47 protein-coding genes and 5 pseudogenes are annotated in these 50,921 nt (G+C 62.6%); 37 read left to right on the top strand and 15 right to left on the bottom strand.

What is annotated here, in order from left to right; translation table 11 throughout:
* The 3 genes and pseudogenes from E3O19_RS06165 to E3O19_RS06160 all read left to right on the top strand — a co-directional run.
* Nucleotides 1-94: pseudogene (locus E3O19_RS06165) on the top strand (IS982 family transposase); the annotation flags it as partial.
* A gap of 15 nt (nt 95-109) precedes the next feature.
* Nucleotides 110-259: pseudogene (locus tag E3O19_RS18805) on the top strand (ATP-binding protein); the annotation flags it as partial.
* A gap of 390 nt (nt 260-649) precedes the next feature.
* Nucleotides 650-1,072 carry a DUF3846 domain-containing protein gene (locus E3O19_RS06160; protein WP_134566201.1) on the top strand — a complete coding sequence of 141 codons (423 nt, stop codon included), beginning with the start codon at nt 650-652 and terminating at the stop codon, nt 1,070-1,072.
* Between the two features lie 92 nt (nt 1,073-1,164).
* Here the strand turns inward: E3O19_RS06160 and E3O19_RS06155 are convergent.
* Nucleotides 1,165-1,377 (bottom strand): annotated as a pseudogene (locus E3O19_RS06155) (Tn3 family transposase); the annotation flags it as partial.
* A gap of 6 nt (nt 1,378-1,383) precedes the next feature.
* Between E3O19_RS06155 and E3O19_RS18800 the strand changes: the two are divergent.
* The 5 genes and pseudogenes from E3O19_RS18800 to E3O19_RS06140 all read left to right on the top strand — a co-directional run.
* Nucleotides 1,384-1,473: pseudogene (locus E3O19_RS18800) on the top strand (AAA family ATPase); the annotation flags it as partial.
* Nucleotides 1,474-2,014: 541 nt separating this feature from the next.
* A complete protein-coding gene (gene dprA / locus E3O19_RS06150; protein ID WP_134566199.1) occupies nt 2,015-2,935 on the top strand; it encodes a DNA-processing protein DprA in 921 nt (306 codons plus the stop codon).
* 339 nt (nt 2,936-3,274) lie between these two features.
* Entirely contained in the window at nt 3,275-3,427 is a 153-nt protein-coding gene (locus tag E3O19_RS17740; RefSeq protein ID WP_166804496.1) for a hypothetical protein, read from the top strand.
* Nucleotides 3,428-3,443: 16 nt separating this feature from the next.
* Nucleotides 3,444-4,379 (top strand): DUF3560 domain-containing protein, encoded by a 936-nt coding sequence (locus E3O19_RS06145; protein WP_134566197.1) that lies wholly within the window; start codon nt 3,444-3,446, stop codon nt 4,377-4,379.
* A gap of 374 nt (nt 4,380-4,753) precedes the next feature.
* The gene (locus tag E3O19_RS06140; RefSeq protein ID WP_134566196.1) at nt 4,754-5,173 is read left to right on the top strand and encodes a DUF3846 domain-containing protein; all 420 of its coding nucleotides are present in this window, start codon (nt 4,754-4,756) and stop codon (nt 5,171-5,173) included.
* A gap of 201 nt (nt 5,174-5,374) precedes the next feature.
* On the opposite strand, the gene E3O19_RS06135 is transcribed toward E3O19_RS06140, so the two are convergent.
* Nucleotides 5,375-6,241, bottom strand: coding sequence for a coiled-coil domain-containing protein (locus E3O19_RS06135; protein WP_166804495.1), 867 nt, complete (start codon nt 6,239-6,241; stop codon nt 5,375-5,377).
* 946 nt (nt 6,242-7,187) lie between these two features.
* Here E3O19_RS06135 and E3O19_RS06130 point away from each other — a divergent pair.
* The 8 genes from E3O19_RS06130 (at nt 7,188) to E3O19_RS06090 (ending at nt 17,641) form a co-directional block, all read left to right on the top strand.
* Nucleotides 7,188-7,841: a ParA family protein gene (locus E3O19_RS06130; RefSeq protein WP_134425523.1), complete on the top strand. Its 654-nt coding sequence runs from the start codon at nt 7,188-7,190 to the stop codon at nt 7,839-7,841.
* A 518-nt stretch (nt 7,842-8,359) separates the two neighbouring features.
* Entirely contained in the window at nt 8,360-8,797 is a 438-nt protein-coding gene (locus tag E3O19_RS06120) for a hypothetical protein (RefSeq protein ID WP_134566190.1), read from the top strand.
* The gene (locus E3O19_RS06115) at nt 8,798-9,184 is read left to right on the top strand and encodes a hypothetical protein (RefSeq protein ID WP_134566188.1); all 387 of its coding nucleotides are present in this window, start codon (nt 8,798-8,800) and stop codon (nt 9,182-9,184) included.
* Between the two features lie 382 nt (nt 9,185-9,566).
* Nucleotides 9,567-10,325, top strand: a complete 759-nt coding sequence (locus E3O19_RS06110) for an SOS response-associated peptidase (RefSeq protein ID WP_134566186.1) — start codon at nt 9,567-9,569, stop codon at nt 10,323-10,325.
* Nucleotides 10,326-10,511: 186 nt separating this feature from the next.
* Entirely contained in the window at nt 10,512-12,017 is a 1,506-nt protein-coding gene (locus tag E3O19_RS06105; RefSeq protein ID WP_338145078.1) for a type I restriction-modification system subunit M, read from the top strand.
* Nucleotides 12,014-13,171 (top strand): restriction endonuclease subunit S, encoded by a 1,158-nt coding sequence (locus E3O19_RS06100; RefSeq protein WP_134566182.1) that lies wholly within the window; start codon nt 12,014-12,016, stop codon nt 13,169-13,171. Before E3O19_RS06105 ends, E3O19_RS06100 begins: the two co-directional genes overlap by 4 nt.
* Nucleotides 13,168-14,121 (top strand): restriction endonuclease, encoded by a 954-nt coding sequence (locus E3O19_RS06095; protein ID WP_134566180.1) that lies wholly within the window; start codon nt 13,168-13,170, stop codon nt 14,119-14,121. Before E3O19_RS06100 ends, E3O19_RS06095 begins: the two co-directional genes overlap by 4 nt.
* A gap of 76 nt (nt 14,122-14,197) precedes the next feature.
* Nucleotides 14,198-17,641: a DEAD/DEAH box helicase family protein gene (locus E3O19_RS06090; protein ID WP_134566178.1), complete on the top strand. Its 3,444-nt coding sequence runs from the start codon at nt 14,198-14,200 to the stop codon at nt 17,639-17,641.
* Between the two features lie 84 nt (nt 17,642-17,725).
* Here E3O19_RS06090 and E3O19_RS06085 read toward each other — a convergent pair whose 3' ends face one another.
* The 3 genes from E3O19_RS06085 to E3O19_RS06075 all read right to left on the bottom strand — a co-directional run bounded on the left by E3O19_RS06085 (nt 17,726) and on the right by E3O19_RS06075 (nt 19,795).
* Nucleotides 17,726-18,865 carry a hypothetical protein gene (locus E3O19_RS06085; protein WP_134566177.1) on the bottom strand — a complete coding sequence of 380 codons (1,140 nt, stop codon included), beginning with the start codon at nt 18,863-18,865 and terminating at the stop codon, nt 17,726-17,728.
* Nucleotides 18,862-19,308: a DUF4365 domain-containing protein gene (locus tag E3O19_RS06080; protein ID WP_166804494.1), complete on the bottom strand. Its 447-nt coding sequence runs from the start codon at nt 19,306-19,308 to the stop codon at nt 18,862-18,864. Before E3O19_RS06080 ends, E3O19_RS06085 begins: the two co-directional genes overlap by 4 nt.
* Before the next feature lie 256 nt (nt 19,309-19,564).
* Nucleotides 19,565-19,795: a hypothetical protein gene (locus E3O19_RS06075; RefSeq protein ID WP_134566173.1), complete on the bottom strand. Its 231-nt coding sequence runs from the start codon at nt 19,793-19,795 to the stop codon at nt 19,565-19,567.
* Nucleotides 19,796-20,147: 352 nt separating this feature from the next.
* Between E3O19_RS06075 and E3O19_RS06070 the strand changes: the two genes are divergently transcribed.
* Nucleotides 20,148-20,822, top strand: coding sequence for a recombinase family protein (locus E3O19_RS06070; protein WP_134566171.1), 675 nt, complete (start codon nt 20,148-20,150; stop codon nt 20,820-20,822).
* Nucleotides 20,823-21,265: 443 nt separating this feature from the next.
* On the opposite strand, the gene E3O19_RS06065 is transcribed toward E3O19_RS06070, so the two are convergent.
* A complete protein-coding gene (locus E3O19_RS06065) occupies nt 21,266-22,000 on the bottom strand; it encodes a helix-turn-helix transcriptional regulator (RefSeq protein WP_166804493.1) in 735 nt (244 codons plus the stop codon).
* A gap of 234 nt (nt 22,001-22,234) precedes the next feature.
* On the opposite strand from E3O19_RS06065, the gene E3O19_RS06060 reads away from it, so the two are divergent.
* Nucleotides 22,235-23,506, top strand: coding sequence for an MFS transporter (locus E3O19_RS06060; RefSeq protein WP_134566167.1), 1,272 nt, complete (start codon nt 22,235-22,237; stop codon nt 23,504-23,506).
* Between the two features lie 84 nt (nt 23,507-23,590).
* Nucleotides 23,591-23,974, top strand: a complete 384-nt coding sequence (locus E3O19_RS06055; RefSeq protein WP_134566166.1) for a RidA family protein — start codon at nt 23,591-23,593, stop codon at nt 23,972-23,974.
* A gap of 125 nt (nt 23,975-24,099) precedes the next feature.
* Here E3O19_RS06055 and E3O19_RS06050 read toward each other — a convergent pair whose 3' ends face one another.
* Genes E3O19_RS06050 through E3O19_RS06040 form a run of 3 tightly spaced genes read right to left on the bottom strand, consistent with a single transcriptional unit; the run spans nt 24,100 to nt 27,736 of the window.
* Nucleotides 24,100-24,831, bottom strand: a complete 732-nt coding sequence (locus E3O19_RS06050) for an IclR family transcriptional regulator (protein ID WP_134566164.1) — start codon at nt 24,829-24,831, stop codon at nt 24,100-24,102.
* Between the two features lie 8 nt (nt 24,832-24,839).
* Nucleotides 24,840-26,408, bottom strand: coding sequence for an N-acyl-D-amino-acid deacylase family protein (locus E3O19_RS06045; protein ID WP_241981234.1), 1,569 nt, complete (start codon nt 26,406-26,408; stop codon nt 24,840-24,842).
* Nucleotides 26,409-26,434: 26 nt separating this feature from the next.
* A complete protein-coding gene (locus E3O19_RS06040) occupies nt 26,435-27,736 on the bottom strand; it encodes a type III PLP-dependent enzyme domain-containing protein (protein ID WP_134566160.1) in 1,302 nt (433 codons plus the stop codon).
* A 156-nt stretch (nt 27,737-27,892) separates the two neighbouring features.
* Here E3O19_RS06040 and E3O19_RS06035 point away from each other — a divergent pair, with 156 nt between their 5' ends.
* The 3 genes from E3O19_RS06035 to E3O19_RS06025 are packed head-to-tail and all read left to right on the top strand — an operon-like array spanning nt 27,893 to nt 29,905.
* Entirely contained in the window at nt 27,893-28,846 is a 954-nt protein-coding gene (locus E3O19_RS06035) for a sugar kinase (RefSeq protein ID WP_134566159.1), read from the top strand.
* Complete coding sequence (locus E3O19_RS06030) at nt 28,839-29,495, top strand: bifunctional 4-hydroxy-2-oxoglutarate aldolase/2-dehydro-3-deoxy-phosphogluconate aldolase (RefSeq protein ID WP_241981233.1); 657 nt, start codon at nt 28,839-28,841, stop codon at nt 29,493-29,495. Before E3O19_RS06035 ends, E3O19_RS06030 begins: the two co-directional genes overlap by 8 nt.
* Before the next feature lie 32 nt (nt 29,496-29,527).
* Complete coding sequence (locus E3O19_RS06025; RefSeq protein ID WP_166804492.1) at nt 29,528-29,905, top strand: rhodanese-like domain-containing protein; 378 nt, start codon at nt 29,528-29,530, stop codon at nt 29,903-29,905.
* Between the two features lie 194 nt (nt 29,906-30,099).
* Here the strand turns inward: E3O19_RS06025 and E3O19_RS06020 are convergent.
* Nucleotides 30,100-30,300: pseudogene (locus E3O19_RS06020) on the bottom strand (recombinase family protein); the annotation flags it as partial.
* 154 nt (nt 30,301-30,454) lie between these two features.
* Here E3O19_RS06020 and E3O19_RS18795 point away from each other — a divergent pair.
* The 5 genes from E3O19_RS18795 (at nt 30,455) to E3O19_RS06000 (ending at nt 34,029) form a co-directional block, all read left to right on the top strand.
* Nucleotides 30,455-30,958, top strand: coding sequence for a helix-turn-helix domain-containing protein (locus E3O19_RS18795; protein WP_420898590.1), 504 nt, complete (start codon nt 30,455-30,457; stop codon nt 30,956-30,958).
* Nucleotides 30,858-31,487: an IS30 family transposase gene (locus tag E3O19_RS06015; protein ID WP_420898589.1), complete on the top strand. Its 630-nt coding sequence runs from the start codon at nt 30,858-30,860 to the stop codon at nt 31,485-31,487. Before E3O19_RS18795 ends, E3O19_RS06015 begins: the two co-directional genes overlap by 101 nt.
* Before the next feature lie 117 nt (nt 31,488-31,604).
* A complete protein-coding gene (locus E3O19_RS06010) occupies nt 31,605-31,883 on the top strand; it encodes a hypothetical protein (RefSeq protein ID WP_198413870.1) in 279 nt (92 codons plus the stop codon).
* 219 nt (nt 31,884-32,102) lie between these two features.
* Nucleotides 32,103-33,230: a type IV toxin-antitoxin system AbiEi family antitoxin gene (locus E3O19_RS06005; RefSeq protein WP_134566153.1), complete on the top strand. Its 1,128-nt coding sequence runs from the start codon at nt 32,103-32,105 to the stop codon at nt 33,228-33,230.
* A gap of 169 nt (nt 33,231-33,399) precedes the next feature.
* The gene (locus E3O19_RS06000) at nt 33,400-34,029 is read left to right on the top strand and encodes a hypothetical protein (protein ID WP_166804491.1); all 630 of its coding nucleotides are present in this window, start codon (nt 33,400-33,402) and stop codon (nt 34,027-34,029) included.
* Nucleotides 34,030-34,863: 834 nt separating this feature from the next.
* On the opposite strand, the gene E3O19_RS05995 is transcribed toward E3O19_RS06000, so the two are convergent.
* The 3 genes from E3O19_RS05995 to E3O19_RS05985 all read right to left on the bottom strand — a co-directional run bounded on the left by E3O19_RS05995 (nt 34,864) and on the right by E3O19_RS05985 (nt 37,707).
* Nucleotides 34,864-35,958 carry an ABC transporter substrate-binding protein gene (locus tag E3O19_RS05995; protein ID WP_134566149.1) on the bottom strand — a complete coding sequence of 365 codons (1,095 nt, stop codon included), beginning with the start codon at nt 35,956-35,958 and terminating at the stop codon, nt 34,864-34,866.
* Nucleotides 35,959-36,076: 118 nt separating this feature from the next.
* Entirely contained in the window at nt 36,077-36,985 is a 909-nt protein-coding gene (locus E3O19_RS05990) for an ABC transporter permease (RefSeq protein WP_134566148.1), read from the bottom strand.
* Nucleotides 36,982-37,707: an ABC transporter ATP-binding protein gene (locus E3O19_RS05985; RefSeq protein ID WP_198413868.1), complete on the bottom strand. Its 726-nt coding sequence runs from the start codon at nt 37,705-37,707 to the stop codon at nt 36,982-36,984. Before E3O19_RS05985 ends, E3O19_RS05990 begins: the two co-directional genes overlap by 4 nt.
* A 298-nt stretch (nt 37,708-38,005) precedes the next feature.
* On the opposite strand from E3O19_RS05985, the gene E3O19_RS05980 reads away from it, so the two are divergent.
* The 7 genes from E3O19_RS05980 (at nt 38,006) to E3O19_RS05960 (ending at nt 44,740) form a co-directional block, all read left to right on the top strand.
* A complete protein-coding gene (locus E3O19_RS05980) occupies nt 38,006-39,616 on the top strand; it encodes a sensor histidine kinase (protein WP_134566144.1) in 1,611 nt (536 codons plus the stop codon).
* Nucleotides 39,613-40,308 (top strand): response regulator, encoded by a 696-nt coding sequence (locus E3O19_RS05975; protein WP_134566142.1) that lies wholly within the window; start codon nt 39,613-39,615, stop codon nt 40,306-40,308. Before E3O19_RS05980 ends, E3O19_RS05975 begins: the two co-directional genes overlap by 4 nt.
* Nucleotides 40,309-40,817: 509 nt before the next feature.
* Nucleotides 40,818-40,943 (top strand): hypothetical protein, encoded by a 126-nt coding sequence (locus tag E3O19_RS18555; RefSeq protein WP_277613009.1) that lies wholly within the window; start codon nt 40,818-40,820, stop codon nt 40,941-40,943.
* A gap of 140 nt (nt 40,944-41,083) precedes the next feature.
* On the top strand, nt 41,084-41,551 hold the full coding sequence (locus tag E3O19_RS18265) for a tyrosine-type recombinase/integrase (protein WP_241981232.1): 468 nt from the start codon (nt 41,084-41,086) through the stop codon (nt 41,549-41,551).
* Between the two features lie 163 nt (nt 41,552-41,714).
* Nucleotides 41,715-43,730, top strand: a complete 2,016-nt coding sequence (locus tag E3O19_RS05965) for an EAL domain-containing protein (RefSeq protein WP_134566140.1) — start codon at nt 41,715-41,717, stop codon at nt 43,728-43,730.
* Between the two features lie 425 nt (nt 43,731-44,155).
* Nucleotides 44,156-44,317, top strand: coding sequence for a hypothetical protein (locus tag E3O19_RS17735; protein WP_166804489.1), 162 nt, complete (start codon nt 44,156-44,158; stop codon nt 44,315-44,317).
* A 12-nt stretch (nt 44,318-44,329) separates the two neighbouring features.
* Complete coding sequence (locus tag E3O19_RS05960; RefSeq protein ID WP_134566138.1) at nt 44,330-44,740, top strand: LPD29 domain-containing protein; 411 nt, start codon at nt 44,330-44,332, stop codon at nt 44,738-44,740.
* 52 nt (nt 44,741-44,792) lie between these two features.
* Here the strand turns inward: E3O19_RS05960 and E3O19_RS05955 are convergent, their stop codons facing one another.
* Nucleotides 44,793-45,203 (bottom strand): ester cyclase, encoded by a 411-nt coding sequence (locus tag E3O19_RS05955; protein ID WP_134425499.1) that lies wholly within the window; start codon nt 45,201-45,203, stop codon nt 44,793-44,795.
* A 461-nt stretch (nt 45,204-45,664) separates the two neighbouring features.
* A complete protein-coding gene (locus E3O19_RS05950; RefSeq protein WP_134566136.1) occupies nt 45,665-46,513 on the bottom strand; it encodes an alpha/beta fold hydrolase in 849 nt (282 codons plus the stop codon).
* A gap of 743 nt (nt 46,514-47,256) precedes the next feature.
* Between E3O19_RS05950 and E3O19_RS05945 the strand changes: the two genes are divergently transcribed.
* From E3O19_RS05945 to E3O19_RS05935, 3 genes are all read left to right on the top strand, one after another.
* The gene (locus E3O19_RS05945) at nt 47,257-48,516 is read left to right on the top strand and encodes an IS256 family transposase (RefSeq protein ID WP_241981231.1); all 1,260 of its coding nucleotides are present in this window, start codon (nt 47,257-47,259) and stop codon (nt 48,514-48,516) included.
* Nucleotides 48,517-48,785: 269 nt separating this feature from the next.
* Complete coding sequence (locus E3O19_RS05940) at nt 48,786-49,148, top strand: hypothetical protein (RefSeq protein WP_134566134.1); 363 nt, start codon at nt 48,786-48,788, stop codon at nt 49,146-49,148.
* Between the two features lie 387 nt (nt 49,149-49,535).
* Entirely contained in the window at nt 49,536-50,861 is a 1,326-nt protein-coding gene (locus tag E3O19_RS05935; protein ID WP_134566132.1) for a Mu transposase domain-containing protein, read from the top strand.
* Nucleotides 50,862-50,921: the final 60 nt, after the last annotated feature.

The following is a 50,921-nucleotide window of genomic DNA, read 5'->3' as shown; positions in this document are numbered from 1 at the left end:
CGCCGGCCGGCTACTCGCCCTCGCCGCCGGAATCTGGCACAACTGGCTCCTCGGAACACCCAACAAACGATCCCTCATCGCCTACGACCATTAGGACTCACTCATCTAGGCATCAACGGTGTTCTGCACCCAGTACGCCCAAAAAGACTGGCACCAGCGCCTCGGTTCTGGGGTTCACGCCGACGCCATCATGGACCGCATCGGGCACAACACCATCTGGGTCGAGACAGGCGGCCACAACAGGCGAGGACACACCGCCGGCCAGGTCAAGGCACATAGGCTCGCGCGGTCGGGCGCCACTGGCCCCCGACCGCGCGACAGCCTGGCACCACCCGGCAATACCGGTGCCCGGGGCAATATTCAGTGGCCCTAAACCTTCAAATACTCAGTCAAGAGTTCCCTGTCGGGTCCGGCTGCGCCGGAAAGAACCTTCTTTTGAGCCGCTGCGCGGCACGTTCTGACCCCGTTTTTTTCCTTTCCGGCAGCCGATCATAGTTCGCTCCCGGCCCTACGTGCCCAGTTACCGGGACGCGGTCGCAAGCTCCCTTATTTCGCCCCGGAAACCGGGCACTGCGGGCCTCCCGCTCTCAATCGATCTCTCTTGCCGGACAGGCAAAAAACAAGTTGTTTCGAGGGAGAGGACCCCACCATGAACACCGTCACCATCCGCAGCATCCAGATCCACCCGACCGACACCATCACCACCCTGAACCTGGCCTCAGACAGCATCGGGACCGATATCTGCGGTGCCATTGGCTGCTCCATGTTCGACGTCGTCGGCCTGCAAGATGACATCGACCTCTTCGTCGACGACGTGGGACTCATCAACGGGTCCACCCTGAACCTGCCAGCGACCGTGCTCGCCCACCGACTCGGCCGCCCCACGGTGGTTTTCGGCACCGCCATCGCCGTCAGCGTCACCCGAGACGGTGAAACCGTCGGCCTCACCGACACCCAGTACGCCCAAATCCAGCAAGCACTCGCGCAGAAGCCTGACGCCGGGACCGTTGACGCGCTCGTGGAGAGCTTGTCCCCGTTCCCCACCGTGGTGAGCATGCTCCGCAACATCTAGCCGCGACACCGGCTGGCCCCCACAGGCCAGCCGGTGAGGCGCAACCCCGGGCGCTACTCGGGGTGGCTTGTGAATTAGTCAAATATCCGGCGTTAGCGTCCTGTCGGACGTCGTAGAGGCCTGTATTTTCCGGGTTTGATGTTGTGTGGCCAGGTGTAATCGCCGGTGAGGTTGATGTGTTCCTAGCCCAGGGGCGAGAGGAACCTCAGCAGATCCGGGTCGATGTCACCGCCGTTGCTGTTGAGGTCAGTGATGGTGCGGTCGAGGTAGACCGTGTTCCAGAGGACGATTGCGCTGGCGTGGAGGTACCGCTCTTCCCCCAGATCGCCCGCGTGCTGAAGATCAACGAGCTCGAAGCCACCACTGACGACGTGATCGAAGCCGCTGCCAGCATCCTCGTCTCTTCGGAAACTAGCGACACAAAGCGATCACAGAACGCCGCCACCGAGCGTCGAACTCCACACCGTAGCGTCGGATATTCGACTAATTCACAAGCCCCCCAAACAGGACTAACCTCGCCCCAAGACCCGGCACGGAAGCCAGAGCCTGAAAACAACCAGGCACCCGTCCCTCCGGGCCGTGACGGAACAGCGGCGCAGCCGCCGTACCCATCCCCCAGGGGAGCCGCTACGCGGCACGGAGATATCAGAGTGATATCACTCTGAAAGCACGACGGCCACGCCGTCAGAAGCTATATGGAACCGCTTTGCGGCACTGATTACCGGGCATTTTTGTCCTTTCTGGCGGTTCAGCGTAGCTCCCTTNTGTCCTTTCTGGCGGTTCAGCGTAGCTCCCTTCCGTGCCTGCGTCACCCGCAGTGCCGGACGCGCCCTGCGGGCTTATTTCGCCCGGCACTGCGGGCACTTCGGCACTCCCGGTCGCTATCGATTTCTCTTGCCAGACAGGCCAAAAAAACAGTTGTCCACGAGGGAGAGAGAACCCATGAACACGCTCGCCAGCATCACCACCCACGTTCCCACCATCCAACGATTCACTACCGACGCAGGTGCGCGCGGAATCTGGACCATCATCAGCGAGCCCGGAGACAGGGACACCGGAAACCTCATCGCCGCACTGGGCGCGGAAGAAGCCCTGAACGTTCTCCTGCACGGCACCGGCGACGCGGCAGGACTCGACCTGGCCACACTCCGCGCCCGCACCCGGCCCCGCGCCACAACGGGCAACATTGCCGCAGCTTTCGCGGCCGCAGACACCGGGTCGGCAGAACTCATCACCCCCGCCCACCCGCACTGGCCCGCAGGTTTCAACGACCTCGGCACCGCCGCCCCCTACGCGCTCTGGGTCCGAGGTACCACCGAGATCCTGGCCGATCCCTTGAACACAGCCGTCGTCGGGGCTCGAGCCTCCTCCGGGTACGGCGAACACGTCACTATGGAGATCACCGCGGGATTGGTCAGCCGAGGCCACGTGATCATTTCCGGTGCCGCCTACGGGGTAGACGGAATGTCTCACCGGGCAGCGCTGGCTAGCGGCGGGCGCACCGTCGCGTACCTTGCAGGCGGACTCGACCGGTACTACCCCACCGGCCACGACGCTCTGCTCACCCGGATTACTGAGGCAGGCGCGGTTGCCTCCGAAATTGGCTTCGGACAGAGCCCCACCCGGTACCGGTTCCTGATGCGAAACCGGTTGATCGCGGCCGCCGCCCGCGCAACTGTCGTCACAGAAGCTGGCTACCGGTCGGGATCGTTGAACATCGCAACCCACGCCTTCACAATCGCCCGCCCCGTGGGCGCCGTCCCCGGCCCGGTCACGTCCCCGACCAGTGCCGGATGCCACCGCCTGATCCGCGAATTCGGTGCACAGCTCATCACGAACGCTGAGGACGCCGCCGCACTCTAGACCGGGCAGCCGGCCAGCTCCCGAGCTGGCCGGCGAGGGGGAGGAATCCCCCTCGCACTCCCCCGCTGCGGAATATCACGGTGATATCACTCTGATACTGCGACGGCGAAGCCGTCCGAAGCGATGTGGAGCCGCTGTGCGGCGCTGATTGCCGGGCATTTTTGTCCTATCTGGCCAATCATCGTAGCTCCCTCCCGTGCCTGCGTCACCCGCAGTGCCGGACGCGCCCTGCGGGCTTATTTCGCCCGGCACTGCGGGCACTTCGGCACTCCCGGTCGCTATCGATTTCTCTTGCCAGACAGGCCCAAAAAACAGTTGTTCACGAAGAGAAGAGATCCCATGGTCGAGTCCGATTACCGGTACGAGAACACCTACCCGAGGGAGCGCTACGCGGACGGGTGCGCCTGCAGCGGGTGCACCTCGGAAGGGGCCGTGGACACCCAGCCCGGAGAAACCCGCACCGCGACCCGCTACGCCGACAGCTTCGCCTAAACGAGGAAAAAACACCATGCTCACCATCACCCACAGCCACGCAGCCGGAACCATGATCGACGGCACCAGTAAAGGCGACGGAACCGCCGACGTCCTCAAGACCGTTGGTTGGCGTTGGGGGCGCAGCATCAGCGCCTGGTTCGTCCCCCAGTCCCGCGACCGCCTCCCCCAGCTCCACACCATCACCCGCACCCAGAAGGCCTTGGAAGCGGCCGGATTCGAGGTCGAAACCGACATCGACAGCACGCGACGCACGACCGCCGAGGTCGAGGCCGGAAAGATCGGACGTCAGGCCGACCGGGTCGACGCCCTGGCCGCCAAAGCCGACCGCAAGGCCACCGCAAGCGACGACGCGTGGACCCGCGCCCGGACAGCGCTTGACCGCCTGCCCGAAGGAGGAGAACCGATCAAGATTGGCCACCACTCCGAAGGCCGCCACCGCAACGCGATCGCCAAAGCAGATACCGCCATGCGTAAATCAGTTGAAGCCAGCGCCGACGCCACCCACGCCCAGGCACGGGCCAACGCGGCCACCCACACCACCGACGCCCGCTACCGGCCCGTCACCGTGGCCAACCGCATCAACACTCTGGGGGCTGAGCTGCGCAAGTTAGAACGACGCGTCATCGCCCTGCGCTACGACGACGCACAAGGCTACGTCGACGCCACCGCTACCCAGAAGCAGGCCCGAGCAGACCACCTCGCACCCAACCTCGCCGAAAAGCGCGACCAGATCGCGTACTGGGAAGCCGTGCGCGCCGCCCAGATCGAGAGCGGCACGGCCACCAGCTACGACCGCAGCACCGTCAAGAAGGGTGACCGGGTGAAGATCCGCGGCCAGTGGCGCGACGTCGTCCGCGCCAACCCCAAGACCGTCAGCGTCAGCACCGGTTACACGTGGACTGATACTGCCCAGTATGCGGAGATCCAGCAGCTCCTGCGGCCCGAATAACTGCCGCGTAGGCCGGCCCGCCCCGGGGCCGGCCGCCGTGAGGGGGATGTTGCCCCCTCACACTCCCCCACCAGGTGAATCCGGCCTGGAGGCCGGACACACACGGAGCCGGCTGCGCCGGCCTGACTCTTTCAAAACATTTCTTCCCTTGGTGGCCAATCATCGTAGTTCGCTCCGTGCCTGCGTCACCCGCACTCTCGCACGCGGTCGCAGGCTCCCTTATTTCGCACGAGAGTGCGGGCACTCCGGCACTCCCGCTCTCAATCGATTTCTCTTGCCACCAAGGGCAGAAAAACGGTGGACGACAACACAACCATTGCCCACGAGAGAGCTCGGGACCCCGCGCACCTCACCAACCCTGGAGAGAGAACCCCATGACCACCAGCATCCGCAGCGTCAAGATCAACCCGACCGAAACCATCACCACCCTGGACGTGAACGAGGTCAGCATCGGGGCGGACATCATCGCCGCCATCGGTTGCCGGATGTTCGACGTCGTCGGCCTGGAGGACGAGATCGACCTCTTCGTCGATGATGAAGGACTCATCAACGGGTCAACCCTGAACCTGCCCGCGACCGTGCTCGCCCACCGCCTCGGCTCCCGAACGGTCATCTTCGGCACCGCCATTGCCGTCAGCGTCACCGGAGACGGCGAAACCGTCGGCCTCACCGACGCACAGCTCGCCCGAATCCAGGAGTCTTTCGCGCAGAAGCCCGACGCCCGGACCGTCGACGCCCTCGTGGAGAGCCTGTCCCCGTTCCCCACCGTGGTGAGCATGCTCCGCAACATCTAGCCGTGGCCACCGGCTGGCCCTCCCAGGCCAGCCGGTGAGGGGCAACCCGGCGCTACTCCTCCACCGGCACGGTCCGCCGATAGCACTCGGGCGCGTAACACCGGCCGTCGGCCGGCGGCGAGGGGCGAGTCCCCTCGCTCGCCCCCACCAAAGCAACCCGTGGCTCTCGCGGGCCCGTCGACCTGATGAGGGCGGAGACGTTTACTGCTTCGAGGCGGGCTTCCTGGTCGTCGGCGGGGTGGTTCGTGCTTCGGCGGTGTCGGCGCGGGTGCGCTGTTCACGGGCGTCCTGGCGTGCTTCGGCCAGTTCGGTGCGGATCTGCTCGTACTGCTGGTCCTGGCTGGTGCGGAGATCAGCGACCCGCTGATCCCCGTGGACCCGCTCCCGGTCAGCGTCAGTCCGGGCCGCGTCTCGCTCCACACTCACCGTGGCCACCGAGCCACGAAGCTCACTGACCTGTTCGCGTAACGTTTCACGCTCGGTACGGAGCTGGTCCAGCTGCTCCCGGGCAACGACCAGGTCGGCCTCGGCCCGCATGGCCCGCCCCGCTTCCTCGTCAGCGCGGGCGACCGCGCCCCGGGCACGCTCGTCCGCTTCCGCCCGCGCCATGACCGCGGCCTCTGCACGGGCTGTCGCCTCGGTGCGGGACTGCTCGGTCTCAGTCAAACGCACCTGAGTAGCGGCCAGTTGCTCGCGGAGCTCGACCAGTTCCGCCTGCGCAGCCAGGTCCCGGGCCTCCCCCGCACTCCGGGTCTCGGCCAGCTCGACCGTAATCTGCTCCAGCGCCTGGGCCTGTTCGGCCAGTTGTTCGTGGGTCTCGGCCAAGGCGGCCTGCTGCTGCTCGGCGAGTTCGGAGGCCTCGACGGCGGCCGCGTCGGCCTCCACCCGCTCCGCTTCCGCCTGCCGCTGCGCCTGCTCCGCCCGCGTCGCCCGCGCCGACGCCGACGCGACCTGCTCGGCCGCCTCGCTCGTGACGGATTCGATCTGCGCCTCAGCCGCATCGGGATCCGCGACCGTGCGGAGCTCCTCGACCAGGGCATTCAGCTGGGCGCCGAGGTGCTCGACCATCCCCGCGACCTGACCCCGGATCGCACTCGCACGCTGCCGCGCAGCATCCACCGGACGCTTCTCATCCTCGACATCCCGCGCAGGCTCCGTACTCAGGCGCCGGCGTGCTCGCCACGCCGCGGCCCGGTTGTGGCCCTCATCATCGCAATACTCCGGCGGCCGCCCCGTCCCAGCCTCCGCAGCCACAGCAGACCGCTCACACCCCGGAAACCGACACACACGCTGCTCCACCTGCACCAGATTATTTATAACGTCACACTAACAGAACAAAACACAAAACACGTAACAAAACAACGAAAAACGAAACATGAAAGTGCTCACCGTTCGTGTCATTTTTCGAAGTCGTCTGCTGAGAATGCTCACTGGGATGTCAGTAATCCGCTCATCGCGATGTCAGTGAACGGTCAAACTGACGATGTGCGCCCATTCTCGAGACCGTTGGCGCGGGCGGCGCCCCGTCACCTATGTGTAGATCCCCAGACCGCTCCCCTGGCCGGCCCGAAACCGCGTACGGACCGATCTGGTCACTGGCCCCGGCCGAACTCGACTCTTGGTCGCTTCTCGGTTTCGAGGGCCCGCCAGCTAGCCTTTGCTTGAACTTCGTAACTTCGTAACTTCGTAACTTCGTAACTTCGTAACTTTGTAACTTCGTAAGTACGTAAGTACGGAACTTCGCCCACATTCGTTCCTTGGCGCGTTCGCAAGAACCGGCCCAAACGCCTAATGAGTCTGTAACTTCGTGAGTCCGGAACTTCGCAAGTCTGGAACTCCGATTGTCCGGTGTCTCGCGAGTTCGTTACTTCGGAAGTTTGTAAGTGCAACACGCGCAAGTTGAATGAGTCTGTAGGTTCCAGACTCTGGTACTTTCGAACTAACAGACTTAGTAACAACCGAACTTCGATACTTACGGAGTCGTGAACTTACAGAGTTACAGAGCGGAGATCAAATGCGGATTGTTTCAATAGCCAACCAAAAAGGCGGCGCCGGCAAGACAACAACAGTGATGAATCTCGCGAGCGTCTGCGCTGAGAACTCCCGAGTCCTAGTTGTCGACGTGGACCCGCAAGGATCATCAGCGTGGTGGGCCGACAGGGCGGGGGACAGCCTTCCATTCGATGTCGCCGACGACACTGACCCGAGAAATCTCGCCCGGCTGCGGGAACTGCCCTATGACGTGGTCTTCGTTGACACCCCAGGTTCTCTTGAAGGACGAGACGTGCTTTCTACCGTCCTGGGGGAGTCCGACTTCGTGATCCTTCCCACCGAGCCGTCGCCACTCGCTTTTGCTCCGTTGATGGCCACGATAAATGAGGTAGTCGTCCCGGCCGGCGTGAACTATCGGGTTCTGGTCAATCGGGTCGACCCGCGTGTTCCGTCGGACCTGGTTGATGCCCAGGGGCTACTAGATGGAGCTGGCTTTGCGCGATTCGAAGCGGCGATTCGCGATTACAAGATCCACAAGATGGCACCCATTGAGGGCCGTGTTGTAACCCAATACGCAGACGGGGACTCCAGAATCGCCAGCAAGGCGCGCGAGGACTACCGACGAGTTGCCCTCGAGCTCGTTTCCTACTGGGCCAACACCAAAGGAGGCAAGTGATGGCGAGAACGAAACTCACCCAGCTGCTCGGCGATCCAAAACGAGAAGCTGCACAGGCAATCGTCCGCGAGCCGGTTATGACTGAATCAGTACCAGTACCAGTACCAGTACCAGTACCAGCATCAGCATCAGCATCAGTACCAGCACCTGAGATTGCTCCTGCGCCGTCGAGCCGTGCGGCAGTCAAACAGAAGGAGCCAAATGAGGCTCCTGATGTCGGGGGAGGTGCCCACTATCTTTCCTTCGTACGGAAAGAGACTCGCCTACGCGGAGATCAGATGGATGCCCTCGCGGCAAAGGCTCGCCAAATCAACCGAAACAAGACAGACGGCGGGGAGCGCATTACAGACAACACGCTCATCCGCATAGCCGTAGATCTGCTGTTGGCCAGGGCCGACAATCTTGCTGGAAGCACGGAGGATCAACTTCGTAACTCTGTAAGTTCGTAATTTCCTAAGCCGGCAATGCTAATTACCACAGGCCGTCAATCAGATGTTTATCTGATGTAGTGTGTAGGTATGAGTACCGCAACCTTCACTGACCTTCTGCGCAAGCCCAAGGAGGTTCTGGCCCACATCGACGAGGGCCAGGTTCGAATCACGCGCCGTGACGGTGACGATCTGGTGATTCTTCGCGGTCACGATCTTGACGTCCTCGAGAATGGTGTCGCGCTGTCGAGTCGATTGATCCGCGCGATCGGCAGGAACAAGGGCGACGTCGCGGCAGCACTGACCGACTTGTTTGCGTGGACGGGGGAGTTCACTTCCGAAGAACTCAGCGCGTACGCGGCCGAGATCGAGCAGCTGCTCTATGCCGCCAGCGAGCTGGGGACGTTTGAGCGGCTGCTGCGCGCGCAGCAGGAGTGGAAGGAAACAGCCTTGGCTTACGCGATGGGTATGCCACCTGTTGAGCCCATCGAGCTGCCAGCTGTTCCTGTCCGCGTTATCCGACCGTAGATGGCAGGGAAGCGCGGTACCCCGGTTCCGCGACCGATCAAGGGCACCGAGTACGAAATCTTCTTCGGCAGTGCTGCAGCCCAACGCGGTTGGACTGATCTGAAGGCGTCCGCGAAGAATGCCCTGGCAGACGCCTTCGACTACCTCACCGCGCATCCCGCGAAGTACGACCCTGATCGCTGTTACCGACTTCGCGGAGATCTCGAAACGGTCCTGGTCGACGGTGAAGCCCTTCCACAGTGGCAGTACAAAGTGACCGACGGTGCACGGCTCTGGTACGCCGTTCACGAGCCCAATGCGAAGGTGAAGGAGCCAGGACGCGTGTACATCACGAGAGCCGCCACCGGCCACCCCAATGAAACGGACTCGAAGAAGAACTTCCGCTAGCGGTCCACGTCGCGCCACACCCAGCAGCCCGGATGCTGTTCACCCTCACACAACCCTGGGGGAGGGATACGAAGGCGACATCTCACCATGATCCGTCGGGCCGGCCGGTCATCGCAGCGATTTCTGAGAAGGCAACCAGATCCGCTAGTCATCCAACGCGGGTGCGTGCGTAGTATGGCCGACATGGACGACCTTGGTGCGCCGAACTGCGAACGATGCTTGGTCCGCATGGTGATCGAGGGCACAGATGAAGGCCCCTTCTGGTGCTGCCCGGAGTGCGGTGTCGTTCGACTCGTCTGACGTACCTCTTCCCGGCTGTGCCCGGAGGGCGACGGGTTGATTCCATTGCTGGTGAGGTCGGGGGAGCGGTAGCTTCAACAGCATGTGCGGCAGATTCGTGGTTCCCAGCACCACCGACGAGCTGCTGAGCGTCTTCGACGCCACCGGCGACAACGCCGCCGACTGGAAACCCTCGTACAGTGTTGCCCCCACGGATCCGGCGCCGGTCGTGCGCGAATGGATCCACGACGAAACGGTGCAGCGTGACCTGGATTTGGCCTCGTGGGGATTGAAGCCGGGTTGGGCGAAGCAGGGTGGCCCCGCCCCCATCAACGCACGCCTGGAATCTGTGGCCAGTAACGGCATGTTCCGGAGCGCATTTGCCAGCCAACGGTGCCTGGTGCCCATGGCCGGGTACTACGAGTGGCAGCAGATGGACGACGGCAAACAGCCCTACTTCCTCCACAGCGACAGCGACTTGCTGGCCGCGGCCGGCCTCTACGCTGCCCGCCAGGAGGGAGACGTGTGGAAGATCACGTTCACGATCATCACCCGCGCAGCTCGAGACACGTCCGGTGAGATCCACGACCGGATGCCCGTGTTCTTGACCCTGGACGTGTGGGAACAATGGCTGCGCCCGGAGAAGATCACCGACAAGGAAGAAGTCCTCTCGATGCTTGACCGCAGCTCCATCGCTATCGCCAAGACAATGACGGCGTACCCGGTAGCCCGGACAGTCAACAACGTCCGCACCCTCGACAGTGAGGACCAACGACTGATCGAACCAATCAGAATCAACTCCCAGTACCGAGTGGGGAGCTCGATTAAAGTCACGGCCGAAAAGAATCTGTCGACATCCTGAACGACGAGGCGTGGGACATCCCCACCAAACTGTCGGCGCCGACGTACGGTCATCAGATGGATGGCAACCCCGTCCCAATGCCGGCGACGGCCGATACTCTGCCAAACTCGACAGCGGCGCCGGTGAACGAAACCGGTCAGCACAGCGTTTCAGCAAGAGGAGCACCACACAGTGGTAACTGGGGAATTGAAGTCACAGATCGACAAGGTCTGGAACGCGTTTTGGACCGGCGGCATCGCCAACCCCGTCGAGGTGATCGAGCAGATCACCTACCTCCTCTTCATCCGACGCCTCGACGACCTGCACACCCTCGTCGAGAACAAGGCGAACCGCACGGGCCAACCGATCGAGAACCGCGTCTTCCCTGAGGGGAAGGATGACACCGGCCGCGCCCCACGCGACTTCAACGATCTGCGCTGGTCGGTGTTCGCGAACCGGTCTGCCGATGAGATGTTCACGATCGTCGGGCAACACGTCTTCCCATTCCTGCAGCAGCTCGGAGAGACAGGCTCCAGCTATGCCCGCAATATGAAGGACGCCCGCTTCACCATCCCCACCCCGGCGCTCCTCGTGAAGGTCGTCGACCTCCTCACCGCCATTCCCATGGCTGACCGCGACACCAAGGGTGACGTGTACGAGTACATGCTCTCCAAGCTCGCCACAGCTGGCACCAACGGGCAGTTCCGCACCCCCCGTCACATCATCAAGCTCATGGTCGACATGTCAGCGCCCACCCCCACCGACGTGATCATCGACCCCGCCGCGGGCACAGCCGGCTTCCTGGTCGTGGCCGGCGAGTACCTGCGCGAGCATCACCCCGAAATCTTCACAGACACTCTCAGCCGCGACCACTTCAACGGCCCAGCGTTCACCGGGTACGACTCCGACGCCGCAATGGCTCGCATTGGAAGCATGAACCTGATGCTTCACGGTGTCGACAACCCGACCATGGAGCGCGGCGACTCCCTCGCTGAGGACCACCCGAAAACGGATTCCTACACGCTCGTGCTCGCCAACCCGCCCTTCGCCGGCAGCCTCGACTACGAGACCACCGCCAAGGACCTGCTCGACGTCGTGAAGACAAAGAAGACCGAACTGCTCTTCCTTGTACTCACGCTGCGACTGCTGAAGAACGGCGGCCGTGCTGCCGTCATCGTGCCCGACGGGGTGCTCTTCGGCTCCTCGAAGGCCCATAAGGACCTGCGGCGCATCCTGATTGAGGACCACAAGCTCGACGCGGTCGTGAAGCTGCCGAGCGGCGTCTTTAAGCCGTACGCCGGAGTCTCCACTGCCATTCTCTTCTTCACGAAGACCAGCTCCGGTGGCACCGACAACGTGTGGTTCTACGACGTACAGGCCGATGGATTCTCCCTCGACGACAAGCGCACCGAGCTAGATGCCGCGGTGCACGAGCAGAACAACCTGCCCGACGTCTTCGCCCGCTGGTCAGCGATCGCCCAATCGACAGGCGTCGAGTTGGGTCGACCGCGGACCGCGCAGTCGTTCATGGTGTCCAAAGCCGAGATCGTCGCCCAGGGCTACGACCTCTCGCTCAACCGGTACAAAGAGGTCGAGCACGAGGTCGTTGTTCACCGACCTCCGAGGAAGATCCTTGATGACCTCGCCGCGCTGGATGCAGAGATCGCGGCGGGCCTGGCTGAGTTGCGAATCTCGCTGGCGGCGGCAGAATGACTTGGCCAACGGTGCGGCTGGAGGAGATCAGCGAGATCAATCCAAGACTTGGTTCTGTGCTCGACGAAGGCGATGAAGTGTCATTCCTGGGCATGGCTGACGTCTCCGAACACGGTTCGACGAGTTTGGGAATGTCACGAACCTATGGGGAGGTCAAGAAGGGCTACACGGCTTTTACCGACGGCGACTTGCTTTTCGCCAAGATCACACCCTGCTTTGAGAATGGGAAGATCGCCCAGGCTCAGCTGGAGCATCCAATCGGTTTCGGTTCGACGGAATTCCATGTAGTGCGCGCAGATGAAGAAAGGGCGGATGCTCGTTATCTATTGCATCTGATTCGTGGCCCGGAGGTCCGTTCTGCGGGTCAGCGACGAATGACGGGTAGTGGAGGCCAGCAGCGAGTACCCGCTGATTTCCTAAGATCGATACAAATCCCGCTTCCCCCTCTGCCTGAGCAGCGTCGTATCGCGGCGATCCTCGATCAGGCTGACGAGCTGCGCACCAAACGCCGCCACGCCCTAACCCTCCTCGACGAGCTCGCCGACTCTGCCTTCGAGGAACTGCAGACAAGCTCCGCTGAACTGGCATCAACGCACTCTCTTGAGGAGATTGGAATCTGGAGGTCCGGCGGCACTCCGTCGAGAGCAGTGCCGGAGTATTTCGTGGGATCAATTCCTTGGGCAACCTCAGGGGAACTGAACTCGATGTTCATTCGAACAACGAAGGAACTGATCTCGGAGAGCGCCGTGAACCAAAGTGCGGCCAGGTACGTTCCCCAAGGCGCCCTGCTGCTTGGAATGTACGATACTGCCGCTCTCAAATCTGCGATCGCTGCCATCCCAATGACATGTAATCAGGCGATTGCTTTCGGCGTTCTAGACGAACACAAAGCGCTACCTGAGTTTGTCTATTTCGCGGTTCAGGCGAAGCGCGCCGAGGTCTTACTCTTGCAGCGCGGGATTCGTCAGAAGAACCTGAACCTCGGCATTATCAAGGGAATTACTATCCAAGTACCGCCTCTCGACATCCAGCGCGTGTTTCTCGCAGTCATAGATCAGATCAATTCCTTGCGCCTCTCGTTTCTGGTCGGAATCTCGCATTCTGATGAGCTGTTCGCGTCCCTCCAGCACCGTGCCTGCCGAGGAGAACTATGAGTGATCTGGTCGAGTCCGTCGAGCAGCCGAAGTCCATCTCCACGCTTCCGCAGTGGCACGCCTTTATGAAACCGCTCTTGCAGGTGCTCTCTGATGGCAACACCTGGTCGAAGAAGAGTCTTGAGCAGGCCACGCTCGACCAGGCTGGCATCACCGCCGCGGGACGCGTTGAGATGCTTCCGTCCGGTCAGTACCGGGCGCTCAACCGCATTGGCTGGGCCACATCGGCCCTTTCGCAGGCGCAGGCGCTTTCGAAACCGGCTCGGGCTGTCATGCAGATCACCGAAACCGGCCGAAACCTGCTCGCTCAATCACCTGATGGATTCGGCGTGAGGGAGCTCGAGAAGATCCCCGCGTATCAGGCGTACGTTCCGCAGCGCGGCAAGATGCGCGGCGAGGCCTCGGCCCCGGCCGTCTCAATTTCCAGTATCGACGAGGACCCGACTGAGCTCATTGAGGCTGGCGTGCAGGCGTTTGCTGCGGAAGCAGCGGTCGATTTGATTCGCCGGCTGCGAGAGCAGCATCCCGACTTTTTTGAGCAGGCCGTTGTCGACGTGCTTAACATGATGGGTTACGGCGGTACCGAGCAGCGCGGGCGACGTCTGGGCGGCTCGGGCGACGGCGGGGTGGATGGTGTCATCGACCAAGACGCTTTGGGACTGAGCCAGATTTACGTGCAGGCGAAGCGTTACGGGGACGGCAACACGGTGCAACGCCCGGAGATTCAGGGGTTCGTGGGAGCGCTGGCCGGCAAGGGTGCGTCACAGGGCGTCTTCGTGACCACCAGTCTCTTCTCGAAGGGTGCTCGTGACTACGTTGAGCAGATCCCGAACCGTGTGGTCCTCATTGACGGGCCGCGCCTGGCGGAGCTCATGATTCGCTACCGCGTTGGCGTTCAGATCAAACGCACGTACGAGGTCGTCGAGGTTGACGAGGACTACTTCGAGTGAGATCGGTCCCGTTCGTCCGCGCTGGCGGCCGCTAGAGTCAGCCTTGTAAGCGTTTGGGGACCGGGGGATTTCAGCGGTGGGCAATTTCGATTTCGTGACGGCGGCGTGGCCAGAGATCAGTGACGAGGCGCGACGCTCGGAGCACTATGCGTATGGGGAACCGCGGTCGTCGGTCTTCTACGCACGGCGAACCATCGAACTGGTCGTGCACTGGCTGTACCGGGCCGATGACTCGCTCACTCTGCCGTATAACAGGGACCTCTCCAGCCTGCTGTTCGAGCCCACCTTCAAGGCACTCGTCGGCCCGGGCATCCACGCGAAGATGAACGTGATTCGGATGCGGGGCAACGACGCCGTGCACCAGGCCGGCGCTCTGAAACACACGCAGAGCCTGCCCGTGGTGCGAGAGCTCTTCCACGTGCTGATCTGGTTGGCCACCCACTATGCCTCCGCGCCCGAGCTGCGCCCCGCGCCGGGAGTGCTCTTCGACAGTGCCTCCATTCCGCGCCCACAGCCGGGGGCCGCCGCCCGCACACGGGAGCAGTTGCAGAAACTCGCCGACGCCAACGCTGGCAAAGACGCGCAGCTGGCCAAGGCCAACCAGGACAACGACGACCTCACTGCTGAGCTGGCGGTGCTGCGTGAAGCGATGGCCGCGGCGAAGACAGTGAACGCCGTCATCGTCGACACCTATGACTACCGTGAAGACGAAACCCGGCACCTGTTCATCGACCTGCTGCTCGGCGAAGCCGGCTGGCCCCTCACGGATACTCGCGATCGCGAGTTCCCGGTCACAGGTATGCCCCGGGCTGCCGGGGCAAAGCGGGACGACCCCGGAAAAGGGTTCGTCGACTACGTGCTCTGGGGAGAAGACGGCCTGCCGCTTGGCCTGGTGGAGGCCAAACGCACCACACGTGACCCGCGAGTAGGTCAGGAACAGGCCCGGCTCTACGCTGACGCCCTCGAGCGCCAGTTCGGTCAGCGCCCCATCATCTTCTACAGCAACGGGTACGAACACCACATCTGGGATGACACCCAGTACCCGCCGCGCCCGGTCGCCGGGTTCTACACCCAGGACCAGCTCGCCCTACTGGTGCAGCGGCGAACGGCCAAGCACCCGCTCGTGAGCACGGGCAGCACCCCCGGAACGAGCATCAACGCGGACATTGCTGGGCGGCACTACCAAGTGCAGGCCGTGACGAAGATCGCCGAGAGCTTCGAGTCAGGCCACGAACGCAAGGCGCTGCTCGTCATGGCAACCGGCAGCGGCAAGACGCGCACGGTGATCGCCTTGACCGACGTGCTCATACGAGCGAATTGGGCCAAGAGAGTGCTGTTTCTCGCCGACCGCATCGCACTTGTGAACCAGGCGACCGGGCAGTTCAAGAAGCACCTTCCGGACGCCGCACCGGTGAACCTGCTCACGGACCGCGATTCCGACGGCCGAGTCTTCGTCTCCACCTACGGCACGATAATGGGCCTGATCGACCAGGGCGGAGCCGGGTCAGAAGGCGGTCTGCGCCGGTTCGGCCCCGGCTACTTCGACCTCATCATCATCGATGAAGCCCACCGGTCGGTATACCAAAAATACGGCGAGATCTTCTCCTACTTCGACTCCCTACTCGTGGGTCTGACCGCGACACCGAAGGACGAGGTCGACCACAACACGTACAGCCTCTTCAATCTCGAAGACGGCGTACCCACGGACTCCTATGAGCTCGGCCAAGCCATTGCCGACGGATACCTGGTGCCGCCCGTCGCCCGACCGATTGCGCTCGGGTTCATGGCCCGTGGCATCCGCTACGCGGATCTGACCGCGGACGAACGTGACCAGTGGGATCTACTCGACTGGGATGAGGGCCTCGTGCCCGACGAGATCGACGCGGCCGCGGTGAACAAGTGGCTGTTCAACGCCGACACCGTCGACAAAGTACTTGAGGTCCTCATGACCGAGGGGCGCCGGGTTGCCGGCGGAGACCGCCTCGGCAAGACGATCGTGTTCGCGAAGAACAACGAGCATGCCAAGTTCATCGAAGCCCGGTTCAACATCAACTACCCGGAGTACGCCGGTCAATTCGCCCGGGTCCTCACCTACAAGACCGAGTTCGTGCAGAACCTGATCGGTGAATTCTCCAAGACCGACAGCGCCCCACACATCGCAATCTCCGTCGACATGCTCGACACAGGCATAGACGTTCCCGACGTGGCGAACCTCGTGTTCTTCAAGCCCGTCTACTCGAAAACCAAGTACTGGCAGATGATCGGCCGGGGCACCCGCCTACGCCCCGACCTCTACGGCCCCGGCGCCGACAAAGAAGACTTCATGATCTTCGACGTCTGCGACAACATCGCCTTCTTCAACGTCGATATGCCAGGCACCGTTTCGGGCCAGCCCGAACCGCTGCGTCAACGGTCCTTCAAAGCGCGGTTGAATCTCCTGCGAGCGATCGATGCGCTCGGCTCAGCTGACGCGAGTCAGCGGACCCTGCGCGGGTCGGTGGCCGCAAGCCTGCACGGCGCCGTCGCCGGAATGAACCACGGCAACTTCCTCGTCCGCCGGCACCTGCGCCACGTCGAACGCTTTGCCGAAGCCGGGGCTTGGACCACCCCGACCGGTGAGGACTTGGACGCAGCGGCCGAGAACCTATCCGGGCTTCCATCCTCCAAGGATGCCCTCGACACGGACGAGACAGCCAAGCGCTTCGATCTGCTCGCCTTACGCGCCCAGCTCGGGGTCGTGAGCGTTGAACCTGACGATGTGAACGCGTTCATATGGGCGAAGACACGCCTGCAAGCGATCGTCGAGGTGCTCGGTGAGCAACGAAACATCCCCATCATCAAACAGAACCTCGAACTCATTCAGGCCGTCGCCAGCGACGAATGGTGGGAGGGTGTGACACTCGGTCTGCTCGAACTGATGCGACTGCGGTTGCGGAGCCTCGTGCGCCTCATCGACACAACCAAACAGGCGATGGTCTACACCGACTTCCAGGACACACTGGGTGAGCTTGAGCCGGCGGAGATCCGCATCGCAACGCCCGGTGTGGATCGTGAACGGTTCCGGGAGAAGCTCCTCGCCTTCCTCCGCGAACACCAAGACCAGGTGGTGTTGCACAAGTTGCGCATGGGACGCCAGCTCACGAGCCTCGACCTCGTTGAACTCGAACGCATCCTCACCGAGACCGGCGGCTTCTCGGCCGCAGAAATCGCATTCGGAACCGCTGAAGCCAACGGGCTCGGCCTGTTCATCCGTTCAGTCGCGGGCATGGACCGGGGCGCCGCCTCCGACGCGTTGGATGCCTTCGTCGGACACGCAACCTTCACCGCAAATCAGCTGGCGTTTGTGAAACTCATCATCGACCAGCTAACTCAACGCGGCGCAGTCGCGACCGGCCTGCTCTACGAAGCTCCCTTCACGGACTTCGCACCCCACGGCCCCGACGAACTGTTCACCGATGCCCAAATAACGAACCTGATCGACGTGCTGCGCCATGTCGCGGCAACTGCTGCCGCGTCGTGAAATGTGAGTTTCGGGCGCTCTTTGGCCGCGTCCTGTGATCGCCAGTTGGCGCATCGGGCGGACTTTCCGCTCCACTATAAAAGCTCAGATCCCGCTTATGGTGTCGGAGAGCGCCTGAGGTGTGGCGATTTCACGTAACCTCGCGGGCTTACCGGGCCGGCGCTCGACTACTCCTTGTACAACTACCGTGGTCGCAGTGTCCATCCAATGGTGAAGTTGGCTGAGTTCTTCCGCCCGCACGCGCACTTCTACGCGACCTACGCCTGACCCGCTTGGCCGTGGCGACTGAATGGCGATCTCACCGAATGGATCGCCGGGCGCGTGCGCGATGAAGGTTATCGGTCCAGTGACTACTCGCAGTGGCTCGCTCTCTCGCGTGGAAAGGAGTCTGACGGTCTTGGCGACCAGATCCCGAGCGTCGGATGGAATTCGGACGAGAACTGGCGTGTCGTCAGCAACCGTCTCGGAGGGTGCCCACGCGAAGCTTGTCTCGAGCCAGGACACGCTCGGCTCAGAAAGTGCCCGGTTCATTTGAGCAAAGATCTCTTTGCTTCCACCCGCAATGACAACCGGTATGAGATCAGCTGCACGCGGTTCACGGGCGGGCCGAATGACCTGCTGCTCGAATACCGATATGGCCTGAGCAAGGGTACGAATGACCCTTCGCTCGTCAGATTCTGGACGAACGGAATCAAACATTTCTGTTCCCAAGGTCGCCTCTGCCTCTGGCAATGGCTCGTTAACCTGCATTAGTACCGGGAACACAAAACTACCGACCTCCGTGTGTCCTAGCCGGGCGCTTCGCGCCACCTCGTCGCCGAGTGTGCTGTAGTTGCTGCCGATCGATGAACGGGGTCGACGGGAGGTTGTTGCAGCAGCACGGATCATTCCAAAGGCCGAAGTGATTACGGTTGCGCCGGCTTCAAGTGGAATTGTCTGAGTGCCAAAGCGGTCGTTGTCTACGCGAAACTTGGTGACATCGAACTGGACCAGATCAACCGCCTGCTCTGTTTGTCGAACTTTTTCACCGTGGGCCGTGGCTATTCGCTCCATCACGTCGGTTGCTTCGAACGAACCGCGGTGCATTGTCCGTGGCAAGTACATCTCTGTTGGAGTGTTTGGCAGAGCCCACAAATCAGCGCCGCCTGAAGCCCCTGCTCTGACAAGCGCCCAGCCACGTCGTCGCAGGAGCGCCGCGAGGCCTGCGGACAAATCCTGGGTCATGTCGTGCTCCCTGCAAAGGACTCATAGAAGTCGTAAACTTCGTCGCGCCAGTCATAGAGCGTCTCTGCAGTTAATTGGTCAGCGTGTGTGAACTTCATCGAAGTGGTGTGCAAGGTTCGATCGAATCGCTTAGCGAATGCTACGGCTCGATGGTTGGTGCTTACCGGCGTGCTTTCAATCCAGTCAGGAATTATCGTTGGGACTTTGACGAGCACCACAAAAATGGGGTGATAAGCGCTCGCCCATTTCGTAACCCAGGCGGGTTCAAGTGGCAGTGTGGCTGCACCAGTCCCGACCTTGAAGGTGCCGGTGCACTTCACCTGGACCTCGGCGCTGGCGCGTCCGAATTTCAGAGTCGCGTCAATGGCATCGATATCTTCGTCGGGGGACGTCTCAGCGAATCCGACGCCTGCATGCGCGCACAAGGCTCGCAGGTATGCCACTCCATACCGTCCGCGGCGGCCATTGTCGCTGTAGAAATGATTTGCCGAGGTACTCAACCTCGAGGCTGGTACGCCAAACGCCGGAGTCGTCAAGATGTGTGTCCCCCCACTAATCCCAAAGCTAGCAGGATGACCGCCCGCGTCTTGCCAATGGATCAGATGTGAGTCGGCGAACCAACTGACGTCGGCCTAGTTCCCGCGTTCTTCGCCGGCGATGGAACACATTCGGTACCAGCCGAGTGTTCTGCCAGCGGCTCTACGATTCGACCGTGTCGACAGTGGGCACGCCATTGGCGTCGTACCAGGTTGTTTGCCATGACCCATTGGAAAAGATACGAGTCGAGGTGTCGAGGCGAGCATTGTTGCCGGCAAGACGGGGATCGGCGGTGAACTGCCTCTTCACGACGTCGTCGCCTTCCTCGAACTCATAAATCCAAGTGCCTTCATGTTCGTAGAATTTACCGGTCGTATCGTTGCCTGTGCTCATTGCTCAAACGATAGCGCGCCTGACGAAGCCGACATACATGGTGGAGTGGTCAGTCTTCGCGGCGCCGTCCATGCGCCCGGTGTGGCCGCGATCACTATTTGATCAACCGAGCGTGGCCCAGCAGAGCTGTGGAATCCCGTGAGCGCAGCGATATGTGGCCCGGAGGTTTGCTCATCGCTATTAGTTCGCGCTTCACAAGGTCGCCTAACCGATATGACAAGGTTGGGTACACCCCAAATGGACGTCAGGCGGCGGCATTCAGGACCGTCAAGATAGGGTCGAATTCTTTTTGGTCAACAGTCTTTGATGCGGGGTCCTAGAGTTCAACCTGACAGAACAGGCAGGAGATTCCGTGACGGGCCAACGAGTTGGATATGTGCGAGTCAGCACCCTCGACCAGAACACCGTCCGCCAGCTTGATGGCGTCGCCGTCGACCGGGTCTTTGAGGACAAGGCGTCGGGGAAGGATCTGAACCGGCCCGAACTCGAGGAGATGATCAAGTTCGTCAGAGACGGCGACACCGTTCTTGTGCACTCCATGGATCGCCTTGCCCGCAACCTGGATGATCTCCGCTCTATCGTGCGCCGGCTTACGGCGAAGAAGGTACGCGTCGAGTTCGTGAAAGAGCAACTCACCTTCACGGGCGACGATAACGCGATGGCAAACCTGCTCCTTAACGTCATGGGAGCCTTTGCTGAGTTTGAGCGGTCCTTGATCCGGGAACGTCAACGCGAGGGCATTGCCCTGGCCAAGAGGCGTGGCGCTTACCGCGGTCGCGCCCCCTCACTCGACGCGGCTCGCGCCGCCGAGCTTCGTGGGAAGGCCGCCGCCGGCGTGCCGAAAGCTGTTCTCGCTCGAGACTTTGGGATCAGCCGTGAAACCGTCTACGTCTACCTCCGCGCCGAGGCAGGAAGATTCTCCGCGGAGGCAGCCATGTCTGCCGCTGAGGGAGCGGGACGTGTTCGCGGTACCTCGTCTCCTGGCGTCGAATACACACCAGGTCGAAACGCTGCACAGGGTGCCTGACACGGCTGGCGAAGTGTTGGACGGGCGCTTTCATGAGTCGTCGGCCAACGGGGCAGTCCGGATTCGATTATCGCCGCACTCGACCTGCCCATCGGGCGGCGCGCCACCGACACGCCAAGCTCGACGATGTCGGCTCGATATCGCCATGGCAAGCGTGGCGACGACGTCACGGTGCGGGGGTTGCAGGCCGTTTCGTCCTCACGGTTGAGGTGTCTCTTGCGCCCTCGTCGCCTCATCTCCACACTCCCAAATTAATATGAGGAGTGTTTGCAATGAGGGCTAGAACTCACCCGGCAGAACTGGTCCCGTTTTCAAGCAGCATTAACACGCAAGAGTTACTTACGCCTCCCTCGACGTGTTGAGTATTTGATGCGTACGGTGCTCACCGAAGCCATGAGTTGGAGGAGATCAAACGGCTCAAGCGCAAGGTAAGAGGCAGGGCTTTATCCCGCGACCTCGTCCGCATCCTGATTTCGTGCCTCCTCAAGGTAGGAATAAGCGGTGACGCGAGAGATACCCAGACGAGCGGCGATGCTTTCGATGCCCTTTCTCATCTGCAGAGCCCCCTGGTGGTCCAGCCTGGTGAGGACAGCGGTGCGGTCGTCGCGGTTCATCTGGCCCACGGGTTTGCCGATCTCGCGGATGGCCTCGGTGACCATCGCATCCATCACAGACACCAAGTCCTGTCCGAAGAACTCTTTCGGCTGGTCGTGAGAACTGGACGGAGCTTGCGGCAGCAAGCCGTCGAGCAGGATCCGGGCCTGTTCTATCGTGCTGACGTCGAAGTTCACGCACAACGCGGCGATGATCCGCCCGGCTGAGTTGCGAAAATACACCGAGGAGCAGCGCAACTGGCGTCCATCACTCGTGAAGCCTCGGTATCCAAACGCGTTGTGGTCTGCTCCCTGATTGTGAAGCACGCCGATTCCAAGACTGCTGGAGGGGCCGCCGACTTCGCGTCCGGTAACGTGCCCGTTCTCGATCGCTGCGATCGTATGGCTGAGGTCAGGATCCGGGGCAGAGAGGTCGTGCAGGACCACTTCGCAGCCGGGGCCGGCGGCGGCCGCCATTGCGTGCATGACCGGGCGGAAGGTGGTGAGAATGTCGGCCACTGACTCATAGGCCCCCATGTGCGCAAGCTGGCTCATCGAAGACGGAGTCGAAAGTGCGGTCATCATGTCTCCCTCAGTCATTAGGTCATCATTATTATCCAACGCCTTGAATGCTTACAAATTGTTAAGCGTATAGACATTCTGTTCATATTGGTGTTAGCTTATCCAGTGGTCGCGCGGCGGACAACTCCGGCACCATCTCGCAGATCTGCAGTCAGGGCAAGGAGGCTCTCATTGGTCCAGGTACAAGAAGAACGACGCACGGCGTGGGGTTTTGCAATATCGCCGAAGCAACTCCGCATGGTCGCTGCCGGAGCCATCGGCACGCTCATGGAGTATTACGACTACTACCTCTATGGACTCGCGGCGGCCGTCGTGTTCCCCGCGGTGTTCTTCCCGAATACTGACCCGGCAGTGGCGGTACTCGAATCGTTCGGCAGCTTCGCATTCGGCTTCTTGTTGCGCCCCATTGGTGGCCTCTTCTGGGGTCACATTGGCGATCGATTCGGGCGCAAACCCGCTCTGATGGCTACTGTGATCGGGATGGGGATATGCACGGCCGCGATCGGCCTGACCCCGTCCTATGCGTCGATCGGGATTGTCGCGCCGATTCTGCTGCTGCTGTTCCGATTGCTGCAGGGATTGTTCGTGGGTGGTGAAATGGGGGCAGCTGCGACTCTCGTTGTCGAGCATGCCCCGGTGGGACGGCGCGGCCTTTTTGGGGCGCTCCTGATCTCTGGTGCCGGTGTCGCGAACGTTGCATCGGCCGGCTTCATGGCCCTATTGGGCGCGGGTTCCGCATCGTTCTTCATGGCATGGGGTTGGCGCCTTCCGTTTGTCTTTGCTCTCGTGCTCTCCGTGATCGCCGTGGTACTGCGCTCGAAGTTGGAGGAGCCCGAGGAGTTCAAACAGCACACCCAGGCCGTTGAGCTTGGGCAGGTCAAGCGTACGAACCCGCTGAAAGAGGCTCTTCGTCATCCGAAGAACGCGCTCCTCGGTATTCTCATCGGCTTGCCGCAAAGCATTGCCAGCTACGTCGTGCTGACCTTCGGGATCGCTTTCATCGTTTCCAAGGGCACCCACGCACAGGTCGGCTTCATCGGAACGATGATCGTCGGCGTTCTGCAGATCTTCGCCGCACCGTTCTGGGGGTGGGTCTCCGACAAGGTTGGTCGCCGCAAATTCTACATCACCGCTGCCATCGTCTTCGCGCTGCTGCTTTACCCCGCTTTCGCGCTGTACAGCACGAATGTCGCGGTGCTGATCTGGCTCGGCATGGTCATCGGCTTCGTTATTCCAGGTGTTGCCATGCAGAGCACCCTCCAGACGATGCTCACCGAGATGTTCGATGTGGAGGCGCGCATCACGGGCGTGAACATCGGTTACCAGTTCTCGAACATGCTCGGCGGGTTCGCCCCATTGATCGCGACCGCGCTCTCACTGGCCTTCGGCTCGATCTTGCCGATCATCATCTTCGCAGCTGTTGTCGTCCTCATCGGCGTGATCGCCACGGGGTACGCGTCGTTCCGGCCCGATGTAGAGAACGCGGGTCGACTTCACGCGCTCGCATAGCTTGTGACTGGGGTACCCGAGGCGGCGTAAGTCCACGGGTGCCCTGGCACATGCCCTCAGCCCTCACGAAAAGGAGAAACATTCATGGCGAAGACCGCCTTCCGCACCACGAACGCACCGCAACCCGCCGGCCCCTACAGCCAGGGCATTGAGGCGAAAGGGTTCTTCTACACGGCCGGATTCGGGCCGCAGGACTCTGCCACTGGGAATGTGGCAGATTCCGTCGCCGACCAGACTCGGCAGGTGCTGCGCAACATTCAGGCCGTTCTCGCCGAGCGTGGGCTCACCATGGATGACTGCGTCAAGACCACGGTGCACCTGGCCGATCTGGCGGATTTCACCGAATTCAATGGGGCGTATGCGGAGTTCTTCGCGGAGCCGTACCCCGTGCGCACGACTGTCGGGTCGCAGCTGGCGAATATCCTCGTCGAGATCGATGTCGTCGCCGTTCTGCCCGACGACAAGTAGGCCGCTGAGCCGACTTGCAAGTTCGGGCCGCTCCGCAACCACACCCGCGCGGAGCGGCCCGAACGCCGTTCCCGCGCCGTGTGGGAGCGGCCGAATGCGGTGATTCCGATGCTCGCCGCGGCCGGCTACCCGAGCTCGCGAGCAATCTGCGCCGCGGTGCGCTGAAGGAGCGGGATGTGTTGTTTGATCTGCTCCAGGTCGTGTTTCATGCGGATCGCGGTGAGCGAGAGTGCGCCGACCACCCCCGCCGAAGTCCGGATGGGCACGGCCACGCAGTTGACGAAATCCTCGAACTCGCCGTTGTCCACGGCCCACCGCTGTTGGGCCACGGCGTCCAGCTCGACATTCAGCGCCCTGCGAGTGGTGATTGTCGTGTCGGTGTACCTCTTCCACGTCGTGCCTGCGAGAATGGCATCGCGTCTGGCCGTGTCGAGGTCGGCGAGGATCGCCTTGCCGACGGCGCTACAGTAAGGGCGCACCGGGGCACCGATGCGCGAGTACATGCGCACGCCGCTGACGTCTTCGACCTTGTCGACATAGATGATCGCATCGTCCACTAGTGCGGCCACGTGCACAGTGTTGCCGACGAGCTGGTGTAGCTGGCGAACGTGGCTGTAGGAGGCCTGGCGCAGGTCGAGGTTCTCAAGCGAGGCCTGCGCGAGGGACACGAGGTGGAAGGCGAGCGTATAGGTTCCGTCTTGGCGCCGACGGGCGTAGCCAACCTCCTCGAGCGTCTTCAGTTCTCGGAACATGGTCGAGCGGTGCAGCTCGAACTCCTCGGCGAGCTGAGCGACCGTCTTCGGCTGCGCGGCGATCGAGTCGATGATGCGCGCTGCCCTTTTTACGCTCTGTGACATGGCTTCCCTTACCCTTCCGCGTGTTCGCGCCTGAGGCCCCGGCCCGGTGTGCTGTCCGCGAGTGCGCCGTTGGCGAGTACCGGCACTCCGGCCACCAACACGTCGTTGATCCCGACGGCCTCGCCCAGTGGCTCATCATAGGTAGCGGTGTCTGCCACTGTGCGCGGGTCGACCACGATGAGGTCGGCGATCCACCCGGCAGCAACCCGGCCACGTCGACCCAGGCCGAAGCGAGCCGCCGGTGCCGTCGAAAGGTGAACTACCGCGTCCGACCACGACCATTCCTGCGTTTCGCGCACATACTCGCGCAGGTATCGGGCGAAGGTCCCGCGGGCACGCGGATGCGGATGCGCGCCGATGAAGATGCCGTCTGAGCCGCCCATGTGGCCCGGATGCGAGAAGATGCGGGCGAGTTCGGCGACTGGGCGCTCGTGCCGAACCGCCATGACGGCATTGACTTGCAGGCGGGAGGCGGCGAGCAAATCCAGGGCGAGATCGATGGCGTCGGTGCCGGCGTGGGCCGCGGCATCCTCAAGAGTGAGCCCGTGTGTCCACGCGAATTCCGGCGCAGCCACATGCGCGAGCGTGATCATCGAGGGCCATTCGGGCCCGAGGCTGGCGTTGCGCTCGACAGCCGGGAACCAGTCGCGGCGCAAGCGCTGCCGCTCGGCCGGATCGGTAATGACTTCGACGACGGTGTCGGCCGGGAGCGCCGAGAGTTCCGGCGGCAGCAACGGCATGCCTAGTATCGTGCAGCCCCGGGTGTATGGATACGCGTCGAAGGTTGCGTCGACACCTGCACGTCGGAGAGCGTCGAGCTGGTCATGCACGATATGCGCCTGTGCGTGAAAGTGCGAGATGTGGATGCGCGCGCCGGATGCCGCAGTGATGCGCGCGATCTCCTCGATGCCTGCGGCCGACTTGTCCTCGTATCCGCCGCGCATATGCGTGACATAGATGCCGCGGTTGCGGGCGATCGGCTCGCACAATGCAGCAATCTCGTCTGCGCCGGCAAACAGGCCGGGAACATAGTCGAGGCCCGTTGACAGGCCAATGGCGCCCTCGCGCATGCCCTCGTCGACCAGGGCGACCATCGCCGCACGCTGCGCATCGTCCGCCGGCGTTGTCGATCGCCCACACACCTCCCAGCGTACCGTTCCTGCGGGGACGAGGTAGGCGAGATTCAGCCTCGACCGTCCGTCGACCGCAGCAAGATACTCCGCAACGCCACCGCCCGAGTATCTCGGATGATCGCCATTGATGGCGGCGAAGTACTCACTCGCGTACCCTCCATTACCCGGTGCGTAGGAGATGCCGTCTTGCCCGGTAATCACCGTCGTCACGCCCTGTTTCAGCAGAGACCGCTGCACGGACTCGTCCTCCATAAGGCCGTCGGCGTGGGAATGGGTGTCGACGAAACCGGGGAGCAGGTAACGTCCCCGGCAGTCGATGACATGATCGTCCGGCCCGACGGTAAGGTCCCCGACCGCGCTCACGGTGTCGCCTTCGACGGCCACGTCGGCGCGTCGCATCCCCTGGCCGTCGACTACCGTTCCGCCGCGCATAACCAATCGCATTTTGGGCCCCATTTCGCGCGTGTCGGTTAGAAGAACGTGCGGACGAGGTCGACCACGCGGTCGGAGCCCTGTGAGGCCACCACCGGCAGGTATCGCCACTTGTCGAACGTCGTGCACGGATGTGACAGCCCCAGCGCGACGACCGAGCCGAGCGGAGCATCCTGGCCAACGAGCGCAGGAGTCTCGACCGTGAGCCCCAGGTAACTGTGCTGGTCGTTCACGGCGAGGATCGACGCATTGGTCAGGGGTTCCCACTCGCAGCCCAGGTCGTTCGCGACCTGACGTGGGATCGGCAGTCCCTCGTCGAACGGGAAGTCGCGCTTGCCGCCGTCGAGTAGGGCCAGGCCCGGTTCGGGGTGCGACACGACGCGGGCAATGCCACGCATCGCAGAGCGCAACCGGCCGGGTGCCGCGGCGCCCTCGTCAAGTGGGGAGATTCGGCGATAGAAACCGTCATCGTGCACGATGTACGCTCCGCTGCGCAGGGTCCACAAGGTGCCCGAATCGGCGGCCATCGCGTCGGCGTACGCCTCCGCAACTAAGTCGAAATACGCGCTTCCGCCTGCGGTCACATAGACGTCGCCGTCCTCGTCGTAGAGATCATGCAGTGCATGATGTAGTTCGACCTGTCGTTGAAGGTATGCGCGCACTGCATCCAGCGACGCATCCGAGCGGTCGTGCCCCAGACTGCCTTCGTACCCGGCAACGCCGGCCAGACGGACGACGTCAGATGCGGCGGCCCGCCGGGCGACCTCGACGGACTCGGCGACGGTGCGCGCCCCGGTGCGCCCGCCGGCGGCACCGATTTCGACGCAGACGTCGACGCGTCGCGGGGTGCCGGCGTCGCGGAGAGTGCGCTCCATCGCCTCGATCGTTGCGATCGAGTCGGCCCAACAGACGAAGCGAAACTCCGGGTCAGCAAGCTGGGTGGCGAGGTAGCGCAGGGACCGGTCGTCGACGACCGCGTTGGCGAGCATGATCGAGTCCAGGCCGAAGCTGCGCGCGGTGCGGACCTGCCCCATCGTCGCCAAGGTGATGCCGAGGCTCCCTGCGTCAAGCTGCCTCTGCCACAGTGCGGGGGCCATGGTGGTCTTGCCGTGCGGCATTAGCTTGAGCCCGTGCGACGCGCTCCACTGCGCCATCACCGCCAGGTTGCTCTGAATCGCCTCGTCGTCGAGCGTGACGATCGGTGTCCAGAACTCCGAAAGTCGGGGCCCGCTTGCGAGGAACTCGGTCACTGTCATGCCGAATGCGCGCTCCGGGATCCCTTTGTCGCGTGCAGACAAGTGTTCGTTCCCCAACTCGTCCAATAAAAGCGGTCGTGCCATCGTGTCCCCTTTCGGGATTCCGGGTGCACCCTGGCACATCCTGTTGCGTTGGCTGCTCACGTTACGCCAGTTAATTGTAGGTCTCGTCATTGTTAACATGTGCAAATGATGCAACGTGAGTTGCACATGTCACACGATAAACGTCATAGTTGGGCTATGACGCTCGAGGCCACACCGCGCTTGATAGCCATCGGCGAGACGATGATGATGTTCACCCCGGCGCGTGCCGAATCGATAGCCACCGCCGAGGACGTGCGCCTTCACCCCGGCGGTGCGGAGTCCAACGTGGCGTGTCACCTAGCGCAGCTGGGCCTCTCGTCGGCGTGGGTGGGCGCGCTCGGGGACGATGTTTTCGGGCACCGCATCCGTCGGTCAATCGCAAGCCACGGCGTCGATACTCGGTGGGTCACGTGCGACTCGAATGCGCCCACGGGCGTGTACTTCAAAGACCCGGGAAATGGCGTCGTCTATTACCGCAGTGGGTCGGCCGCATCCCGAATGAGCCCTGCAACAGTTGCACGCATTCCTCTTGAAGACGCGGACATTGTGCACCTCTCGGGCATCACGCCCGCACTGTCGGCGAGCTGTGTCGCCCTGGTAGACACGGTGTTCGAACGCGTCGCGGGAAGCAACGCGATACTCAGTTTCGATGTCAATTACCGGGCGTCGTTGTGGTCGGAGGGTGCTGCGGCCTCGGTGCTGCTCGCGTTGGCGAGCCGCGCAGATATCGTTTTCGTCGGCCTTGATGAAGCCCACGCGCTCTGGAATTGCTGCACGGCGAATGACGTGCGAACACTGCTGCCGGAACCCGCGCGGCTCGTCGTGAAGGACAGCGACGTTGGCGCCACTGATTTCAGCGCGGGCGGAAGCGTCTTCGAGCCGGCAATCCCCACGGAGGTGTTGGAGGCGGTCGGGGCTGGTGATGCGTTCGCCGCCGGCTACCTCGCCGCCCTGTTGCGCGGTGCCAGCGCGGACGATCGGCTGCGCGCCGGCCACGAACGCGCGCGGCTGGTGCTGCTGTCGACTAGCGACTTCGTCGCGGAACCAGCATCGACTTCCGTTCCGGTCGGCGGCGTCGCACGTCTCCTGCTCACCGAACCCATTGAATGAAAGGCTCAGTCTGACTATGGTCGATAATGCACAGTTCACCGAGATCTTCAACGCAGCGCCACTCATGGCGATCTTGCGTGGCATGGGGGTCGAGCGTAGCCTCACCGTCGCGACGATGGCTTGGGACCTCGGCATCGACGTCGTCGAGCTGCCAATCCAGACACCTGAGGACATCGAGTCATTGCGGGTCGTCGCCATGGCAGCCCGGGAGCGGGGAAAGGTTGTTGGCGCAGGCACAGTCGTCTCGGTTGAACACGTGCGGCAAGCGGCGGAAGCGGGGGCCGAGTTCACCGTGTGTCCCGGCTTCGATCTCGAGGTAGTGCGGGCGTCGTCCGATTTCGGGATGCCCGTGATGCCGGGGGTGGCGACGGCGAGCGAGGTGCAGCTCGCGCTCAAAGAGGGTCTGACCTGGCTCAAGGTGTTCCCGGCATCAGTGCTCGGGACTGCGTGGATCAAGGCGATGCAGGGACCTTTCCCGCAGGCGAGGTTTGTCACCACCGGAGGCATGAATGCCGCGAATGCGGGAGAGTTCCTGCGCGCAGGCGCGCGGGTCGTCGCCATCGGTTCGGCCCTCGAGGACCCGTCGCAGCTGCCCAAGCTGGTGGCGCTACTCGAACCTGCGGCGCAGATCGTTCCTGCTGGGCAGTAACCGTGGTCTCAAACAGCAACCTTTTGGCGTTCGTGGACGCGAGACTTGCGTACGAGATCGACGTCGTTGCCGCATCCCGAGCCCAGACGGCCGACACAGCCGTGATTGTCGACACCCGCAAGCAGCTTTCGTGGGACCACGGTCACGTCGCCGGCGCCCTACACCTTCCCGCCGATACCCCGGATGCTCGTCTCACCATGCTGCCCCGGGACCGCACCCTCGTCGTCTATGGCTGGGGTCCCGGATGCAACGGCGCCACGTATACCGCGCGTCGCTTGCTCGCCGAGGGCTTCGACGTGCGCGAGATGATCGGCGGGTACGAGTATTGGGTGCGGAACGGGTTCGCGTTGGAACGCGGGGGTACCGTAACGCGACAGGCGCCAGACCGGCTTGCCACAGCTGAAAGTTGAGCTGATCGAGGTAGACACGAAAGAAGCGAACCGAGTTATGAGCTTCTGCTGTCATCAGGGCGGCCCTAGGCGACCCATTCTTCGAGTGCTTCGCGTGCTTCATCGATCGGGAGTTTGAAGATGACGCGGAGGCCGTCTTTCAAGTAGTAAACGCGGCCGAGAACGGTGTCGGTGTGCACGATCCAGGCAAGCTAAGTAGTGATGACGAGAGCATCTCCGTCCTCGAGGGCGTCGAGGACGCGATCGAAGTCTGGGCGTGATGCTCGAGCACCGGAGATGCCGTGGTCGGAGTAGAGGTCGTCGCGGCGGACGCCTGCCGCCAGGATATCGACCTGTTGCGGGTCGGCGGATTGCTGGCGCGACGATACGCGCGCGTAGCCGATCAGCTTCGTCACTGGAGATGTCTTATAACTAACGGTGAGTACCGTCGGCGAGTTCAGGTGGTGAGAGCAACACCCTGAGTTCTGTGGGGTGTTATCGATGGCTCGACCGTGGTCGCCTTTGAGCGTCCGTTTGTCGTTTTGGGATGGGCTGGACGCGGGGCTATCAGTGGCCGTCGCGGCGCAGGCTGCTGGGGTGTCGCGACCGACTGGGTATCGGTGGTTAAGCCAGCATCAGAAGGTGCTGCCATCACCGGTTCAGGATTTCAGTGTTGCCCGTTCCGGACTCTTATCGTTGCGAGAGCGCGAAGAGATCGGATTCCAGCTCGCCCGCGGTCACGGGGTGCGCCGCATCGCCGCGGCTCTGGGCCGGGCGCCTTCAACGATCAGCCGGGAGGTGGCCAGGAACACGGTCACTGGCCGCTACGTGCCGTCGCTCGCGCAGGAGCAAACCTGGGCGCGGGCTCGCCGGCCCAGAGCCCAGAAGCTGGACGGGTTAGCGTTACGGGAACAGGTCACCACGATGCTCACCGATCGGTTCAGCCCGGAACAGGTCGCGGGTCGACTAAAAGTTGAACATCCGGAGAATCCGGAGATGCAGGTGTCACACGAGACGATCTACCAGGCTCTCTACGTGGCCGCAGAGGTTCCGGGAGATGGTGATGATCTCTGACCGGCCGCCAGAGATCGAGGACCGTGCCGTTCCCGGGCACTGGGAGGGCGACCTGATCATCGGCTCGACCTCGTCGAAGTCCGCGATCGGAACCCTCGTCGAACGGACCACGGGATACGTGATGCTGCTGCATCTGCCCGGGGATCACACCGCTCGCACGGTGGCCGACGCGATGATCGTCGCGATGAACACTCTCCCGGAACAGCTGCGCCGTTCGACCACCTGGGATCAGGGAGCGGAGATGTCCCGACACCAGGAAATCACGATGGCGACCGGGATGCCGATCTATTTCTGCGATCCGCACTCGCCCTGGCAGCGTGGCAGCAACGAGAACACCAACGGGCTCCTGCGCGAGTACTTTCCAAAGGGTACCGACCTGTCCTTCCACGGGCCCGGGATCCTCGAGAACGTTGCTGCGGAACTCAACCGTCGGCCCCGCAAACGCCACGGCTACCGAACGCCCGCAGAAGTCCTCGCCACGCTAATCTCGAACCCAACAAATCAAACCGGTGTTGCCGACACCACTTGAATCCGCCGACGTAATAACCATTATCGGTCATATTAAGTGTTATTTTACCCGTTATATTGCCCGTAAAAACACTAAGGATTCTTGCCATTGAATCAGTGACGCGGAAGACTTGCCAGCATGAGTATTCCCGTCCCCGCCGCGCAGCCAGGTCATCGCGCGTACGAGGATTCTGTGCGGCTGGACACTGGCGGGATCGTCACGGGTCTCCGCGAGATCCTCGGCGCCCAGCTCGTCGCATATCTTGGCCGCGTTGCAAACACGCGCTCCGTGCGTGAATGGGCGGAAGGCTCCCGCGCCCCTGGTGCGGACGTCGTTATGAGACTGCGTACTTCTTATTACGTTGCCGGCATCCTGATCGAACGTGAGAGCGCGAAGACAATCCAGGCGTGGTTCTAGGGCATGAACCCTGAGCTGGGCGACCAGTCCCCCGCTGCCGTGTTGCGTGGCGAGCCGCTGGACGTAATTGGGCCGAAAGTCATCGCGGCCGCCCGGTCCTTCGCGGCTCATGGCTAGGTTCCCCGCTCCTGGCGGCGACTCAAGTGTCGTGTTCGGTATAACACTCTTGTCCGCTGGCGACGGAAATGGTATGTTTTCCGAACAACGAATGGAGTGCTGGTGGTCAGCGACGAACAGAGCGAGCCTCAAACGCTTAGCGACGTTCTGCGCGTGTGCCTGCAGCAGCTGCGTGATCAGCTGCCGGAGGGCTGGTCGCTCGTCCCCGTGGCCGCAGCGGGTGGCAGTGATCGGGACTTTGACGCCGTGCTGTCAGTATCGGGCCCGGACGGCACCACCGCCTCTCTGGTGATTGAGGCCAAGCGCGTGTTGGAGCGACGCAACGTGCTCGCCGTGTCGGAGCAGCTGCGCGGCGCGGCGGGGAGGTTCCCGAATGCGTGGACCGTCGTCGTCGCCCGGTACCTGGCACCGTCTGTGCGTGAGGCACTGGCGGAACGGGGAGTCTCCTATATCGATGCCACCGGCAACATGCGCTTGGTCGTGTCCGTGCCGGGCTTGTTCATTGCCAACCGCGGCGCGGACAACGACCCCTGGCGTGGCCCGGGTCGACCCCGCGGCACCCTCAAAGGTGTCCCCGCGGCAAAGGTTGTGCGCGCATTGATGGACTACACCGGTCCCTGGAGCATCCGTGAGCTGATTGACCTGTCCGGTGCTTCGACAGGGGCGACGTACCGTGTGGTCGAGTACCTCGAACGTGAGGACCTCGTCACCCGGAACGAGGACGGCAAAATCGTTCTCCGCGACTGGCGTCGTCTGCTGCAGCAGTGGAGCAAGGACTACGGCTTCGTCCGCAGCAGCCGCATCACCCGCTACATCGAGCCCCGCGGCCTGGCCACACTCCTGACGAAGGCAACGGATATTGCCGATGTGCAGTACGCCGTGACGGGAACGACCGCCGCAGCAGAGTGGGCACCGTACGCCCCAGCACGATCGGCCCTGGTCTACGTCGCCGACGCAGCACAAGCCGCCGCGGCCTGGGGACTGCGTCCGGCCGAGTCCGGAGCGAACGTCCTCCTGGCGGAACCGGCAACAGCTGTCGTGTTCGAGCGAACCATCACGACCGCCGATGGAACCGTGATCGTGGCGCCCGCGCAGGTGGCCGTCGACCTGATGACCGGGCCGGGACGTAACCCGGCAGAAGCCGAAGAACTAATGGATTGGATGGAACGCAATGAGTCCTCGTGGCGACTCCGACAACCTGCTCGTGCAGGCGCGCTAAGCCCTGCTTGACGCCCTCGAAGCACTCAGCGAGCACCGGGACGCGGTCATCGTCATCGGCGCCCAAGCCATCTATCTGCACACGGGAAACGCACTCGTCGCCCTCGCCGAGGCGACGAAGGACAGCGACCTCGCTCTCGATCCCCGCCGGCTTGATGATGACCCTCTTCTCGAAGAGGCCATGACCCGGGCCGGGTTCCACCTCAACACGTTCAGCGGTCAGCCGGGAGCGTGGATGAATCGCGCCGGCATCCCCGTGGACCTGATGGTGCCCGAAGATCTGGCCGGCACAGGCACGAAGAACACCCGCGGGGCACGGATCCCGCCCCACCACAAGAGCGCCACCCGTCGCGCTCGAGGGCTGGAAGCGGCTGTCATCGACAACTCCTTCATGGACATCAGCGCTTTGGATGAGAGCGACTCTCGCCGTTATAGCGCCCGGGTCGCTGGTCCCGCGGCGCTGCTCGTGGCCAAGATCCACAAGATCGCCGAGCGCGCGGACTCCCCGCACCGGCTCAACGATAAGGATGCCCACGATATCTACCGGCTCCTGGTCGCTGTCGACACTGCCTCGATCGCCGCCACCCTAGGGATGCTCCTGAACGACCCGCTCAGCCGCCCGGCCACAAGTTACGCGCTCGATCAGTTGGACGGGCTCTTCGCCCAGGGCCCAGAATCCCTCGGATCCACGATGGCTGGCCGCGCGGAAGAAGAAATTGGCGATCCCGCCACCGTGGCCCTGGCCGTGTCCCTCTTGGCTACGGACATTCTTGCGGAGATGCGCACGAATCCCACCGGCGAAGAGATCTGAACTCGAGAACGATGACCATGTGAGGCGGCGCCTCCTGGCCCGGGAAACTGTCCGCTGAAGTCGAGGCGTTCGTCCTCGAGACAGTTGAAATGCTTCACGAACTCGACGACACCGGCCTGCATGAGCTGACCCCCCCCCTTTTCTATGAACACGGGTACGAGCAGGTAGCACATTCTCTTCGGGAACTGCTCAAAATGCTCGGCCACGATCCCGACGCTTAACTTTGTTTGGACCAGCTCCCTGGCACGCCTTCGACGCTGAAGTCGGTCAGAAGGCGCGGCATTTGCCGCACCTGAGCGCGAATATTCGGGCGGGGCCTACGGGACGGCTCGTTCAGCAGAAGCGCCGCAGCCTCTTCGCAGCGCGGGCGTCTGCGGTGAGGGTCCCCTTTTGAAACGAGGAGCGAGGCCAGCCCTAACTCTGCATCAGCACGCCTGGTTGTTGCGACGATTGCCCCTAGCCTGTCGCGCTCAGTGTCGTTGCACTCGGGCCACTTCTACATGACCTAGCAACACTTCCCATCACTTGGAACTCAACGGCCGCGGCGCTCTTCGCCGAGGATTACCTGTCCACTCACACCGCAGGAGGAGACACCTTCGCCGGCGCCGCCAAAACGGTGACTTCCCCCGGTTTGGATCGCATCTACGCGGGCGACAAGGTGGCCGGCTACTTCGGCACGACGAACAAGGATCCGCGATACCCGGGTGAGAGGTCACAAGAGTCACTGTCGAACTCAAGTCCTCATGAGCCTACGACGGAACGAGGAGGATTCGGGAGCACGCAGACGTGATGGGCCCGTGCGGTTGCCGCTCGGGCCCCTCACGTCGGATCGGTTTATCCGGTCGCTGTGTCGGCCGCTGTGGTAGTCGGGGTGATGCTGAGCTGCTTGAGTGCGGCTTGTGCGTACTGCTGGGTGAAGGTCGACGGGTAGGTCACCTTGCTTACATCGGTTCCGATGGCGTTCTCCATCTGGAAGATCGTCTTCGGACCGCCCGCCGGCATGAGGCCGTCCGGCAGGAACTGCCCGTAGTCGGCCTTCAAAGCAGCGACGTACTGGTCCTTGGAGACGGTGCTGTTCTGCACGAAGTCCGGGGGTAGTGCGTCCGCGACGTCCTGTGCGGTGTGAGTGTGTATCCAGTCCATCGTCGCGACGAGCGCGGTGACGACCTTCTGCACGGTGTCCTGGTTCTTGTCAACCCAGTCTGCCTGCGCGAGTAGACCTGCGGCTGGCCACGCGCCGCCGAGGTTCTGCTGCGCACCTTCCGTGGTCGCCAGGTCGAGCGACGAGACGGCGATACCCTTTGCTTCGAGAGCGGCAACCGTCGGTTGGGTTGTCATGACGCAGTCGGCTTCTCCGCGCTGCAAAGCTGCGATCGCGGTTGCACCTGCGTGCACCGCGATCGTCGTGTAGTCGCTTGGCGACACTCCGCCCTTCGACGCGACGAATTGAGTGAGCTGGTCTGTTCCGGAACCGAGGTCAGTGACACCCATCTTCTTTCCGCGGATGTCGGCGGGCGTCTTGACGTTGGCAGTCGGGCTGCACATGATCCGCTCGCCGGGGGCGCCGGAGAGTTGTACCAGGTTGATGACGTTCTTGCCCTTGGACTGGAAATCGGGGGCATGAACGTACCAGGCGCCGGAGAAGTTGACCTGGCCGGAGATCATGGCCTCCTCGGCGCCGACGCCGCCGTTCTGCTCGGTCGACAGCTGCATGTTGACGCCGTACTTCTTGTAGAAGCCGAGGCTCTCGGCAAGTTGATAGGGCAGGTAGATCTGCTTGTCGATTCCACCGACCATCATGGAGACCGTCGGAAGAGCTGATCCGTCGGATGCTTTTGTGTTGGGGGTTCCTGCGCCACTGCAGCCCGCGAGTACCAGCGACAATGCTGCTACTCCGGAGGCAACAGCGACGATGCTGTGCTTTTTCATGGTGTGTGCGTTTCCTTTCGGTGTCGTCGCCCACGGAAGCGCGCGACGGGTCTGGAGAGGCCGTGACTGACGAGAGACAACCGCCACGGCCGTGCTCGGATAGGTGAGCTGTTTCGTGTCAGATTGGCTGAGATTCGGACCGCACCGGCGGCCGCCACCTGAGGACGGACCTTTCCAACAACGTGATGAGGTATTCCGCACCGAGGGTGAAGACTGCAATGATCGCCATGCACGCGAACACCGTGTTCGGGTCGAATCGGCCCTGAGATTGGCTGATGATCAGGCCAATTCCCTTTTGCGCTCCCAGGACCTCCGCGACCAGTGCCCCAATGATGGCGAAGCCGAACGCGGTGTGCAGGCTCGCGATGATCCAGGTCATCGCTGACGGGATGGTGACGTGGCGGGCGATCTGCAAGGGTGACGCACCGAGGACGCGGACGTTTGCGATCAGGTTCTGGTCCACCTCTCGGACACCCTGGTAGGCATTGAAGAAGACCGCGAAGAACACCAGAACGGCGGCCAACAGGATCTTCGGGCCGATTCCCAGGCCGAACGCGACGATGAAGATCGAACCGAGGACGATGCGGGGGATCGAGTTGAGGACCTTGATATAGGGGCTGAACACGTTAGACAAGTACCGGTTCGAACCGAGCAGTATTCCGCTGATGACTCCGGCGATCGTTCCGAACAGGAACCCGAACAAGGCTTCCTGTACGGTGACCCAGAGCTGGTCCCAGATTGATCCGAAGGCGGTGCCCTTGGTGAAGAGGTTCACCAGTGAGTCCCAGACCATGCTGGGTTGTCCGTAGAAGAACGGGTCGACCCATTTGAGGTCGGTGAAGAGTTGCCAGCCGCCGAACACGAAGATCGCGAGGATCAGCCGACCGACCCAGACCCAGAACGTGTTTCGGGTGCGGGTCCGGCGCGCCGACGCCTGCAGGTCCGACTCGGACTGCTGTGTCGCTGATCCGACAATCGCCTCGGCGCCTGACGTGACGATTGCCTTCTGCTGCACCAGGGCGATCATGCGGCCACCCCCGCGGAGCGCTTATAGGCGCGTGTGACTTCGTCCCGGAGGGACTCCCAGATCTGGGTCTGCAACTCGATGAATCGCCGCTCGTGTCGCAGCGTCTGGACGTCCCCACGCGGACGCGGCAGGTCGATGTTGAAGACGTCTTTGATCGTGCCGGGGCTGGAGGTCATGATGACTACGCGGTCAGACAGCGCGACGGCTTCGTCGAGGTCGTGTGTGATGAACAGGACCGAAGGGCGCAGTTCCTCCCACAGCCCGAGGAGTTCCGTCTGCATGATTGCCTTGGTCTGCACGTCCAGCGCACCGAAGGGCTCGTCCATGAGCAGGATGCGCGGGTTGTTGATGAGCGCCGCGGCCATCGCGACGCGCTTGCGCATGCCTCCGGAAAGCTGGTGGGGGTAGCGGTCCTCGAAGCCTGTGAGGCCCACGCGGCGCAACCAGTCGATGGCGAGGGCCATTGACTTCTTCTTCGACGTGCCGAGTAGTACCGGGCCGATCATCACGTTCTGCAGGACCGTCTTCCACGGGAAGAGCGCGTCTCCCTGGAACATATAGCTGACGCCGTTCGTGATGCCGTCGACGATTCGTCCGCCGACCTGTACGGAACCGCCGCTCGGCCTTTCCAGTCCCGAGACCTGCGCGAGCGTCGTCGACTTTCCGCACCCGGTTGGTCCGACAATGGCGCAGAACTGTCCGGCCTCGACTGTGAGGGACACATCCTGGATCGCCGTGAAAGGTTCGCCTTTCGGCGTGAGAAATCTTTTCGTCAATGCGACAATTTCGATTCGCGCTGGATCGTCGGCTACCCCGGGCCCTACGGGCGTGCGACTCGGGGTTTTGTCAGTGTCACCCATGCTTGTGACCTCTCTGTCGTCGCACTGCGTCGTTGCCTGTGCGTAATGACGATGGCAGCAAGCTGCGCAACTGTCTCGCTTTCGCGCCATGCGCTGGTTGTGCGCATAAGAAGGGGATTCTGCGCATTTCGCTCACGCGATGTAATGCAACAATCAACTGATGCGAAGGCGGATCAGAAAACTCTCAACCCAGATGTTCCTGGCACATCTGGTGATCCTGACCGCCTCCACAGCGATCGGATTCCTGCTGTTCGCCACCACGGCACGCGGCCACCTCGACGACGAGTACCAGACGCAGGCAGCAGCAATCGCACAGACCTTTGCACAGAATGCCTCGGTACAGAGCTGTCTCGCCGCGCGGAATGCGTCATGTGAAGCGCGTGTGCAGCAACTCGCTATGCTGACCGCACAGAAAACCGGGTCCGCCTTCGTTGTGGTGATCGACAGGGACTCCCTTCGGGTCTCGCACCCCGACGTCGCACTCATCGGGAAATCGGTGTCCGAACCGCTGATCGCCTCTGACGGGCAGGTTCACTTGCGAGTCAACAATGGTTCGACGGGGATCACCGCCAACGCGATCGTCCCGTTGTACTCCTCGGATCGCGCCTTCATCGGTGAGATCTCGGTGGGCATCAAGGAGGACGCGGTCTCCAGCGCGTTACTGACCCAGCTGCCTTCCTACGGCCTTTGGTTCCTCGTCATGCTGCTGCTGGGAGGGCTGGCTTCGTTCGGGCTGTCGACCCTTCTCAAGAAGCGCACGTTCGGGCTGGAGCTCGACGAGATCGCGCGGCTGCTGCAGGAAAGAGAGGCGACGCTTCACGGAATCCGTGAGGGCATTATCGCGATCGACCCTGCCGGGCGGATCAGCATCAACAACGACGAGGCTCAGCGGCTCTTGCACCTCGCGGGGAATGTCGTCGGACACCGCGTGGACGATGTGCTGCCGCCCGGCCCGGTACGCGACGCGCTCACGGGCACGGGCGTCGTCACCGATCAGATCATGATCACCGAGGACTTCTGGATCGTCTTGAACAGAATGCCCGTCACCCTCGCGGGCCGTCCGCACGGCGTCGTGGTGACCTTGCAGGATCACACCGTCGCGCAGGCCTTGAGCTGGGAGCTGGACGGCGAACGCAGCCTGACCGAGTCCATGCGCGCCCAGCAGCACGAGTTCAGCAATCGGATGCACGCCATCGCAGGTCTGCTCGAGCTCGGACGAACCGAGGAAGCCCTCGAGTACCTCCATGAAATCCGAGGCACGGCGGCTGACCTCGATCAGACTCTGCGCACCCACATCGCCTCTCCGCAGATCGCCGGCCTCATGCTCGGCAAAACAGCGGAAGCGAACGAGCGAGGTATCCAGCTGTCGCTCGATCCGGAGACATTCGTCAGTGCTGCACCAGACCGGGTCCAGGCGCTCACGACGATACTCGGCAACTTGATCGACAACGCCTTCGACGCAGTCGCCGGAACGCCCCCGCCGCGTCGCATTCAGGTCGGTATCCTGGAAACTGAGGACGACTTCCGGATGACAGTCATCGACACCGGGCCGGGCGTGCCGGCCGCCCTGCTCCCGCAGATGTTCCGAAACGGTTTCACCACCAAGCGCGGATCGAGTGCGGGGCACAGTGGCCTCGGCCTCGCGCTCGTGCAGCGCACTGTAGCCCGATTCGGCGGCAGCATCACTGTGTCAGAGGGGCCAGGGGCAACGTTTGTGATCGTGCTGCCCCGGTCGGCGTCCGAAAGCGAGAGAAGGACAGTGACCATATGAGCGACAGTGCGCTGACCACCCTCGTCGTCGACGATGACTTCCGAGTCGCGTCGGTGCACGAAGGCTTCGTCGAAAAGGTTCCGGGATTCCTGGTGGTCGGAAAGGCACACACCGCTGCAGACGCCATCGAGATGGCGCAACGACTTCAGCCCGACCTCATCCTGCTGGACATCCACTTGCCTGACGGTGACGGACTGGAGGTCGCACGTATCCTGCTCGACAATCCCCGACCTCCGATGGTGCTGATCATCTCCGCCGCCGCAGATATCGCTGCGGTCCGCACCGCGGTCCAGCTTGGCGTGGTGCACTACCTGGTGAAGCCATTCGGCTTCGCTGCTCTGGCAGAACGTTTGAGCGCAGTCAGGGCGGCTCACGCCAAACTAACCGACTGGCCGGCCGACGCAGGCCAGGAGGAAATCGATGGCTTTTTCGAACTGCTACGACCCATGCCCTCAGACCCCGATATGCCCGACATCGAGCACCTCGCTCCGACTCTGCAACTCGTGTACAAAACGATCGGCAGTGGAAGTGCTGGCCTATCGGCATCCGACATCGCTGCTCAGGTTGGGATCAGCCGAGCCACAGCGCAACGCTATCTCACCCAGCTCGAGCACATCGGGGCCGTAAAACTCCAACTGCGATACGGTCAGACAGGCAGACCGGAGCACCGGTACTCAATCCGGCGGAACTGAGCCACGAGGCGCAGTTAGGCGGCCGCCTGGATGATGGAGTCGACGCAGAGGGATTCCGTGCTTCGGCCGTTCCTTGCCGAAGTCCTTGGCCCGCCCTGAACGCTGGACAGTCGCGGCGGTTGAGCCGCATTGGAACGGTCAGTCACGTTTAGAAGGCTGTCGAGCGTGGGCTGGCGTGATTGGTCGTTCCGATGGGGGTCGTTTTGCGTTCCGGCGGGGGCGTAGGCATCGTTAGATGCCGGTGGATTTTCTGACTGACGATGAGGTCGCTGCGTACTGGCGGTTTACTGGTGTGCCGTCGCGGGCGAATCTGGAACGCGTGTTCTTCCTGGACGACAGCGATCGCCCCCGGTAAGGCTGCAAGAACCCGCCAATCCAAACCCGCGAGACACCCAAACGTGACTGACCGTTCCAATGCGGCTCAACCCCCGGCACGTCGCCGATCGCGGACTGGATGGCGGGGCCGATCACGCACCCTCCCTGCGAGAATCCTTCATGAGCTTGACGTGATGGCTATGCCCTCCATCCCGGTAAATCCGATCGACCACGCGTCCCGCCTGTACCGTGGGCACCACATCCCCGATGCGCCCATGGCCCCCGAGGTTAACGTGATCCGCGCGGCGATCGCCCAGTGAGAGAGCGCCGTCAATCACATCTCCACCCCAAAGCCCGACGGCCAGCTCAGTGCGATCATCGAGGTCATTCTCGGTACCTCGGCCGGGATCGGTGAGGTGCTGGCCATCCGCCGCCGGGACGTGGACATCACCTCATTCGCTTGGCAGGCACGATTTTCAGCCGGAACGGCGAGCTGACCTTCCGGCAAGACCACCCCAAGACCGCTAAGTCACGTCGCATTGTTGCACTGCCCACATATTCCGCTGACGCGGTCCGCCGGCGTCTCGCCAATGCCGGGAATATGGGCCTGGATTCACTGCTTTTCCAGTCCCGGGACGGCACCCCTCTGACCACCGCGAACGTGCGTCGACAATTGCGTCACGTGCTCGGGGGAGCAAGGATCGACGGTGTGACCCAGCACATGTTCCGCCGCACGGTTGCGTTCGCGGTCAACGCCAACGCCAGCATCGAACTCGCCGCAGAGCTGCTCGGCCACACGGGCACGAAGATCACGGTGCAGCACTACGTTCAACGGAGCGAGATTTTGCCGTCGGCAACCGTCTTACTGATGAGCGTGCAAATTCTCGAATCCGCGCGCGGTCTTGCCCCTGCCGACTGTCACTGGTAAAGAACGCCTGAATGGTCTCGTAGAGTCATTTATGTAGTTCAACTAGGTCTCGGAGCAGATTTTCGGCGCGTACCTGCCACGAATGGGAGGGTTGCACGATGAGCTTCTCCCTTGAGCTTGGTTCGTCGGCGTGAAAACGAATCAATGGTCCGCCCGCGCACGCATGTCAGTTGCGGCCGAATCCGGACTGCGGGCAACCTTTCCTGAGCGTCCGACGACCGACTCGGCTGAGAACGAGGTCGCGCAAGTGTTAGCCCGCGCATTCGCTGCCACGTCCCAGGCGTCCTTGATTACCGATCCGCAGCAGAGAATTCTTCACGCGAGCAAGTCCTTCACCGCCATTACGGGCTATGACGAGGCCGAGCTGCTCGGCCTCAACTGCCGCATTCTGCAGGGGCCTGGGTCGGACCCTGTAATCACGGCGGCAATCCGGCGGGCGTTGAGCTGCGGGGAACCGTACGAGGGGGACATCCTCAACTACCGAAAGGACGGTTCCCCGTTTTGGAACAGTCTGAGCATCAGGCCTCTCCGAGACGAGGCCGGAACGATCACCCACTTCGTCAGCGTCCAGCGCGACGTCACCGCGCGCATGGCACATCAGGAGGGATTGCAGTTCCAGACTGGCCATGATCCGGTGACCAGCCTGCCGAACCGCCGCGCCCTGGACGAGCACTTGTCCACACGCAGGGCACGCCAAGGCGCAGCCCTGGCCCTGGTAGACGTCGTCGCGCTCCGATCGATCAACGGCGCCTTCGGCCATGAGGCGGGCGACAGCCTGCTCAAACAACTCGGACGCCGGATGCGAGAGCGGCTGGTGGAAGGCGATTTCCTGGCCTGCCTCGGCGGTGACCGGTTCGCCGTCGTCCTCGAAAACATCGACGGAGGAACCCGGTTGGAGGAATCACTGGCGCGCCTGCACGAGGCCGTGGAGACCCCCTTCCCGTTCACAGACCAGGATCTGGACCAGGACTGCACCATCGATCTGAGCATGGGCTTGGCTCGCATCGCGGGTGACGGTGCGGCTGGCTCCCTCCTCCATCGAGCGGACGCCGCCCTCCGTCAAGCCCGAGCGGACCGGCCAGCGGGCCTGTGGTGGTCGCTGGCCCCGGACGCTCCCGAGGCAGCGGTAGACCGGCGCGTCGACAGGGTGAAGGACACGACGGACGTGCCTGCCGACCGGACCTACCGGGATCACTTGTTCGCCGGAGGGCTGTCCATGTTCATGCAGCCGGTGCTGGACCTGCGCACAGGCGGGCTGCGGCGAGTCGAGGCCCTGGCTCGGTTGACTCTGCCGGACGGAACGGTGATTCCACCAGCCCGGTTCCTTCCCGCCCTGGATGAGGCCGACCTCGACGAGCTGTTCCGGAGGGGCCTGAACGAGGCGCTCGCCTGTATCGCCCGATGGCACGACGAGGGTCTGTCAACCAAGGTGTCGGTGAACATCTCGCCGTCCACGCTCCGGCATCCAGACTGTACACGGTGGGTCGGCGACGCGATCCAGCTCCACGGCATCGAGCCTGGCCGGCTCGGCCTGGAGCTGCTGGAGACCCTCGGAATGGAATCCGACGTGCAGATCGAGGCAATCGACCGTCTCCTCAGTCTCGGGGTGGGTCTCTCCCTCGACGATCTGGGCTCGGGGTACAGCACCCTCCAACGCCTCTTCGCGCTGCCCTTCGACATGATCAAACTCGACCGTGGTCTGCTCGTGGACATCCGGTCCAAGCCGGTGGAGACGCTGAGCACTATCGCGGCGCTGACCCAGATGGGACGCGATTTTGGCGTCAGCGTCGTGATCGAAGGACTCGAGGACGGCGGAATGGCAGAGGCCGCAAGCATCCTCGGAGTGCCGCTGGGACAGGGGTATTTCTTCGCCCGTCCGATGCCGGCAGAGAAGGTGCCGCGCTGGGTGGCGGGCTTCGCCTTCCCGCTTCGAACCAACGCGTTGCGGAGCGCCCTCGGGGCACTCACCTACCACTGGCAGTTTCTGCGCTGGACCTCGCCCCACCCAACTGTGCTCGCCGACTGTCCGCTGACCGACTTCATCTCGCGCCAATCGACGCCAGCCGCGGCCGCACGCTGGCACGCGCATCAACACGGTCAGGCACCTGACCCGATGTACGGGCAGATGCTGTCGGATTGGCTCGTCGATCTCGTCCGGGATGAAGCCCTGAGCGCGTAAATTGAGGGCACGGTGCGTGGCATCAGACCACAGCCGCCTTTCAGCGCTGAAAGTGTACGGACAATACGGGTCTCGACACGCAACCTATTCAAAGGTGCCTGGCTCTCGACGCGCAGTCACAAGTCTTCCCACGACAGGCGGAGGTCACGGACGCAGCATCTACGTCGCATGAGCCGATACCGAAGAAGAGGTTGAGGTCATCGGCGGACACCGACGCGATGACGACACGGACTCTTCCCGCCGGTGTCGCTGGTTCGTAACGTCTGGTGCGAATCCGCAGATGAACGAGGAGTCCTGGTACCCGACTGTCTAGTTCGGTGCACGTCAACTTTGTTGCTTTTCGTCTGGGGGATTGTTCACTGCGTGCTGACGTCGAGTGGAAGATCCGCCACCTCAACAGCTCGATCCGGAGGCGCGAACGCCTTTTGAACTGGGACGGATACGCCACACCACGCACTTCCGAGGACCCCGCAGTCGTCGCCGCGCGCACCGCCGACCAGCTCGCCCGGATTGCTGAGCTCCGGAGCCGGCTTGCCGTGTGGGAAGCCATCCAGGCCGACCAGGCCACCACCGCACTGAGCAACTAAGGAGATACGAACATGACGGATTACATCAGCACCAAGGACACCGCCAAGTTGGTTCGGGCTGCGTTGAAGAACGCGTTTCCCGGCGTGAAGTTCAGCGTCCGAATGAGCACCGGCACCGCGTCCGCATGGATGAACGTGTCGTGGAGCGACGGACCCACCGACCGGGAGGTGAGCGCGGTAACCAGCCAGTATGAGGGCCGCAAGTTCAACGGCATGACCGACGGGTACGACGACCAAGGGTTTACGCTCGTCGCGTTCGACGGCGAGGACATGCCCCGGGTTGTGCGGTACTCCTGCGACGGGATCAACACCCACCGCGACTACACGGCCGCCGGATACCGGGTAGTGCAGCACCTCATCAGCACCGACAGCGACCACAAAGACCTCGTCGTGAGGCCGTCTCGCGTCGTGAATAGTTTTTAACTAAGCGTCTTCGGCCCTACCTTTTCTGATTGGTTGCGCCAGTTGTCGCAGGTTAGGTTGTGAGACCGAGTTGTTCGAGCATGCCCTGCTGGTCGCTGCTACCCCACCGCTCGACCAGTTTCCCCTTCTCGAACCGGCTGATTTGCATGCCACGAACGGACATCATTTTCCCGCTAGCGGAGTGGCCCATCAGGGGGCCCTGATGGGTGCCGGTGAGGGTATACGCGAATGCGACGTCGGTGTCGTTTGCGACGAGGCGCTCAACTTCGAGGTGCAGGTCTGGAAAAGCGGCAATCATCTCACCGAAGAACGCTTTATAGCCGGCGGGGCCTGGGCCTTGACCGGGGGCAGGGTCATTGTCGACTGCATCTTCGGCCACAAGGTCGTCGAGAAGGTCGAGTTGTCCGCTGTTCACGGCCTCACCGAACTTCTGCTGGGCGGCGATATTCACTTCTTGACTCATGTGTTCGCTCTCTTCTTAGGATTGATCGTGGATCGATTTGTGGGGGTCAGGGGGTGCCCATATCGCCGATAACGCGGCTGGACACTTCCGGGTGAGCTCGTGGAAACAGTCTTGGATCGCGTCTATGGCCCCGGGAGGCACGTTGGTGCGGCGTACGACGCTCGACTGGACCCACTAGGCGAGGGGAGCCTGCGCCACCATTGGCCGGCAGGCTCCCCTCGCTTGCGCGGTTATTTGTGGAATAGATTTTTACACGCAGTCATTGAACGGCCTCAGCACCGAAGGCGCAAAGACGTGCCGTTACCCTAAGGCACAGATGAGCGATCACCTAGAGAAATTCTCCACGTCGCCGCCAGCGGACAAACATTCCATTGTCGAGTTGCAGTCGTTGCAGATGCTGTGAGCTCACCAGAAAAGAGGAGGGCTCTTCACCCGTCGTCGAGGGGCCCTCCTCGGTTCTGTTACTTCGCGAGGAACGCGAGTACGTGCCGGTTCCATTCGTCCTTGTGTGAAACGGTGAGACCGTGAGGGGCCCCTTCAATCAGCACAAGTTCGCTGCCAGAAACGGCCTCGTGGGTGCGCTTGCCACTGACTTCAAACGGCACGATGGTGTCGGAGTCACCGTGTATCACCAGGGTCGGCACAGTGATTGTTGTCAAGTCGTCGCGGAAGTCCGTCGTCGCGAACGCGGTGGTGCTATCGAGCGTGCCCTTCGGCGACGCCATTTCGGCAATATCGAGGTTGTAAGCAATCTGCTCGGAGCTGACCTTGGGCTTGTTGGTCAACGACGGCTTGCCGGCGGTGAAGAACATCTGAAGAAATTCGTGCAGGAATGCCGGCCGGTCTCCGGTGAGCCCGTCGTGGAACCACTGAGCCAGTGCGGCATCGACGCCTCCGTCAGGGTTGTCATCTGATTTCCAGAGGTACGGTGGCACTGCGCTGGCGAAAACGAGCTTTGCGATGCGATCGGTACCGTAAGTGCCCACGTAACGGGCAAGTTCACCGCCACCCATCGAGAATCCGATCAGGGTAACGTCTCGGAGGTCAAGGGTGTCGAGAACGGCCTTCAGGTCGGCAGCCAACGTGTCATAGTCGTACCCATTCCACGGCTGCGACGACTGGCCGAACCCGCGGCGATCGTACGTGATCACCCGGTAGCCAGCGTCGACCAGCGCGGGCACCTGACCCTCCCACGACCGGCTACTGAGGGGCCAGCCGTGAACTAGTACAACGGGCTTACCGGCACCGACGTCTTCGTAATGCAGTACGACGTCGGGCCCGCTGTGAACCGGGACGGTAATAAAAGGCATGTTCTCTCCTCGTAATCGTAAATGGTTCGTTGGAGGTAACCGAGATTGCGGAATTAAGACAATCGAGGTTCGCTGGGAAAAGGCTGAAATGACTACTCCGGACCCAACCCCGGTGCGTTCACGGACGGAGCCCGCATCATCGGCCAGACACTGACCTCAAACCACTGACCGGTGCACAAATCAGCGAACATTGCCAGCCTCGTTGCAGTGCGTAGCCTCAACTGTCCCGAAGTGGGTTCCCGCTGCGGGCACCTCTCGGGGTCATCGCTACGTTGGCTGTTCTAGTTGTGTGTGATCAACTCTTTGTAGGCCGTTTCGGCGCTGGATTCCTGCCGAGTTAGCGGCCGGTTTCCTGCCGAAAGAGTGCTAAGAATCAGGCCAGCAAATTCCTTCCAAAATGCTGGAATCAGGGATTGCGCAGAGATTGTAATCACCCGGTGGCCGCGGCCCTCCCCAAAGCGATGGGGGCATGGGCCCGCCACCCCCAGATAGGTTCCTTACGGCGCAGCAACTGCCAAGCGGTCGCGCCGGAAGGAACCAGGAAGCAGATGACGGTACCCATGTCCGTGCAAGAAAATATCAGAACACTCGACTCCCATGGAATAGCGGGCCGTGAAATCGGGTCACGTCCCCCCGAGTGGTGTAGTTCCCGGAGTTTGAGCGTTGGATTAACAACGTAGGAAACCATCGTGCGATGGTCAGTGAGAACCGATCAAAGAACTCACAGAAAGACACATCACACGATGGCTTTAGACCAGTCTGCCCTGCTTGCGCTCCTCGCGGAACTCAAGCTCACCAACGTCACCGATCGAATCCGAATGGTGACCGAAACCCTCTATCAAGAACTCATCGACGCGGAGGCCACCGCGCACATCGGTGCTGACCGGTTCGAACGCTCCGACGACCGCACCGCCCAGCGCAACGGGACCCGCCCCCGCGTCTTGACGACGACGGCCGGGGACCTCAACCTGAAGATCCCCAAGCTGCGCCAGGGGTCGTTCTTCCCCGCCCTGCTTGAGCGGCGCCGCCGGGTGGATCAGGCCCTGTTCGCCGTCGTTATGGAGGCCTACCTCCACGGTGTCTCGACGCGGAAAGTCGACGATCTGGTCAAGGCCCTCGGCGCGGACACCGGCATCTCCAAGTCTGAAGTGTCGCGGATTTGCGCTGATCTTGACGGGGAAGTCGCCACGTTTCGCGACCGGGACCTCGGTGCAACCGGCTACCCCTACGTGTTCCTCGACGCTACGTACTGCAAGGCCCGTGTCAACCACCGCGTCATCTCGCAAGCCATGGTCGTGGCTATCGGTGTTGCCGCCGACGGGCGCCGCGAGGTCCGAGGTTTCGACGTCGGCGACAGCGAAAACGAGGTCTTCTGGACCGAGTTCCTCCGCTCGTTGAAGGCCCGCGGACTGGACGGCGTGGGGCTCGTCATCTCCGACGCCCACACCGGCCTGAAGAAGGCCATCAGCACCGTGTTCCAGGGCGCGGCCTGGCAACGCTGCCGGGTGCACTTCATGAGAAATGTGCTTTCCATCGTCCCGCGGGCCAGCCAGGACATGGTCGCCGCCGTCATCCGCACCATCTTCGCCCAACCCGACGCGAAGCACGTCCAGGCCCAGTTCGACGAGGTCGCCCGGATGCTCGAACGGTCCCACCCGAAGGTCGCCAAGATGCTCCACGACGCCCGCGCCGACATCCTCGCGTTCTGCGGATTCCCGCCCAAACACTGGCGGCAGATCTGGTCCACCAACCCGATCGAACGCCTCAACAAGGAGATCAAACGACGCACCGACGTGGTGGGCGTGTTCCCCAACCCCGCGGCCCTGCTCCGCCTCGCAGGAGCCGTCCTCGTCGAGCAACACGACGAATGGGAAGCTGGCGCCCGCCGCTACCTCTCCGAGGACTCCATGCGGCAGCTGGAAGCCTTCAACACCGCCCTCACCACCCCCGACGCCGACGCGCTGACGGGGGTGATTCCCATTCCCGAGCTCATTGCTGCATAATCAAATCAACTGACCCGCACGGTGTCGAGAAACTCCACCACTTAGCGGGACGTGACCCTCGTGAGTTCTGCAATGCAAGCAAAACGAGGTTGCGTCGGGCTTGGTTACCTTCCTGAAGAGCGCGGTTCTACAACCACACCTAAGCCAATTGCTCGTAATCAGAAAGCTGAAATAACATGACGCCCCACTACTTGAGCCAGCTTGTTTGGCGGACACTTCTCGGTGTCGCAATTTTCAACGCGCTCTCAGCGGTGAGCGGAGGCATACTCATGCTATTCACCGACGGACTGGGCATGCCCCTCTCGATGCTGGAGAACAGCCCTTTCCCATCCTTTGTCGGGCCAGCGATCATTTTGCTTGTCGTTATTGGTGGTACGCAGGCGCTCGCAACCGTGCTCACGGTGCGGCACAGTCCAACCTTCCTGCTCTGGAGCGCTGTTGCGGGCTTCGCGATGATCATCTGGATCATGATTGAGACGGCAATAATCCGCGGGTTTAGTGTGCTGCAAGCACTGTACTTCAGCACCGGAATTGCCCAACTCGCTCTTGTCCTGGCCCTTCTGGGAATCGTGGCATGGCTACCCCGTGTCCAACTTGCGGAACGTCTCGCGCCCACAACTAGCCGACCCTGACCTGGGCGCACGGGTGCGCCTGGATCGCCCATGGGCACCACTCAAACCACGGCGAGGTCAACGCCTAGTCTTCGCTCGTCAGCTCAAATCGCCTCAGTTAAGGATGGTCATCGGCTGGTGTGGCCTCAGGTTGCCAACGAAGTCTCCCAGGTCTGGGAGCTCCCCAAGCTGCCTTCGGCTATCGGGTAACTTCAGCGGCATGACCTGCCGCGCCGTCGCGCCCAGGGCTGCCAGTTGTTCCACTGCCCTTCTGACGGCGCTCACTGAAATTCCCCAGTTCTGCTCACTGAAATTCCCCACTCCGGGTCGCTTCCGCACATAGAAGCGGGCCTTCCTCGATGCTGATGGTCTTCGACCACGCACCAGCTCGAGAAAGGCCCTGCTCCTATGCTTTCAGAGGAGGACGACGTGGACATCCACGCGCTCAAACGGCAAGGGATGACGATCAGTGAGATCGCCCGCCGCACCGACCACGACCGCAAGACCATCCGCGCCTATATCGCCGGTCAGCGCATCCCGGGAGTGCGTCAACGCGCCGCCCCGGACCCGTTCGACGCGTTCATCGACTACGTCACCGCGAGGCTGACGGAGGACCCGCATCTCTGGGCGGCGACGCTGCTGGACGAGCTCGTCCCGCTGGGCTTCGAAGGCTCGTATCAAACCCTGACCCGCAAGATCCGAGACCGGAGCTTACGGCCGGCTTGCACCGCTTGCGCGCACGTGACGAAGCGGCCCAACGCGATCATCGAGCACCCGCCGGGCGAGGAGACTCAGTTCGACTGGGTCGAGCTGCCCGACGCGCCCGCCGGGTGGGCGTTCCCAACCAAACGCGCCTACGTGCTCGTGGGTTCGCTGGCGCACTCGGGGGTTTGGCGGGCGGTGATTTCTCCGTCGATGGACCTGCCCCACCTGCTGGCGGCGATGACGGTCCTGCTGAGCCTGCTCGGTGGGGTGACGAAGTCCTGGCGGTTCGACCGGATGAGCACCGTGTTGAAGGCCGGGACGAGTGATCTGACGCCGATGTTCGCCGCGTTCTCCAAGCACCACGCCGTCACCGTCGTGGCCTGCCGGCCCCGGTCGGGTAACCGCAAGGGCGTGGTCGAGAAGAACAACCACACCGCCGCGCAGCGGTGGTGGCGCAACCTCCCCGACGACGTCACCCTTGAGCAAGCCCAGCAACGCCTGACCGTCTTCGCGACCGGGCAAGACGGTCGGCGCCGCGAGGGCCGCGACGGGTCGACGACGGCCGCGGTCATGTTCGCCGCGGAACGTCTCCAGCCGTTGCCGCCGACACTGTTCCCGGTGGTGGTGACCGAGCAACGCACCGCGACACGGCAGGCGCTGATCGATTGGCGCGGCAACCGGTACTCGGTCCCGCCGGAACTGGCCGCAGCCCGCGTCGTCGTCCATCAACGTCTCGGCGCGACGACCATCGACATCGCCACCATCTCCGGGGTCGTCCTGGCCCGCCACACCGTCGCGGAGGCCGGCCTCGGGGTCACGATCCGCGACAGCGGACACGTCACCGCCCTGGAGACCATCGCCCTGGCCGCCGCGCCTCCCGGCCGGCCACACCGGAAAAAGGAACGCATTCCACCCGGCACCGCGGCCCGCCGCGCCGCGATGGCGCTGACTGGCGCCACCGAACCCACCACCGTGATCAGCCTGGCCGCTTACGAGGCGGCCGCGAAGAACAGGAACACCCTCCGATGAACACCCCACTCACCACCTCGACCAACCCGCCGGCCATGGCCACCACGACACCGGCGAGCG

It is taken from the genome of Cryobacterium algoritolerans (assembly GCF_004402785.1).
Classification (GTDB): Bacteria; Actinomycetota; Actinomycetes; order Actinomycetales; family Microbacteriaceae; genus Cryobacterium; species Cryobacterium algoritolerans.
Note: the sequence above shows the minus strand (reverse complement) of the source record. Positions and strands in the feature narration are given on the sequence as shown.

Excerpts from the sequence above, each read along its gene's own strand:
- E3O19_RS06160 (WP_134566201.1), top strand. The coding sequence starts at position 650 with ATGAACACCGTCACCATCCGCAGCATCCAGATCCACCCGACCGACACC.
- dprA (WP_134566199.1), top strand. The coding sequence starts at position 2,015 with ATGAACACGCTCGCCAGCATCACCACCCACGTTCCCACCATCCAACGA.
- E3O19_RS17740 (WP_166804496.1), top strand. The coding sequence starts at position 3,275 with ATGGTCGAGTCCGATTACCGGTACGAGAACACCTACCCGAGGGAGCGC.
- E3O19_RS06145 (WP_134566197.1), top strand. The coding sequence starts at position 3,444 with ATGCTCACCATCACCCACAGCCACGCAGCCGGAACCATGATCGACGGC.
- E3O19_RS06140 (WP_134566196.1), top strand. The coding sequence starts at position 4,754 with ATGACCACCAGCATCCGCAGCGTCAAGATCAACCCGACCGAAACCATC.
- E3O19_RS06135 (WP_166804495.1), bottom strand. The coding sequence starts at position 6,241 with ATGGTCGAGCACCTCGGCGCCCAGCTGAATGCCCTGGTCGAGGAGCTC.
- E3O19_RS06130 (WP_134425523.1), top strand. The coding sequence starts at position 7,188 with ATGCGGATTGTTTCAATAGCCAACCAAAAAGGCGGCGCCGGCAAGACA.
- E3O19_RS06120 (WP_134566190.1), top strand. The coding sequence starts at position 8,360 with ATGAGTACCGCAACCTTCACTGACCTTCTGCGCAAGCCCAAGGAGGTT.
- E3O19_RS06115 (WP_134566188.1), top strand. The coding sequence starts at position 8,798 with ATGGCAGGGAAGCGCGGTACCCCGGTTCCGCGACCGATCAAGGGCACC.
- E3O19_RS06110 (WP_134566186.1), top strand. The coding sequence starts at position 9,567 with ATGTGCGGCAGATTCGTGGTTCCCAGCACCACCGACGAGCTGCTGAGC.
- E3O19_RS06100 (WP_134566182.1), top strand. The coding sequence starts at position 12,014 with ATGACTTGGCCAACGGTGCGGCTGGAGGAGATCAGCGAGATCAATCCA.
- E3O19_RS06095 (WP_134566180.1), top strand. The coding sequence starts at position 13,168 with ATGAGTGATCTGGTCGAGTCCGTCGAGCAGCCGAAGTCCATCTCCACG.
- E3O19_RS06085 (WP_134566177.1), bottom strand. The coding sequence starts at position 18,865 with ATGACCCAGGATTTGTCCGCAGGCCTCGCGGCGCTCCTGCGACGACGT.
- E3O19_RS06075 (WP_134566173.1), bottom strand. The coding sequence starts at position 19,795 with ATGAGCACAGGCAACGATACGACCGGTAAATTCTACGAACATGAAGGC.
- E3O19_RS06065 (WP_166804493.1), bottom strand. The coding sequence starts at position 22,000 with ATGATGACCGCACTTTCGACTCCGTCTTCGATGAGCCAGCTTGCGCAC.
- E3O19_RS06060 (WP_134566167.1), top strand. The coding sequence starts at position 22,235 with ATGGTCGCTGCCGGAGCCATCGGCACGCTCATGGAGTATTACGACTAC.
- E3O19_RS06055 (WP_134566166.1), top strand. The coding sequence starts at position 23,591 with ATGGCGAAGACCGCCTTCCGCACCACGAACGCACCGCAACCCGCCGGC.
- E3O19_RS06050 (WP_134566164.1), bottom strand. The coding sequence starts at position 24,831 with ATGTCACAGAGCGTAAAAAGGGCAGCGCGCATCATCGACTCGATCGCC.
- E3O19_RS06045 (WP_241981234.1), bottom strand. The coding sequence starts at position 26,408 with ATGCGATTGGTTATGCGCGGCGGAACGGTAGTCGACGGCCAGGGGATG.
- E3O19_RS06040 (WP_134566160.1), bottom strand. The coding sequence starts at position 27,736 with ATGGCACGACCGCTTTTATTGGACGAGTTGGGGAACGAACACTTGTCT.
- E3O19_RS06035 (WP_134566159.1), top strand. The coding sequence starts at position 27,893 with ATGACGCTCGAGGCCACACCGCGCTTGATAGCCATCGGCGAGACGATG.
- E3O19_RS06010 (WP_198413870.1), top strand. The coding sequence starts at position 31,605 with ATGAGTATTCCCGTCCCCGCCGCGCAGCCAGGTCATCGCGCGTACGAG.
- E3O19_RS06000 (WP_166804491.1), top strand. The coding sequence starts at position 33,400 with ATGACCCGGGCCGGGTTCCACCTCAACACGTTCAGCGGTCAGCCGGGA.
- E3O19_RS05995 (WP_134566149.1), bottom strand. The coding sequence starts at position 35,958 with ATGAAAAAGCACAGCATCGTCGCTGTTGCCTCCGGAGTAGCAGCATTG.
- E3O19_RS05990 (WP_134566148.1), bottom strand. The coding sequence starts at position 36,985 with ATGATCGCCCTGGTGCAGCAGAAGGCAATCGTCACGTCAGGCGCCGAG.
- E3O19_RS05980 (WP_134566144.1), top strand. The coding sequence starts at position 38,006 with ATGCGAAGGCGGATCAGAAAACTCTCAACCCAGATGTTCCTGGCACAT.
- E3O19_RS05975 (WP_134566142.1), top strand. The coding sequence starts at position 39,613 with ATGAGCGACAGTGCGCTGACCACCCTCGTCGTCGACGATGACTTCCGA.
- E3O19_RS18555 (WP_277613009.1), top strand. The coding sequence starts at position 40,818 with ATGGCTATGCCCTCCATCCCGGTAAATCCGATCGACCACGCGTCCCGC.
- E3O19_RS05965 (WP_134566140.1), top strand. The coding sequence starts at position 41,715 with ATGTCAGTTGCGGCCGAATCCGGACTGCGGGCAACCTTTCCTGAGCGT.
- E3O19_RS05960 (WP_134566138.1), top strand. The coding sequence starts at position 44,330 with ATGACGGATTACATCAGCACCAAGGACACCGCCAAGTTGGTTCGGGCT.
- E3O19_RS05955 (WP_134425499.1), bottom strand. The coding sequence starts at position 45,203 with ATGAGTCAAGAAGTGAATATCGCCGCCCAGCAGAAGTTCGGTGAGGCC.
- E3O19_RS05950 (WP_134566136.1), bottom strand. The coding sequence starts at position 46,513 with ATGCCTTTTATTACCGTCCCGGTTCACAGCGGGCCCGACGTCGTACTG.
- E3O19_RS05945 (WP_241981231.1), top strand. The coding sequence starts at position 47,257 with ATGGCTTTAGACCAGTCTGCCCTGCTTGCGCTCCTCGCGGAACTCAAG.
- E3O19_RS05940 (WP_134566134.1), top strand. The coding sequence starts at position 48,786 with ATGCTATTCACCGACGGACTGGGCATGCCCCTCTCGATGCTGGAGAAC.
- E3O19_RS05935 (WP_134566132.1), top strand. The coding sequence starts at position 49,536 with ATGCTTTCAGAGGAGGACGACGTGGACATCCACGCGCTCAAACGGCAA.